Annotated in this window: 49 protein-coding genes and 1 tRNA gene (1 of these 50 running past the window's edge); 22 read left to right on the forward strand and 28 right to left on the reverse strand. The window is 60.1% G+C overall.

Annotated features, from left to right (window positions below):
- Nucleotides 1–629: 629 nt before the first annotated feature.
- From PFLQ2_RS30930 to rpsU, 7 genes are all read right to left on the reverse strand, one after another.
- On the reverse strand, nucleotides 630–935 hold the full coding sequence (locus PFLQ2_RS30930; protein WP_088021760.1) for a helix-turn-helix domain-containing protein: 306 nt from the start codon (nucleotides 933–935) through the stop codon (nucleotides 630–632).
- A gap of 484 nt (nucleotides 936–1,419) precedes the next feature.
- On the reverse strand, nucleotides 1,420–2,475 hold the full coding sequence (locus PFLQ2_RS24645; RefSeq protein WP_003177678.1) for a tyrosine-type recombinase/integrase: 1,056 nt from the start codon (nucleotides 2,473–2,475) through the stop codon (nucleotides 1,420–1,422).
- A 126-nt stretch (nucleotides 2,476–2,601) separates the two neighbouring features.
- A tRNA-Ile gene (locus tag PFLQ2_RS24640) sits at nucleotides 2,602–2,678 on the reverse strand.
- 15 nt (nucleotides 2,679–2,693) lie between these two features.
- Nucleotides 2,694–6,437, reverse strand: a complete 3,744-nt coding sequence (locus PFLQ2_RS24635; protein WP_003177679.1) for a bifunctional diguanylate cyclase/phosphodiesterase — start codon at nucleotides 6,435–6,437, stop codon at nucleotides 2,694–2,696.
- Between the two features lie 126 nt (nucleotides 6,438–6,563).
- Complete coding sequence (rpoD, locus tag PFLQ2_RS24630; RefSeq protein ID WP_003177680.1) at nucleotides 6,564–8,411, reverse strand: RNA polymerase sigma factor RpoD; 1,848 nt, start codon at nucleotides 8,409–8,411, stop codon at nucleotides 6,564–6,566.
- A gap of 67 nt (nucleotides 8,412–8,478) precedes the next feature.
- Entirely contained in the window at nucleotides 8,479–10,437 is a 1,959-nt protein-coding gene (dnaG, locus tag PFLQ2_RS24625) for a DNA primase (RefSeq protein WP_003177681.1), read from the reverse strand.
- A 482-nt stretch (nucleotides 10,438–10,919) separates the two neighbouring features.
- The gene (gene rpsU, locus PFLQ2_RS24620) at nucleotides 10,920–11,135 is read right to left on the reverse strand and encodes a 30S ribosomal protein S21 (RefSeq protein WP_002551877.1); all 216 of its coding nucleotides are present in this window, start codon (nucleotides 11,133–11,135) and stop codon (nucleotides 10,920–10,922) included.
- Nucleotides 11,136–11,334: 199 nt separating this feature from the next.
- Between rpsU and tsaD the strand changes: the two genes are divergently transcribed.
- On the forward strand, nucleotides 11,335–12,360 hold the full coding sequence (gene tsaD / locus PFLQ2_RS24615) for a tRNA (adenosine(37)-N6)-threonylcarbamoyltransferase complex transferase subunit TsaD (protein ID WP_003177682.1): 1,026 nt from the start codon (nucleotides 11,335–11,337) through the stop codon (nucleotides 12,358–12,360).
- Nucleotides 12,361–12,368: 8 nt separating this feature from the next.
- Here tsaD and plsY read toward each other — a convergent pair whose 3' ends face one another.
- Nucleotides 12,369–12,938: a glycerol-3-phosphate 1-O-acyltransferase PlsY gene (gene plsY, locus PFLQ2_RS24610; RefSeq protein WP_003177683.1), complete on the reverse strand. Its 570-nt coding sequence runs from the start codon at nucleotides 12,936–12,938 to the stop codon at nucleotides 12,369–12,371.
- Between the two features lie 74 nt (nucleotides 12,939–13,012).
- Between plsY and folB the strand changes: the two genes are divergently transcribed.
- Nucleotides 13,013–13,366: a dihydroneopterin aldolase gene (folB, locus tag PFLQ2_RS24605; protein ID WP_033045895.1), complete on the forward strand. Its 354-nt coding sequence runs from the start codon at nucleotides 13,013–13,015 to the stop codon at nucleotides 13,364–13,366.
- Nucleotides 13,357–13,875: a 2-amino-4-hydroxy-6-hydroxymethyldihydropteridine diphosphokinase gene (gene folK, locus PFLQ2_RS24600; RefSeq protein ID WP_003177685.1), complete on the forward strand. Its 519-nt coding sequence runs from the start codon at nucleotides 13,357–13,359 to the stop codon at nucleotides 13,873–13,875. The genes folB and folK overlap by 10 nt, the downstream gene beginning before the upstream one ends.
- A gap of 141 nt (nucleotides 13,876–14,016) precedes the next feature.
- On the opposite strand, the gene PFLQ2_RS24595 is transcribed toward folK, so the two are convergent.
- The 11 genes from PFLQ2_RS24595 to PFLQ2_RS24545 all read right to left on the reverse strand — a co-directional run bounded on the left by PFLQ2_RS24595 (nucleotide 14,017) and on the right by PFLQ2_RS24545 (nucleotide 28,115).
- Nucleotides 14,017–15,243, reverse strand: coding sequence for a multifunctional CCA addition/repair protein (locus PFLQ2_RS24595; protein ID WP_003177686.1), 1,227 nt, complete (start codon nucleotides 15,241–15,243; stop codon nucleotides 14,017–14,019).
- Nucleotides 15,244–15,307: 64 nt separating this feature from the next.
- The gene (locus PFLQ2_RS24590; RefSeq protein WP_003177687.1) at nucleotides 15,308–16,873 is read right to left on the reverse strand and encodes a SpoVR family protein; all 1,566 of its coding nucleotides are present in this window, start codon (nucleotides 16,871–16,873) and stop codon (nucleotides 15,308–15,310) included.
- Nucleotides 16,870–18,141 carry a YeaH/YhbH family protein gene (locus PFLQ2_RS24585; protein WP_003177688.1) on the reverse strand — a complete coding sequence of 424 codons (1,272 nt, stop codon included), beginning with the start codon at nucleotides 18,139–18,141 and terminating at the stop codon, nucleotides 16,870–16,872. The genes PFLQ2_RS24590 and PFLQ2_RS24585 overlap by 4 nt, the downstream gene beginning before the upstream one ends.
- Nucleotides 18,142–18,261: 120 nt before the next feature.
- On the reverse strand, nucleotides 18,262–20,184 hold the full coding sequence (locus tag PFLQ2_RS24580) for a PrkA family serine protein kinase (RefSeq protein WP_003177689.1): 1,923 nt from the start codon (nucleotides 20,182–20,184) through the stop codon (nucleotides 18,262–18,264).
- A 300-nt stretch (nucleotides 20,185–20,484) separates the two neighbouring features.
- Nucleotides 20,485–20,814 carry a thiosulfate sulfurtransferase GlpE gene (gene glpE / locus PFLQ2_RS24575; RefSeq protein ID WP_003177690.1) on the reverse strand — a complete coding sequence of 110 codons (330 nt, stop codon included), beginning with the start codon at nucleotides 20,812–20,814 and terminating at the stop codon, nucleotides 20,485–20,487.
- Between the two features lie 32 nt (nucleotides 20,815–20,846).
- Nucleotides 20,847–21,722 carry a symmetrical bis(5'-nucleosyl)-tetraphosphatase gene (locus PFLQ2_RS24570; protein ID WP_003177691.1) on the reverse strand — a complete coding sequence of 292 codons (876 nt, stop codon included), beginning with the start codon at nucleotides 21,720–21,722 and terminating at the stop codon, nucleotides 20,847–20,849.
- Nucleotides 21,722–22,102, reverse strand: a complete 381-nt coding sequence (gene apaG / locus PFLQ2_RS24565; protein WP_003177692.1) for a Co2+/Mg2+ efflux protein ApaG — start codon at nucleotides 22,100–22,102, stop codon at nucleotides 21,722–21,724. The genes PFLQ2_RS24570 and apaG overlap by 1 nt, the downstream gene beginning before the upstream one ends.
- Nucleotides 22,103–22,215: 113 nt before the next feature.
- Nucleotides 22,216–23,034: a 16S rRNA (adenine(1518)-N(6)/adenine(1519)-N(6))-dimethyltransferase RsmA gene (gene rsmA / locus PFLQ2_RS24560; protein ID WP_003177693.1), complete on the reverse strand. Its 819-nt coding sequence runs from the start codon at nucleotides 23,032–23,034 to the stop codon at nucleotides 22,216–22,218.
- Nucleotides 23,031–24,020 (reverse strand): 4-hydroxythreonine-4-phosphate dehydrogenase PdxA, encoded by a 990-nt coding sequence (pdxA, locus tag PFLQ2_RS24555; RefSeq protein WP_003177694.1) that lies wholly within the window; start codon nucleotides 24,018–24,020, stop codon nucleotides 23,031–23,033. Before pdxA ends, rsmA begins: the two co-directional genes overlap by 4 nt.
- A complete protein-coding gene (gene surA / locus PFLQ2_RS24550) occupies nucleotides 24,017–25,333 on the reverse strand; it encodes a peptidylprolyl isomerase SurA (RefSeq protein WP_033045897.1) in 1,317 nt (438 codons plus the stop codon). The genes pdxA and surA overlap by 4 nt, the downstream gene beginning before the upstream one ends.
- Complete coding sequence (locus PFLQ2_RS24545) at nucleotides 25,314–28,115, reverse strand: LPS-assembly protein LptD (RefSeq protein ID WP_003177696.1); 2,802 nt, start codon at nucleotides 28,113–28,115, stop codon at nucleotides 25,314–25,316. The genes surA and PFLQ2_RS24545 overlap by 20 nt, the downstream gene beginning before the upstream one ends.
- A gap of 130 nt (nucleotides 28,116–28,245) precedes the next feature.
- On the opposite strand from PFLQ2_RS24545, the gene PFLQ2_RS24540 reads away from it, so the two are divergent.
- From PFLQ2_RS24540 to PFLQ2_RS24530, 3 genes are read left to right on the forward strand one after another with little or no spacing between them, the layout of a single operon-like run.
- Nucleotides 28,246–29,271, forward strand: a complete 1,026-nt coding sequence (locus tag PFLQ2_RS24540; protein WP_003177697.1) for an aminoglycoside phosphotransferase family protein — start codon at nucleotides 28,246–28,248, stop codon at nucleotides 29,269–29,271.
- Nucleotides 29,268–29,939 (forward strand): N-acetylmuramate alpha-1-phosphate uridylyltransferase MurU, encoded by a 672-nt coding sequence (gene murU / locus PFLQ2_RS24535; RefSeq protein WP_003177698.1) that lies wholly within the window; start codon nucleotides 29,268–29,270, stop codon nucleotides 29,937–29,939. The genes PFLQ2_RS24540 and murU overlap by 4 nt, the downstream gene beginning before the upstream one ends.
- A 1-nt stretch (nucleotide 29,940) precedes the next feature.
- Nucleotides 29,941–30,708 carry a TerB family tellurite resistance protein gene (locus tag PFLQ2_RS24530; RefSeq protein ID WP_003177699.1) on the forward strand — a complete coding sequence of 256 codons (768 nt, stop codon included), beginning with the start codon at nucleotides 29,941–29,943 and terminating at the stop codon, nucleotides 30,706–30,708.
- 161 nt (nucleotides 30,709–30,869) lie between these two features.
- Here the strand turns inward: PFLQ2_RS24530 and PFLQ2_RS24525 are convergent, their stop codons facing one another.
- The gene (locus PFLQ2_RS24525; protein WP_003177700.1) at nucleotides 30,870–31,865 is read right to left on the reverse strand and encodes an alpha/beta hydrolase family protein; all 996 of its coding nucleotides are present in this window, start codon (nucleotides 31,863–31,865) and stop codon (nucleotides 30,870–30,872) included.
- Nucleotides 31,866–31,939: 74 nt separating this feature from the next.
- Between PFLQ2_RS24525 and PFLQ2_RS24520 the strand changes: the two genes are divergently transcribed.
- From PFLQ2_RS24520 to trpE, 10 genes are all read left to right on the forward strand, one after another.
- Nucleotides 31,940–34,336 carry a PAS domain-containing sensor histidine kinase gene (locus tag PFLQ2_RS24520; RefSeq protein ID WP_033045898.1) on the forward strand — a complete coding sequence of 799 codons (2,397 nt, stop codon included), beginning with the start codon at nucleotides 31,940–31,942 and terminating at the stop codon, nucleotides 34,334–34,336.
- A gap of 116 nt (nucleotides 34,337–34,452) precedes the next feature.
- Nucleotides 34,453–35,082: a response regulator gene (locus tag PFLQ2_RS24515; RefSeq protein WP_003177702.1), complete on the forward strand. Its 630-nt coding sequence runs from the start codon at nucleotides 34,453–34,455 to the stop codon at nucleotides 35,080–35,082.
- A 337-nt stretch (nucleotides 35,083–35,419) separates the two neighbouring features.
- Nucleotides 35,420–36,544, forward strand: coding sequence for an ABC transporter ATP-binding protein (locus PFLQ2_RS24510; protein ID WP_003177703.1), 1,125 nt, complete (start codon nucleotides 35,420–35,422; stop codon nucleotides 36,542–36,544).
- A gap of 49 nt (nucleotides 36,545–36,593) precedes the next feature.
- The gene (locus PFLQ2_RS24505) at nucleotides 36,594–37,637 is read left to right on the forward strand and encodes an ABC transporter substrate-binding protein (protein WP_003177705.1); all 1,044 of its coding nucleotides are present in this window, start codon (nucleotides 36,594–36,596) and stop codon (nucleotides 37,635–37,637) included.
- A gap of 226 nt (nucleotides 37,638–37,863) precedes the next feature.
- Nucleotides 37,864–39,111, forward strand: a complete 1,248-nt coding sequence (locus PFLQ2_RS24500) for an ABC transporter permease (protein ID WP_003177706.1) — start codon at nucleotides 37,864–37,866, stop codon at nucleotides 39,109–39,111.
- A gap of 12 nt (nucleotides 39,112–39,123) precedes the next feature.
- Nucleotides 39,124–39,948: an ABC transporter permease gene (locus tag PFLQ2_RS24495; RefSeq protein WP_003177707.1), complete on the forward strand. Its 825-nt coding sequence runs from the start codon at nucleotides 39,124–39,126 to the stop codon at nucleotides 39,946–39,948.
- A gap of 203 nt (nucleotides 39,949–40,151) precedes the next feature.
- Entirely contained in the window at nucleotides 40,152–41,300 is a 1,149-nt protein-coding gene (locus PFLQ2_RS24490) for an iron-containing alcohol dehydrogenase (RefSeq protein WP_003177708.1), read from the forward strand.
- A 78-nt stretch (nucleotides 41,301–41,378) separates the two neighbouring features.
- On the forward strand, nucleotides 41,379–42,053 hold the full coding sequence (gene rpe / locus PFLQ2_RS24485) for a ribulose-phosphate 3-epimerase (protein WP_003177709.1): 675 nt from the start codon (nucleotides 41,379–41,381) through the stop codon (nucleotides 42,051–42,053).
- Entirely contained in the window at nucleotides 42,050–42,868 is an 819-nt protein-coding gene (locus PFLQ2_RS24480; protein ID WP_003177710.1) for a phosphoglycolate phosphatase, read from the forward strand. Before rpe ends, PFLQ2_RS24480 begins: the two co-directional genes overlap by 4 nt.
- 70 nt (nucleotides 42,869–42,938) lie before the next feature.
- Nucleotides 42,939–44,420 (forward strand): anthranilate synthase component I, encoded by a 1,482-nt coding sequence (gene trpE, locus PFLQ2_RS24475; protein ID WP_003177711.1) that lies wholly within the window; start codon nucleotides 42,939–42,941, stop codon nucleotides 44,418–44,420.
- 73 nt (nucleotides 44,421–44,493) lie between these two features.
- Here the strand turns inward: trpE and estP are convergent, their stop codons facing one another.
- Nucleotides 44,494–46,401, reverse strand: a complete 1,908-nt coding sequence (estP, locus tag PFLQ2_RS24470) for an esterase EstP (RefSeq protein ID WP_003177712.1) — start codon at nucleotides 46,399–46,401, stop codon at nucleotides 44,494–44,496.
- 412 nt (nucleotides 46,402–46,813) lie between these two features.
- Between estP and PFLQ2_RS24465 the strand changes: the two genes are divergently transcribed.
- From PFLQ2_RS24465 to PFLQ2_RS24450, 4 genes are read left to right on the forward strand one after another with little or no spacing between them, the layout of a single operon-like run.
- On the forward strand, nucleotides 46,814–47,407 hold the full coding sequence (locus PFLQ2_RS24465) for an aminodeoxychorismate/anthranilate synthase component II (RefSeq protein WP_003177714.1): 594 nt from the start codon (nucleotides 46,814–46,816) through the stop codon (nucleotides 47,405–47,407).
- Nucleotides 47,408–47,417: 10 nt separating this feature from the next.
- Nucleotides 47,418–48,467: an anthranilate phosphoribosyltransferase gene (gene trpD / locus PFLQ2_RS24460; protein WP_003177715.1), complete on the forward strand. Its 1,050-nt coding sequence runs from the start codon at nucleotides 47,418–47,420 to the stop codon at nucleotides 48,465–48,467.
- A complete protein-coding gene (trpC, locus tag PFLQ2_RS24455) occupies nucleotides 48,464–49,300 on the forward strand; it encodes an indole-3-glycerol phosphate synthase TrpC (protein ID WP_003177716.1) in 837 nt (278 codons plus the stop codon). Before trpD ends, trpC begins: the two co-directional genes overlap by 4 nt.
- 4 nt (nucleotides 49,301–49,304) lie before the next feature.
- Nucleotides 49,305–50,006 (forward strand): lipoate--protein ligase family protein, encoded by a 702-nt coding sequence (locus PFLQ2_RS24450; protein ID WP_003177717.1) that lies wholly within the window; start codon nucleotides 49,305–49,307, stop codon nucleotides 50,004–50,006.
- Here the strand turns inward: PFLQ2_RS24450 and crp are convergent.
- Complete coding sequence (gene crp / locus PFLQ2_RS24445; protein ID WP_003177718.1) at nucleotides 50,003–50,647, reverse strand: cAMP-activated global transcriptional regulator CRP; 645 nt, start codon at nucleotides 50,645–50,647, stop codon at nucleotides 50,003–50,005. The two genes, PFLQ2_RS24450 and crp, sit on opposite strands and share 4 nt — an antisense overlap.
- A 233-nt stretch (nucleotides 50,648–50,880) precedes the next feature.
- Between crp and PFLQ2_RS24440 the strand changes: the two genes are divergently transcribed.
- A complete protein-coding gene (locus PFLQ2_RS24440; RefSeq protein WP_003177719.1) occupies nucleotides 50,881–51,303 on the forward strand; it encodes an OsmC family protein in 423 nt (140 codons plus the stop codon).
- A 109-nt stretch (nucleotides 51,304–51,412) separates the two neighbouring features.
- On the opposite strand, the gene coq7 is transcribed toward PFLQ2_RS24440, so the two are convergent.
- From coq7 to hemJ, 6 genes are all read right to left on the reverse strand, one after another.
- Nucleotides 51,413–52,060: a 2-polyprenyl-3-methyl-6-methoxy-1,4-benzoquinone monooxygenase gene (coq7, locus tag PFLQ2_RS24435; RefSeq protein WP_003177720.1), complete on the reverse strand. Its 648-nt coding sequence runs from the start codon at nucleotides 52,058–52,060 to the stop codon at nucleotides 51,413–51,415.
- A gap of 75 nt (nucleotides 52,061–52,135) precedes the next feature.
- Complete coding sequence (locus tag PFLQ2_RS24430) at nucleotides 52,136–52,474, reverse strand: histidine triad nucleotide-binding protein (RefSeq protein WP_003177721.1); 339 nt, start codon at nucleotides 52,472–52,474, stop codon at nucleotides 52,136–52,138.
- 84 nt (nucleotides 52,475–52,558) lie between these two features.
- Entirely contained in the window at nucleotides 52,559–53,347 is a 789-nt protein-coding gene (locus PFLQ2_RS24425) for an SDR family NAD(P)-dependent oxidoreductase (RefSeq protein ID WP_003177722.1), read from the reverse strand.
- A gap of 62 nt (nucleotides 53,348–53,409) precedes the next feature.
- On the reverse strand, nucleotides 53,410–54,387 hold the full coding sequence (locus PFLQ2_RS24420) for a DUF805 domain-containing protein (RefSeq protein ID WP_003177723.1): 978 nt from the start codon (nucleotides 54,385–54,387) through the stop codon (nucleotides 53,410–53,412).
- 46 nt (nucleotides 54,388–54,433) lie between these two features.
- On the reverse strand, nucleotides 54,434–55,402 hold the full coding sequence (locus tag PFLQ2_RS24415) for an NAD(P)H-dependent flavin oxidoreductase (RefSeq protein WP_003177724.1): 969 nt from the start codon (nucleotides 55,400–55,402) through the stop codon (nucleotides 54,434–54,436).
- Nucleotides 55,403–55,435: 33 nt separating this feature from the next.
- Nucleotides 55,436–55,867: a protoporphyrinogen oxidase HemJ gene (gene hemJ / locus PFLQ2_RS24410; protein ID WP_003177725.1), complete on the reverse strand. Its 432-nt coding sequence runs from the start codon at nucleotides 55,865–55,867 to the stop codon at nucleotides 55,436–55,438.
- Between the two features lie 134 nt (nucleotides 55,868–56,001).
- Here hemJ and argC point away from each other — a divergent pair, with 134 nt between their 5' ends.
- On the forward strand, nucleotides 56,002–56,816 hold the 5' portion of the coding sequence (gene argC, locus PFLQ2_RS24405) for an N-acetyl-gamma-glutamyl-phosphate reductase (RefSeq protein ID WP_003177726.1). The gene runs 220 nt beyond the window's last position; 815 of the gene's 1,035 nt are visible here — the first part of the coding sequence; the start codon lies at nucleotides 56,002–56,004; the stop codon falls past the right edge of the window.

Genomic DNA, 56,816 nt, shown 5'->3' on the forward strand with positions numbered 1-56,816 from the left:
AGCCTTTACCCTTGATACAGCTGCAAGCGTCCAAGCCTAGCGCCAGGGGTAGGAACCAGGCGAAGCCGCAGGACCTGCCCCTGCCGCCAGTCCGGCAAGGATAGGACGCGGGGTGCAACCGAAGGGGTTGCCCAAGCGGAGCGCGGAGAGGCCTAGAACTCTTAAAAAACGTCATCATGGCGTTCGCTGTGGTCGTAACTGGGCGAGGAATCTGTTCCCCACTCCTCGATCCACTTTCACGTCGCTTGCGGGCGGCTTGTTTGGTGAGGGAAGGCTCGCCTGAGGTCTTCTGTTTTTTGCTATCTCCAAACCAAGGTTCGGTTTGAATTGCCCGGCCCGATATTTCATCGCTACCCCAGAGAGCCAGTATTCAGGTCCCTTTTTTATGAAACCTGCGGCCATAGCCCCGGCCAGTTCATCCAGAAGCGTCTGGGCGGCATCGGTGGGGATTCCTTGCAGGATCCTGCCAACTGAATCCTTGGAATGCTTCGTCAACCCTGGTGGATAAACCAGATGCCTGGGTGACGTGTCCGAAGGTAGTGGTGGCTTTGATTTGGTTTTATTTGGTAGTTCAAGGCCTGACATCTGCGTGGCGTCGGGCGGTGACACCCGGCTGACATTCCCCCCTGTCAGTTGAATGTCATGGGGGGGTGACATAGCTGTGACATCCCGCTCAACGTTAATAGTGTAGAAGTTACTGGTTTGTGAGCCGTCAGTTCTAAACCGTGGGGTAGAGGAAACAAGTCCGCTTCACAGAGCTTCTTCAAGATCCTTTGTACTGTTCTGGCCGAAACGCCGCATTTAGCAGCTAACAGTTTTACGCTGGCAAAACAGGGCTCCTGTTCGTTTTCGCATTTGGCGATATAAACGAGAATGAGCTTGTCTTGCGCAGGTAGCTGCTGGTTATAAACCCAGTCTATAGTCCTGTAGCTCATGTTCAGGCCTGAAGAGCTGGGGTATCAAGAGACAGTGCCTGGTTGACTTGCAGAGTGCGGAAGTAGACTCGACGCCCAACGCGAACAACCGCAGGCTTCAGCTTTCTGGAGAGCTCTGAGTCGCTGTACATCGCTACTCTGAATCCGTCTGCAGAACGGTCCAACAAGTTTGCGACTTGAGCCATGCTCATCAACGGGCCAAACCGGTCCAAAAGGTATTGTTCGGAAGTCATATATTTCTCCGTAGTTACGTTGGCTTACGTATCATTTGTAATGTTCGGAGAAAGCTATCAATTAAATTTGGTGACAGTAAAGATAGGGGTTTGCTGGGAAGTTGTCGCCAACAGTAGTGTGGCTGTGTTGAAAAACAAATTGGTAACAACTAAAAAACACAGGAAAACTAAAGAAAACAAAATATAACAGAAGGAAAACAATAGAAGGCAGCAGCCGGATAGCTGCTACATTCTTTTTTAAGGTCGGGAAGTCAGCCAAACTGATCGAGCTTACGCACCAGATCCTCGGCACGTAAATGCGTATAGCGCTTGAGCATCTGCATCGATTTATGACCGCTGATCGCGGAAACCTCCTGATCAGAAAGTCCTCCCTCGACAAGCCTGCTGACAGCCTCGTGTCGAAGATCATGGAAGCGGAAATCGGGTACGTTAGCCTTTTTCTTGATCGTGCCCCAGATTTTCGTGAACGCATAAGGGCGACGCTTTTGGTCCTTTCCTGGTTCGCCGAAGAAGACCAAATCACAATCGATAGGACGTACCGGATTCGCCAGGGCGGTACGAAATACCTCGGTAGCTAATTTGCTCAGAGGGACGGTACGAGCGCTATCGTTTTTCGTGTCTGAGAGCCGCACTATCCGTTTTTGGATATCAATCTGTGAGCGACGTAGGCTCGCGATCTCAGAAGCGCGCATGCCCGTTGCCAAGGCGATCTGGACAATCCACCCCAGCATGGGGTTGCTGTGCTTGTTCACTGCTGCCAATAGGCGTTTTTCCTCATCAGCCATGAGGCGTCTATTTCGACCTTCGCCTGGGCTCGGCTTACGAATATTGAGAACTGGGTTAAAGGTCAATCCGAGCCCCCACTCTTGAATCGCAACCGTGAACAGATGGCTTAGCAAAGCCAGCTCCAGCCGCACGGTATTGTTACTCGTGGGATTGCCGCGGTTGGTGAGTGAGCCCAGGCGAGTATCGCGATAATTTGCGATCACCTCAGAGGATAGCGCCGCGAGGGAATACTTGCCCAGATGCTGTATCAACTGCTGTGCCTTGGTGGCTTCCGCCCGCTGTGTAGTCGGTTTCTTGGTAGGGCTCACTTCACGGAGATAGCGCTGAAGCGCCTTTTCGAGCGTCAGCCGCTCGGAGCCGCTGCGTTGGATGTACACGCCGCGCACCATTTCGTCTTCGGTGCGTCGTGACCAGTCTTCGGCGTCGCGTTTGGTGCGGAAAGTTTTGGCGTTGGTCGGCCATCCGGTTTTGCGGATTACGGCCTTCCAAGTGCCAGCAGGGGTTTTGACGATTGTGGCCATATGAAGGACTCCAAAGGCGTGCAAGCGAAGCCGCACTGTACCTAATTTGTACCTTTGGACCATAGGACTGTATCCGCGATGGTTCCGCCAGAAACGCGAAAGCCGCGCAATGCGCGGCTTTGGAGTTGGTGGGCCCACACGGACTTGAACCGTGGACCAAAGGATTATGAGTCCTCTGCTCTAACCAACTGAGCTATAGGCCCTCAGTAGGCCGCGGATTATAGCGACGGTTTCTCGGCTGTGCTATCCGAAAAATCCGATACGGTCATACGAAGAAACGTGGCGGCAAACTCATCGGCGCACAGGGGCAGGCTGACGATGTAGCCCTGGATCTGTTCACACCCTTCTTCGGTGAGAAATTGCTGCTGCGCCAAGGTTTCGACGCCCTCGGCAATGATGGTGAATTGCATGCTGCGGCCCAGGGCGATGATTGCCCGCACGATAGCCGCGTCGTGAGGGTCGTCGGGCAGGCCGCGAACGAAGGATTGGTCAATCTTGAGGATGTCCAGCGGCAGGCGCTTGAGGTAGCTCAGGGATGAGTAGCCGGTGCCGAAGTCGTCGATGGCCAGTTGCACGCCCAGTTTTTTCAGTTGGTGCAGCACTGTCAGGGCTTCTTCGGCCTGGCTCATGATGAAGTTTTCGGTAATTTCCAGTTGCAATAAGTCAGGCTGGAGACGGTTCTCGCGCAGCAGTTGTTCGATGCGCCCCAGCAGGTTGGGTTGGCGCAGTTGGGCGCCGGCCAGGTTGACGGACAGGGGACCGAGGCTTTCGTAGGTGCTGTTCCATTCGCAAAGTTGGCGGCAGGCACGCTCCAGTACCCAATCGCCGATCTGCAGGATCATGCCGTTTTCTTCCGCCAGCGGAATGAAGTGTTCCGGTGGCACGTCGCCAAACGTCGGGTGATACCAGCGAATCAGCGCCTCGGCGCCCACCAGCCGGTTATCGGCAAGGCTGATTTTCGGTTGGAAGGACAATGACAGCTCGTTGCGCTCGATTGCCCGTCGCAGCTCATGCTCCAAGGCCACGCGTTCGCTCGCCTGGGCGGTGAGGTCGCGGGTGTAGCTCTCCACCCGGTTGCGTCCCTTGGCCTTGGAGCGGTACATCGCGGCATCCGCATTCTTGACCAGTGTGGCGACATCACAGCCGTCCTGTGGATAGAGGCTGGTGCCGATGCTGGCGCTGATGAAAAACTCGTGCTCGCCGGCCTGGAACGGCGCGGCAAAGCAATTCAGCAGTTTTTGGGCGATGTGTTCGGCATCGCTAGGCTGCTGCAGGCCGGGGAGCAGGATGATGAACTCGTCGCCGCCCAGGCGCGCGACGGTGTCGATGTCGCGCAACTGTTCACGCAGGCGCACGGCGATCCCTTTGAGCAACAGGTCGCCGACCGGATGTCCGAGGCTGTCGTTGATGTGCTTGAAGCGATCCAGGTCCAGGAACAGCACCGCGCCCTGGCCGCCGTTTTCCTGCTGGTTGTTCAGGGCCGTCAGCAAGCGGCTTTCGAACAAGGTGCGATTCGGCAGCCCGGTGAGGGGGTCGTGGTGAGCCTGGTAATCGAGCCGGGCCTGGGCATGCTTGAGACTGGAAATATCGGCGAAGACCGCGACGAAATGGGTGATCTGCTGCTCCCGGTTGCGCACCGCACTGATGGTCAGCCAACTGGGGTACAGCTCGCCATTCTTGCGCCGGTTGGAAATCTCTCCTTGCCAGTGTCCCTCCGCCGTCAGTTGGTGCCACATCGCCGCGTAAAACGCGCTGTCATGCAGCCCGGAGGCGAGCAAGCGCGGCGTATGGCCCAAGGCTTCCGTCTCGCTGTAGCCGGTGATTTCAGTGAAGGCGCGGTTCACGGCGCTGATGTGCTGTTGCGTATCGGTAATCAGCACGCCTTCGGCGGTGCTTTCGAAAACGGTGGCCGCCTGTTGCAGTTTCTCCTGCATCAAATGGCGCTCGGTGATGTCCCGGGCGATGGTCAGCATGCAATCTTCGTTGCCGATGGGCAGCGGCCGGCTGGACACTTCGCAGAGCCGGATCTGCCCGTCGTTGCGGCGGATATGGCAGCTGAAATCCCTGACGAACCCGTCCCGTTTCAGCAGGTCGAGCATCTGTTTGCGCTCGTTGAGGTTGACCCAGATACCCAGGTCCAGTGTCGACCGGTCCACAGAAAGGGCGCTGTTGAAACCGGTGATGCGGCTGAAGCCTTCATTCACTTCAATCAGCAGGCCGTCGCTTTGCCGGGACAGCAACAGGCCGTCGGGTGACGCATGAAACGCCTTGGCAAACTTCTCTTCCGAGGTCTGCAACTGCTGCTGGGTTTCCTTGAGCTGGCTGATGTCACGCACGACCACGACCAGGGCAGGCGTCATGTCGAGGTCAAAAGGTTCGGCGGAAATCAGCCCGGTGAACACTTGGCCGTTGTTGCGGCGAAAGGGCATTTCCAGGTTGCGGATGCTCCCGGCCTGCAAACGTTGCAACAGGCTCGGGCCCACGCCCTGGATGCCCCAGATGTTCAGTTCGGTTGCGCTGCGGCCGACCACTTCTGCGGCGCTCAGGCCGATCTGCTCTTCGAAAGCCGTATTGACCTCCAGCAGGCAGCCATCCAGCAGGCGCGCAATCACCAGGATGTCTGGGCACTGGCGGAACACCGAAGCAAATTTCTGCTCCGAAAGGCGCAGCGCTTCCTCGGTGCGCTTGGCTTCACTGATATCGATCATCAGCCCGCGCATAACTGGCTCGTGGCCATGTTCGATCAGGCTGACAATGTCGCGTACCCACAGGCAACGGCCATCGGCGGTGATCACGCGGTAATCGATGCAGTGGTCGCGGCCCGCCAGCACCTCATGATCGCAATAAGTCTGGGCGCGGATCAGGTCGGCGGGATGAATGATGTTGCGCCAGAATCCCGGGATCAGCCAATGGGCAAGAGGATAGCCGAGCAATTCTTCGGCATGGGGAGAGACGTAGCTGTAGGTGAAATCGCTGACTCGTGCTTCCCAGGCAATCGCCGAAAGGCTCTCCACCAGCCCACGGTAATGGTATTCACTGCTGCGCAATTCCTGTTCGAGGTCGACACGCCGGGCGATTTCGGAGCTCAAGCGGCGGTTGATGCGAATCACCACCACCAGGATGCCGACCAGCACCAGCAGCGTAGGCAAGCCGTAAACCAGCAGGTCCGACCAGAACTGACGGTAATCATGCACATTGCCGACCCATTTCTGCTGGATCTCGTTGACCTCGGCCGGGCTCATGTCCGCCAAGACCTTGTCCAGGATGCTCACCAAGATCTTGTTGTCTCGGGGGACGCCCATCGCCAGCTGATAGCGATAAGGGGTTTCCCCGCTGACATACAGGCCCTCGAGCTTGAGTTGGCGCAGGCTCCAGACGCTGGAGGCCAAGTCGCCCACCACCGCGTCCACTTCATCGGTCGCCAATGCTTGCAGGGCTGAACTGACGTTGGGCAGCGCTACCAGGTTCAGGTCCGGATGGTGGTTGCGCAGCAGTTCGTGCGGCGCGTAGTTCTCCACCACGGCGATCTTGAGGCCATAGAGCTCCTTGAGACTGTGAGGCTGGGCGCCGCCATGATGGGCGAGGATGACAATGGGAAAGTCGAGATAAGGCCGCGTAAAGGCCAGGTAGTTCTGCCGTTCGGGGGTGGACATGATGCCCGGGAGAAGGTCGATCTTGCCCTGTACGACCTGCTCCAGCACTTCAGTCCAGCTGGCCGGTTCGATGGGGGTCAGCTTGATGGCCAACCGCTCACGGATGATGTCGACGTAATCGGCGGCCAAGCCCTGGTAGCGGCCCTGATCATCACGAAACTCAAACGGCGGCCATGAGGCATCGACACCCAGGCGCAGGTCGGGATGGTCCTTCAGCCAGCGGAGCTCCTCATCGGTGAGCGTCAACGCGCCAGCTGTTGCGGTCCAGGTCATCAATGACAGCAAAAGCGCGGCCGTCAGTCTGGGCATCACTGTCTCGTTATGGCTTGGATAGGATGTTTCGAGTGTAGACGGGCAATAGGGTGGGGAGGGGCGTAACGGAGGGGTTTTTATCGGCAGATAACAAAACCCCCGGCTGGGCCGGGGGTTTTGGGGTCACTCGTCGAGGAAGGAGCGCAAATGCTCGCTTCGCGTCGGGTGGCGCAACTTGCGTAGCGCCTTGGCTTCGATCTGGCGAATCCGCTCGCGGGTCACATCGAACTGCTTACCGACTTCCTCGAGGGTGTGGTCGGTATTCATGTCGATGCCAAAACGCATGCGCAATACCTTGGCTTCACGAGCTGTGAGGCCGGAGAGTACTTCGCGAGTCGCTTCCTTGAGGCTCTCAACGGTGGCGACGTCAATCGGAGACTGCATGGTGGAGTCTTCGATGAAGTCACCCAGATGGGAGTCTTCGTCATCACCGATCGGGGTTTCCATGGAGATCGGCTCTTTAGCGATCTTCAACACCTTGCGGATCTTGTCCTCAGGCATCTCCATGCGTTCGCCCAGCTCTTCCGGCGTCGGTTCGCGACCCATTTCCTGCAACATCTGCCGGGAAATACGGTTGAGCTTGTTGATCGTCTCGATCATGTGCACCGGAATACGGATGGTGCGGGCCTGGTCGGCGATCGAGCGAGTGATCGCCTGACGGATCCACCAAGTGGCATAAGTCGAGAACTTGTAGCCGCGACGGTATTCGAACTTGTCCACTGCCTTCATCAAGCCGATGTTGCCTTCCTGGATCAGGTCGAGGAATTGCAGGCCACGGTTGGTGTACTTCTTGGCGATGGAGATCACCAGACGCAAGTTCGCTTCAACCATCTCTTTCTTCGCGCGACGGGCCTTGGCCTCGCCGATCGACATGCGACGGTTGATGTCCTTGATCTCGGCGATGCTCAGGCCTGTCTCGGCCTCCAGCGCGCTGAGCTTCTGCTGGCAACGAACGATGTCCGGTTGCAGGCGGGCAATGGCTTCGGCGTATTTGCTCTTGCCCTTGGCCAGTGCATCGGTCCAGCTTTCGTCGACTTCGTTGCCGGGGAACTGACGCAGGAAATCGGCACGCGGCATGCGGGCATCACGCACGCAAAGTTGCATGATGGCGCGCTCTTGCTGGCGCAGGCGATCCAGGGCACTGCGTACACGCTCGACCAGGCCTTCGAATTGCTTCGGTACCAGTTTGATCGGCATGAACAGCTCAGCCAGCGCCAACAGCTCGGCAATCGCCTGCTTGTTGTTGCGGCCGTGCTTTTTCAGCGCCTTGCGGGTGATTTCCATCTGGTCGGCCACAGCGCCGAAACGCTGTGCAGCGATGACCGGATCCGGACCGCTTTCGGCTTCTTCTTCGTCGTCGCTGGCTTCGGCGTCGTCGTCATCGGTGTCGTCGTCCGCCTTGGCGGCTTTCGCGTCGATGGGTGGCGGCACTTCGGCGGCAGGCGGCGCAATGCCGTCGTCCGGGTCGATGTAGCCGCTCAGGACGTCCGACAGGCGGCCACCTTCGGTGGTGACGCGGGTGTACTCGGAGAGAATATGGTCAACCGTGCCAGGGAAGTGCGCGATTGCGCCCATCACTTCACGGATGCCTTCTTCAATACGCTTGGCGATTTCGATTTCGCCTTCACGTGTGAGGAGCTCTACCGTACCCATTTCACGCATGTACATGCGCACGGGGTCCGTGGTGCGACCAATGTCGGTCTCGACCGCTGCCAACGCTGCGGCCGCTTCTTCAGCGGCCGCCTCGTCGGTATCGGCGTCGGCCAGCATAAGGGCATCCTTATCTGGAGCAACCTCGAATACGTTGATCCCCATGTCGTTGATCATGCGGATGATGTCTTCCACCTGTTCCGGATCTGAAATATCCTCCGGCAGGTGGTCGTTGACCTCCGCGTAAGTCAGGTAGCCCTGCTCACGACCCAGTAGGATCAACTCTTTGATGCGAGACTGCTGTTGCGCTTTTCCGGACATAACACCCTATCCACTGAAGGTCTTGGCGGGCAAAAAACAAGCCGAGGATTATACCTGAGCTATGACCTCACGCGCCAGTTGAGGTCGGGTTTGATGCGCAAACATTGCGGCTGAGTAAGTCGCGCAATTGGTTTTTCTCTTCGCTGGTCAACTCGCTCTGGCGAGCTTTGCGCAGAAGTTGTTCCAGGTTTCGCTCGCGTTGGCGGGCGGACAAGCTAGTAATGGTGTCGAAAAACTGTTGTTCAAGGTTGTCTCCATCAATCAGCCATTCCTTCTCGGCCAGGGCCTTCAACAAGCGTCCCTGCTCGGTACCGTGCCACCTCGCGATCAACTGGAATGAGTTTAGCTTGGGGTTCTTCTGCACGGCTTCAAGGAGTGCGACCAGCAATTGTGTATTGCTGTGGTCCTCGGCGGCGAAGTGCCCTGCATCCTCAACTTTTCCGGCCAATTGCGGGTGATGCAGCAAAGTGCGCAATGCCGCCAGTGTTGGTGGTTCGACGGCCGCCGGCACGCGCGGGGCACGTGGCTGGTCGCGATCGCCGCGCTTACCGTTCTTGTCCCAGGTTTTCTTGTCCCATTTCTTACCGCCGCTGCCGGGCTTTTTCGGCGTCCATTCTTGCTGGGGCGCGTAATCCTGCTGGGGTTGATGATAGTCGGCGAAGTCCGGCAGCGCGTCGTAGTCGATGCCCGGATCGTAAGCCGGCGGTGCCTCCTGGGGCGCACTGTGGACCAGTTGGTTGACCGCTTCGCTGTTCAGGCCGGTGATCTCGGTCAGGCGCTGGCGCATGAGCGTGCGCAGGTTGGCGCCGGGCACCTTGTCGATCAGCGGCGCTGCCAGGGTGGCCATGTGAGCCTTGCCTTCGAGCGAGCGTGGATCGGCTTCTTCGGTCAGTTGCTGGAAAAAATAATCGGCCAACGGTTGTGCGTGCTGGTTGATCCGCGCACGGAACGCATCGGTACCTTCGGAGCGCACCAGGGTATCCGGGTCTTCGCCTTCAGGCAGGAACAAAAAGCGCGCGCGCCGTCCATCCTGCAGGCAGGGCAGGGTGGCTTCCAGTGCGCGCCAGGCGGCGTTGCGGCCGGCCTGGTCGCCGTCGAAGCAAAACAGCACGTTCGGCACGACGCGAAACAAGCGTTTCATGTGCTCTTCGCTGGTGGCGGTGCCCAGGGTCGCAACGGCGTTGCGCAAACCCTGCTGGGCGAGGGCGATCACGTCCATATAGCCTTCGACAACGATGATTTCGTCGAGGTTTCGGTTGTTCTTGCGCGCCTCATAAAGACCGTAGAGTTCCTGGCCTTTATGGAATACCGGGGTTTCCGGGGAGTTCAGGTACTTGGGCTTGTCATCGCCCAGTACTCGGCCGCCAAAGGCAATGATCCGCCCGCGCGTGTCGCGGATCGGGAACATCACCCGGTCGCGGAAGCGGTCGTAGCGCTTGCCTGTTTCGGCGTTTTCAATCAGCAGGCCTGCGTCGATCATGGCGCGTTGCTGCAGGGTGTCGCTGCTTAGGTGCTTGTACAGGTTGTCCCAGCCGGGCGGGGCGAAGCCGAGGCCGAAGTCTCGGGCGATCTCGCCGGTCAGGCCGCGGCCCTTGAGGTAATCCACCGCGGCCTTGCGCGCCGGGTGGCTCTTGAGGGCCTGGCGATAAAAATCCGCTGCCGCCGTCAGCAGCGGATACAGCGGCGAATCGGTCGGTTGGCGCGGCTTGTGCTGGCGACCGCTTTCCTCCCGGGGGATTTCCATGCCGGCGGCCTTGGCCAGTTCTTCGACAGCCTGGGGGAAGTCCAGGTTGTCGTGGTCCATGATGAAGCCGAGGGCGTTGCCGCCGGCGCCGCAGCCGAAGCAATAGTAGAACTGCTTGTCGGGGCTGACGCTGAAGGACGGGGTTTTTTCTTTGTGGAACGGGCAACAGGCCGTGTAGTTCTTGCCCGCTTTCTTCATTTGCAGGCGAGAGCTGACCACGTCGACGATGTCGGTGCGGTTCAGGAGGTCGTCAATAAAGCTCTGGGGAATAAGCCCGGCCATGGCGTTCTCATCGTCACTGCGCGAAATGGGGACCCGCAAATCAGCAAGCGTAACCGGGGCCTGGTTGGAGGCACGGTCAATCGGTGGCTCGACCGGGTCGTCTGCATCATCGCTGTCGGGAAGTGTATCTGCCGATAATCCACTGACGTTAATAACTATCAGTATTCGACTGTTTGAATATGTTGTGCTGAGTCCGGTAACGGCCGGTCAGGCCTCGGATAGCTCATGAAGCGGGCACGCAGGTAGGTGCCTTGGGCTGATCGTCGTTAGAGGAATCAGGGGTGTGCTCGTCAGTAGCCTTGGAAGGCTCGTCAGAAAAGACGTGCACCGCTGGCAAAAGAGCCAGGTCTGACGCGGTGAAGCAGGTTGTCTCGGTCGCGTCTGCGGCCTTTGACGGTGAAGCATCAAGCGTTATTCCGCAAATGCCATAAGCCCGGCTTGAGGGCCGGGCTTGGCAGAAGCTTGCTACGGACGTCTGTGTATTAGTACAGACGTACGGCGCGGCGCTGTTCGCGCTGAACTTTCTTGGCGTGACGCTTAACAGCGGCTGCTGCCTTGCGCTTACGCTCAGAAGTCGGCTTCTCGTAGAATTCGCGGCTACGAACTTCAGCCAGAACACCGGCTTTTTCGCAGGAGCGCTTGAAACGACGCAGAGCTACGTCGAAGGGTTCGTTCTCTTTTACTTTGACGGCTGGCATCCAGAGCTACCTTCATTCATTACCGGGGTCAACATCCTCGCGGCAAAAGAGCACTTGAAGACGTCGGTTTTTAAGGGTTGCGGATGTTAACCCCTCAACGCTCGGAATGCAAAGCCTCTGATCGAAAACCGCTGGTCGGGGCACAACGCGACGACTATTATGCGCGCCTTCGAATTCAGCCTCTACAAGGCGCAAACCCATGCTAGTACTGGGATTAGAAACCTCCTGCGACGAAACCGGCGTCGCACTTTACGACAGTGAACGCGGCCTGCTGGCCGACGCGCTGTTCAGCCAGATCGACCTGCACCGCGCTTATGGCGGGGTCGTGCCCGAGCTTGCGTCCCGCGATCACGTCAAGCGCATGCTGCCCTTGATCCGCCAGGTGTTGGCCGAGGCCGATTGCGTGCCGACCGAGATCGACGGCATAGCCTATACGGCCGGTCCGGGCCTGGTGGGCGCGCTGCTGGTGGGCGCTTCCTGTGCCCAGGCGCTGGCCTTTGCCTGGGGCATTCCGGCCTTGGGCGTGCATCACATGGAAGGTCACCTGCTGGCACCGATGCTGGAGTCGCAACCGCCGCAATTCCCGTTCGTCGCTTTGTTGGTTTCCGGCGGTCATACGCAGCTTATTCGCGTCGATGGCATCGGCCAATACGAACTGCTCGGCGAGACCCTCGATGACGCTGCCGGTGAAGCATTCGACAAGACGGCGAAAATGATGGGCCTCAATTATCCCGGTGGGCCGGAAATCTCACGGCTCGCTACCCAGGGGGTCGAAGGACGTTTCGTGTTCCCACGCCCGATGTGCGACCGGCCAGGCCTGGATTTCAGTTTCAGCGGCTTGAAGACCTTCGCCCTGAATACCTGGCAGCAGTGCGTCAGCGCCGGGGACGACAGCGAGCAAGCCCGTTGCGACATCTCGCTGGCGTTCCAGCAGGCCGTGGTGGAGACTTTGACCATCAAGTGCAAGCGCGCCTTGAAACAGGCTGGACTCAAGCGCCTGGTGATTGCCGGCGGTGTGAGTGCGAACAAGGCTTTACGGGTCTCGCTGGAAAAAATGCTTGGCGACATGAAGGGCGACGTTTACTACGCTCGCCCGGAGTTCTGCACAGATAACGGCGCGATGATTGCCTTTGCCGGCTGCCAGCGCTTGCAGGCCGGCCAGCACGAAAGCCTGGCGATCAGCGTGCAGGCGCGCTGGCCGATGGAGCAACTGGCGCCGCTGTGACGCATCATTTAGAAATGCCGTTCGCGCCCGGCGAACAGGTCGCGTAGATTGCCCCGGTGGCGCCAGACGATCAATGCCACCAGTGCGGTCATTGGCAGCAACGCCGCCGGTTCCTGCCAGGCCAGTAGCGGCAGGGTCAGCGGCGTGGCGATCAATGCGGCCAGGGAGCTGGTGCGGGTCAGGTAGAACGTCAGCAGCCAGGCGCAGACGGCCAGCAAGGCGGCGGGTGGATACAGGCCCAGCAGCATGCCGGCGGCAGTGGCGACACCTTTGCCGCCGCGAAAGCGAAAGTACAACGGGAACAGATGGCCGATGACGGCGCAGACGCCGATCCAGGCCTGTTGCTGTAGAGAGAGCCCTGCAAGGCTGGCAATCAACACCGGCACCAGGCCTTTGCAGAGGTCGCCAAGCAGGGTCAGGACGGCAAGCTTGCGTCCGGCCAGGCGTAGCATGTTGGTGGCGCCCGCATTGCCTGAGCCACTCATTCGCGGATCCGGACGACCGGTCAGGCGGCTGAGCAAAATGGCGAAGGACAGCGAGCCGAGCAGGTAGGCGAGAATCGCCAGTAACCAAAACATGCTAACTATTCCGGGCGAGGACGCCCTGATTCTAACGGCGCAATGCGCCCTTGTCGTGCTGCGGAGAAAAGTGCTTGGACAGAGTGTTTATCGAGGGCCTGGAAGTCGACACGGTAATCGGTGCCTACGACTGGGAGCGAGGCATACGACAATGTCTTCGACTTGATCTGAGTTTCGCCTGGGATAACCGCCCGGCCGCTGCAGGCGATGACCTGACCTTGGCGCTCGATTACGCCAGCGTATCGGCGCGCATCCAGGCGTTTGCCGCACAGGCGCAGTTCCAATTGGTCGAGACCTTTGCCGAACGGCTGGCCCAGGAGCTCATGGACGAATTCAAGATCACCTGGCTGCGTCTGAAAGTGACCAAGCCAGGCGCCGTACCGGCGGCCAGTGGCGTTGGCGTGGAGATCGAGCGCGGATGTCGCTGACTCAGGTTTACCTCGGGCTCGGCAGCAATATCGAGCGCGAAACCCACTTATGCGCGGGCCTTGAGGCCTTGGCCGGTTTCCTCGCGGATATACGCTGTTCGGCCGTGTTCGAAAGCCAGCCGGTGGGTATCAAGAGCGGGCCATTCTTCAACTTTGTCGTGTCGGCCTTCACGGACTTGCCGCTGATGGAGCTGGATCGTCGCCTCAAGTTCATCGAGGCGGACAACGGTCGTTATGCACCGGACCGCAAGGGATTGCCGCTGGATATCGACGTCTTGTTGTATGGCGAACAGGTCGGCAACTTCGATGGGCTGATTCTGCCGCGTGCCGAAATCCTCAAGAATGCTTTTGTCCTGTGGCCGTTGTCGTTGATCGCACCGGATCGGATTCATCCCGGCGTAGGCAAGAGCTTTGCCACGTTGTGGGAGGAATCACAGATAGACCAGGTGTTGGCGCCGGTGGCATTCGAATGGCGGGGCAAGCAGCTTACGCCATCGAGTCTGCTTTGACCCTTCTGCCGCTATCGCGAGCAAGCTCGCTTCCACAGGAACCGTGTTTCTTCAGTAGGAATGCGGTCCAATGTGGGAGCGAGCTTGCTCGCGATGACGGCTGTACAACCTGCGAAAATGTGAGCTGGGACGACGCTCCAGTCAGTTAGCGGCTGCCTTGTACGCCTTGAGTGCCCTCAGGCGTTCCCGCTTGATCGCCTCTCCCAGCTCCGGCCCCTTGAAGCCTTTCTCCAACAGCGGCTGCACCGCCACCCCGCGAGCCGCCGCCGCTGCGCCCCGCAGGTAGTCAGCCTGTGGATAACTTCGTTCTTCAAGTCCTTTGCGCCCTCGGGCATCCATCTCGCATGCGGCGATGAATTCCTCAAAACGCTGTGGGCGGCGGTAAACGTCAAAACTTTGCAACAGCTCAAGCAAGGTGGATGCTTTCAACTCAAGCGCACGATGGCCATGGGTATGGTATTGGCCAACCAGCAGGGCCAATTCCTGGCAATCACGTGGCGCCTTGAAGCGCTCGTTGACGGCTTTGATCGGTTTCAGCCCCTTGTGTTCATGAGCGATGTGTCGCGGCCATTCGTGCTCGGGCGTCAAGCCTTTCCCCAGGTCATGGAGCAGGCAGGCCCAGCGGACCGTCAGTGGTTGTTTATGCCGCGCTGCCTGCTCCAGCACGCTCAGGGTGTGGGCGCCGGTATCGATTTCCGGATGATGAGCTTCGGGTTGCGGCACTCCAAACAGTGCGTCGACCTCCGGCATCAACATCTTCAGGGCCGTGCAGTCGCGCAACACCTGGATAAACACTTGTGGCTGGTTTTCCATGAGGGCGCGGGAGATTTCTTTCCAACTGCGCTCGGCCGTCAACGCCTCCAGCTCACCGGAATCGCTGAGCTGGCGCATCAGTTCGAGGGTTTCGTCCGCTACCTTGAAACCTAGCGGTGCATAACGCGCGGCAAAGCGGGCAACACGCAGGACTCGTAGCGGATCTTCGGCAAATGCCGGGGATACGTGGCGCAGTACGCGAGCTTCGAGATCACGCTGGCCATGGTACGGATCGGTTAGATTGCCATGCTCATCTTCCGCCATGGCGTTGATCGTCAGGTCCCTGCGGATCAGGTCTTCTTCAAGAGTCACTTCAGGGCTGGCATGGAACACGAAGCCGCCATAACCCCGGCCACTTTTGCGTTCGGTGCGGGCGAGGGCGTATTCCTCACCGGTCTTCGGGTCGAGAAATACTGGAAAATCGGCTCCCACAGGACGAAAACCCTTGGCGAGCATTTCCTCGGCGGTTGCCCCGACGACGACCCGGTCTATGTCAGTGACAGGAATGCCCAGCAAGCGGTCGCGAACGGCACCGCCAACTTTGTAGATCTGCATAAAAAACCTCCGTTGGTCCGACAGGATAACCTTTGCGTCGAGACCTGCGGAGGCGAAAACGGAATCAGAGATGAATGACGGCCAGGTCTAGACGCCCATAATCGCCTTCGGTTTGTTCGTTTCTCGGGGGCACGTGATGGGTTTTCATCACTTGGTCGCCTTGCAGGGTTTCCAGGTGAATGTCGAAGCCCCAGAGTCGATGCAAGTGCTTGAGCACTTCATCAGTGGAGTCGCCCAGTGGTTTGCGGTTGTGTGCCTGGTGCCGCAGCGTCAGCGAGCGGTCTCCCCGACGATCGATGCTGTAGATCTGCACATTGGGTTCGCGATTGCCCAGGTTGTACTGCGCAGCCAGGGTTTCGCGGATGATGCGGTAACCGCTTTCATCATGGATCGCAGGCACCAGCAGGTCATCTTTCTGATCGTCATCCAAAATGCTGAATAGCTTCAGGTCGCGAATCACCTTGGGCGAGAGGTACTGCAGGATGAAACTCTCATCCTTGAAACTGCTCATGGCGAATTTGATCGAAGACAACCAGTCCGAACCGGCGATCTCGGGAAACCAGCGACGATCCTCTTCGGTAGGGTTCTCGCACATGCGCCGGATATCGCGATACATGGCGAAGCCCAGTGCGTAGGGGTTGATGCCGCTGTAGTACGGGCTGTCGAAGCCAGGCTGGAAGACGACGCTGGTGTGGGACGTCAAGAACTCCATCATGAAGCCGTCCGTGACCAGACCTTCGTCGTACAGGTCGTTCATCAATGTGTAGTGCCAGAAGGTGGCCCACCCCTCGTTCATGACCTGCGTCTGGCGCTGTGGATAAAAGTATTGGGCGATCTTGCGCACGATGCGCACGATTTCCCGCTGCCATGGCTCCAGCAGCGGCGCGTGTTTCTCGATGAAATACAGGATGTTTTCCTGCGGCTCGGCAGGAAAGCGAGCGCTGTCCTTCTCGTTGTACTTGTCCGCGCCTTTGGGAATGGTGCGCCATAGATCGTTGATCTGTTTTTGCAGGTGCTCTTCGCGGTCTTTCTGGCGCCGGCGCTCTTCTTCGGCGGAAATCGGATACGGCCGTTTATAGCGGTCAACGCCATAGTTCATCAGGGCGTGGCAGGAGTCCAGCAGGTCTTCCACCGCATCGATGCCGTGGCGCTCCTCGCATTGCATGATGTATTGCTTGGCGAACACCAGGTAATCGATGATCGAGCTGGCATCGGTCCAAGTGCGGAACAGGTAGTTGCCCTTGAAGAAGCTGTTGTGCCCGTAGCAGGCATGGGCCACCACCAGGGCTTGCATGCAGATGGTGTTCTCTTCCATCAGGTAGGCAATGCAGGGATCGGAGTTGATCACGATTTCATAGGCCAGCCCCATCTGGCCGCGGCTGTAGGATTTCTCGGTGCTGAGGAAATGCTTGCCGTAGGACCAGTGGTGATAGCCCAGTGGCATGCCGACGGACGCGTAGGCATCCATCATTTGCTCGGCGGTGATCACTTCGATCTGGTTCGGATAGGTATCGAGCGCATAACGGTCCGCGATACGGCTGATTTCGCGGTCGTAGGCCTGGATCAGCTCGAACGTCCATTCGGAGCCGGTGGAAATGGGTTGGCGCTTCTGCTCTTTTTTGGCGGTCATGTCACTAACCTGCGCTGGAAGAGTTCACGGAAGACCGGGTAGATATCCCCGGCCGAGACCAGTTGCTGTTGGGCAAATGTGTCGGAAAACGCTTCGGCTATCCGTTCGTATTCGTACCACAAAGCCTGATGTTCTCGTGGAGTGATTTCCACATAGGTGTAGTACTGGACGAACGGCATGATCTGGTTGATCAGAATGTCCCGGCAGATCGGCGAATCATCGTTCCAGTTGTCACCGTCGGAGGCCTGGGCCGCATAGATATTCCATTCATTGGCCGGGTAGCGCTCCGCCATGATCTCCTGCATCAGCTTCAGGGCGCTGGAAACAATCGTGCCGCCGGTTTCCCTGGAATAGAAAAACTCTTCCTCGTCCACTTCTCTGGCGCTGGTGTGGTGGCGGATGAACACTACATCGATCTTGTCGTAGTTCCGCTTCAGGAACAGGTACAGCAGGATGAAGAAGCGCTTGGCGATATCCTTGGTGGCCTGGGTCATGGAGCCGGAGACGTCCATCAGGCAGAACATCACCGCCTTTGAGCTGGGGTTGGGCTGTTTGATCAATAAGTTGTATTTGAGGTCGAACGTATCTAGGAACGGCACTCGGTGGATGCGTGCGCTGAGTTTTTCGATTTCCGCTTCCAGATCCTGTATATCGCCGAAGTTGTCCGGTTCTTCGCGCTTGAGACGGGCCAGTTCTTCCTTGGCTTCGCGCAATTTCGCCCGGCTGCTGCCCGATAGGGCGATACGCCGGGCATGCGCCGAGCGAAGGGTGCGAATGATGTTGATGCGTGACGGATTGCCTTCGTTGCTGATACCGGCGCGCACGGTCTTGAAGGTGTCGGTGCCCGTCAGGTTGCGCTTGACCAGGTTCGGCAGCTCAAGGTCTTCGAACATGAACTCCAGGAATTCCTCCTGGGTGATCTGGAAGACGAACTCATCCATGCCTTCGCCGGAGTTGCCGGCCTTGCCGGGCCCCTTGCCGCCGCCTCCGCCCTGCGGGCGAGGGATGTGCTCGCCGCTGGTGAATTCCTTGTTCCCGGGATGCACCACGGTCTGTTTGCCGCCGCGGCCATGGTGAAGCACCGGCTCGTCGATGTCGCGGCCGGGGATACTGATCTGCTCGCCGTGCTCCATGTCGGTAATGGAACGGCGACTGACCGCCTCTTCGACGGCCTTCTTGATGTGGTCACGGTAACGCCGCAGGAAACGCTGGCGGTTCACCGTGCTCTTGTTCTTGCCATTAAGGCGTCGGTCGATCACATAACTCATAGGTGGCCCTCCGGGCAGCTTCAAGTTTTGAGCTACAAGCTGCAAGTAGACGCGCTGACCCGGATATCGGGCTTACGCGCTTTTTTTCTTGCAGCTTGTCGCTTGTAGCTTGCTACTGCCTCACTGCGATTTCCGGACCCGCAGATACCACTCGGAGAGCAGCCGTACCTGTTTGTCGGTGTAGCCACGTTCGACCATGCGTGTAACGAAGTCGTTGTGTTTTTGCTGGTCCTCCTTGCTGGCCTTGGCGTTGAAGCTGATAACGGGCAGCAGGTCTTCGGTGTTGGAGAACATTTTCTTCTCGATGACCACCCGCAGCTTTTCATAGCTGAGCCACGTTGGGTTCTTGCCGTTGTTGTTGGCCCGGGCGCGCAAGACGAAGTTGACGATTTCGTTGCGGAAATCCTTCGGATTGCTGATACCGGCGGGCTTCTCGATTTTCTCCAGTTCTTCGTTCAGCGCCACGCGGTTGAGGATTTCCCCTGTTTCCGGGTCGCGGTATTCCTGATCCTGAATCCAGAAGTCTGCGTACAGCACGTAGCGGTCGAAGATGTTCTGGCCGTATTCGCTGTAGGACTCCAGGTACGCCGTCTGGATTTCCTTGCCGATGAATTCGATATAGCGCGGCGCCAGGTATTCCTTGAGGAAGCGCAGGTAACGTTCGCGGGTTTCCGCCTGGAATTGCTCCTGCTCGATCTGCTGCTCGAGTACATACAGCAGGTGAACCGGGTTAGCCGCGATCTCGTGGGGGTCGAAGTTGAAGACCTTGGACAGGATCTTGAACGCGAAGCGCGTGGACAGCCCGTTCATCCCTTCGTCGACGCCGGCGTTGTCGCGGTACTCCTGGATCGACTTGGCCTTCGGATCGGTGTCCTTGAGGTTTTCACCGTCGTACACGCGCATCTTCGAATAGATGTTCGAGTTCTCCGGCTCCTTGAGGCGCGACAGCACAGTGAACTGGGCAAGCATCTTCAAGGTGTCCGGGGCGCAATGGGCCTTGGACAGCGAGCTGTTGAACAGCAGCTTGTCGTAGATCTTCACTTCATCCGATACGCGCAGGCAGTACGGCACCTTGACGATGTAGATACGGTCGATGAAGGCTTCGTTGTTCTTGTTGTTGCGGAAGGTGTGCCATTCCGACTCGTTGGAGTGGGCCAGCAGGATACCGGTGAACGGAATCGCCCCCAGGCCCTCGGTACTGTTGTAGTTGCCTTCCTGGGTGGCGGTCAGCAGAGGGTGCAGTACCTTGATCGGCGCCTTGAACATCTCGACGAATTCCATCAGGCCCTGGTTGGCCCGGCACAGCGCACCCGAGTAGCTGTAGGCGTCGGCGTCGTTCTGTGGGAATTCTTCCAGTTTGCGGATATCGACCTTGCCCACCAGTGCCGAGATATCCTGGTTGTTCTCATCGCCCGGTTCGGTCTTGGCCACTGCGATCTGGTTGAGGATCGAGGGGTAGAGCTTGACCACCCGGAACTGACTGATGTCACCGCCGAACTCGGCCAGGCGCTTGGTGGCCCATGGTGACATGATGGTGTTGAGGTAGCGTCGGGGAATGCCGAAGTCTTCCTCGAGGATCGCGCCGTCCTCGGTGGCATTGAACAGCCCCAGGGGCGATTCGAACACCGGCGAGCCCTTGATGGCGTAGAACGGCACTTTTTCGATCAGTTGCTTGAGTTTCTCGGCCAGGGACGACTTACCGCCCCCCACGGGGCCGAGCAGATAGAGGATTTGTTTCTTTTCCTCCAGGCCTTGGGCGGCATGGCGGAAATAGGACACGATCTGTTCGATGCATTCTTCCATCCCGTGGAAGTCGGCAAAGGCCGGATAGCGGCGGATCACCTTGTTGGAGAAGATCCGCGAGAGCCTCGAATTGGTCGAGGTATCCAGCAGTTCCGGTTCTCCGATTGCCAGCAACAGCCGCTCCGCAGCCGACACATAGGCGCTGCGGTCCTGCTTGCAGAGTTCGAGGTATTCCTGCAGCGAGTATTCCTCCTGCCGCGTGGACTCGAAACGTTGCTGGAAGTGGCTAAAAATACTCATGACGTCACCTCGCTCGATACGTGGAGCCGGTGTCGGATCAATCAGTCGTTGCTGGACAGCCGCTGGGACCCCAGTGGCCGTTTACCCCCCAGAATGCTTCCAAGAATGCAGGCTCCTGAAAGCTGACTCCCGATGACCCGCGCGCCGGTGTACCGGCTCTCCCCTGTTTTGGATGGCCTGAGGCTAAGGATAGTTCGGAATCGGCGAGGTAAAGGATGAATACGTAATTAGTTATGGCTGACCGTTCGTCTGCCATCGCTCAAGCCCACGGTTCACGTGGGCTTGGCACGGCATAAAAATTTATTCCTGCGTGCCTTGGGCGATTTCCGAAGGATAAGTCACGCGCCACAGCTCGAAACCGCCATCCAGGCTGTACACATCGGTGAAACCCTGGCTGACCAGGTAAGCGGCTGCGCTCTGGCTGGAGTTGCCGTGATAGCAGACCACGACAACCGGCGCATCGAGATCGGCGGCACGGATAAAGTCGGCGATGGAGTGGTTATCCAGATGCGTGGAGCCACTGATGTGCAAGGCGGCAAAAGTGGCCGGGTCACGGACATCGACGACGACCGCGCCTTGTTCGCGCAAGGCTTGGGCCTGTTCCGGGGGGATACGTTTGAAGGCTGACATAGGGGACTCCTTATAGCTTGGCTCGGTGCCGGTCAACAGGCGGTACCGGCCGGCATCGATGCAGTGTTCGGGTGAGGGGCCCTGGCGTGGCCCTGTTCGTCGCAATCACAACGCAATTGCTCGCCAGTGTCGATGTTCATCAGCGTCATCGCGCCGCCCCATACGCAGCCGGTATCGAGGGCGTAGACCCCGGGCTCGTCGCATTGGCCTTCCAGGGCCGCCCAGTGACCGAAAATGATCTTCAGGCTGCGGGTCTTGCGCTCCTTGTGCTTGAACCAGGGGGCGTAGCCGGGCGGGGCGGTCTCGATGCCTTCCTTGCCCTTGAGGTCAAGCTTGCCCTCGACGGTGCAGAAGCGCATGCGAGTGAAGTAGTTGGTGATGACCCGAAGCCGGGCGATGCCGGTGAGGTCGTTGTCCCATTTGACCGGTTCGTTACCGTACATGCCATCCAGGTAGGGGGCGAACAGGTTGTCGTCACGCAGCGCCTGCTCGACTTCGCCGGCGCACTTGAGTGCCTTGCGCAGCGACCACTGGGGCGCAATCCCGGCATGGACCAGCGCCAGGTTGCGCTGTTCGTCGTAATGCATGAGTTTTTGCTGGCGTAGCCACTCCAGCAGTTCGACGCAATCGGGGGCGGCGAGTATTTCGCCCAGGGTGTCGGATTTTTTCAGGCGCTCGATGTTCTGCCACGCGGCCAGCAGATGCAGGTCGTGGTTGCCGAGCACGCACACGAGCGACTGGCGGATGCTATAGAGAAAACGCAAAGTCTCAAGTGACTGCGGGCCACGGTTGACCAGGTCTCCCACCAGCCACAGCGTGTCGTTCTGAGGGTCGAAGGCGACCCGTTCCAGCAAGCACTTGAGTGGGTCGAGGCAACCTTGCAGGTCGCCGACCGCATACGTGGCCATCAGTGCAGGGCCCCCGGCACGGCCAGGCGGAAGGGTTTGATGATGGCGTCGAAGCGTTTGCCATCTTCAGCCAGCATCTGGTAAGTGCCCTGCATTGTGCCGACCCGTGTCGTCATCACGGTGCCGCTACTGTAGTTGTGGCTTTTGCCGGCGTCGATGAGGGGCTGCTGGCCGACCACGCCCTCGCCCCGCACTTGCTCGACATGCCCGTCGCCGTCGGTGATGACCCAGTGCCGCGACATCAACCTGGCCGGCAGCGAGCCGTTGTTGCGCACGGTAATGGTGTAGGCGAAGGCGAAACGGTTGAGTTCGGGTTGCGACTGTTCTGCCAAGAAGCGGGTGGTGACGCTGACGTCGACCTGGTAGCGAGGATCGGACATGCAAAAGGGCCTTAAAAGCGAAGCGGGACGCGGGCGTGACTGATGGGATCAGTCTAGGCCAAGTATCGGGTAGTAGACCAGAGCGGCGTCCTGCCCGATAGCGTTCATCACTGTCAGCTGGCGTCGGCGTGCGCAGAGGCCTGTTCACTGAGCTTATCGGCCAGGCGCACGAAAGCCGCGAGGTCCAACTGTTCAGGGCGCAGGCTGCCATCGACGCCGGCGGCTTCGATCTCGGCGTTGCTGAGCAAAAGTTTCAAGGTGTTTCGCAGGGTTTTGCGGCGCTGGTTGAACGCCTCGCGAACCACCCGTTCGAGCAGGCGATGATCCTTGGCCGGGTGCGGCAGGACCGCATGGGGGACCAGGCGAACGATGGCCGAATCGACTTTGGGCGGCGGGTTGAAGGCGCCGGGGCCGACATTGAACAGGTGTTCGACCCGGCAATGGTACTGGACCATGATCGACAGGCGTCCCCAGTCACCTCCGCCAGGGCCGGCAGCGAGCCGCTCGACGACTTCCTTCTGCAGCATGAAGTGCATGTCACGGATCAGGCCGGCATTGCTCAACAGGTGGAAGATCAGCGGCGTGGAGATGTTATATGGCAGGTTGCCCACTACCCGCAGGCTGTTCGGCGCAGCGTTCAGGCTATTGAAGTCGAACTTCAGCGCATCGCCTTGATGCAGGTTGAAATTGCTCCTTGAGGCAAATTGCTGGTTGAGGATCGGGACCAGGTCCTTGTCCAGTTCCACCACGTCCAGTTGCGCGCCACTGTCGAGCAGGCCTTCGGTCAAGGCACCCTGGCCCGGGCCGATTTCCAGCAGGCGATCGTCAGGCTTGGCATGGATGGAACGCAGGATGTGATCGATCACGCCCGGGTCATGCAGGAAGTTCTGGCCGAAGCGCTTGCGCGCGCGGTGTTGGTATTGCTCAGTCATAAATGGGTCTCGGCCATCTGGTAGGCGGTTTCCAGCGCGACTTGCAGGCTGCCGGTGTCGATCTTGCCGCTGCCGGCCAGGTCCAGGGCCGTGCCATGGTCCACGGAGGTGCGGATGATCGGCAGGCCCAGGGTCACATTGACCGCCGCGCCGAAGCCTTTGTACTTCAGTACAGGCAGGCCCTGGTCGTGATACATCGCCAGCACTGCGTCGCAGTGCTCCAGATATTTGGGGGTAAATAGAGTGTCGGCAGGCAGCGGGCCACGCAGGTCCATGCCCTCGCTGCGCAAACGCTCCAGGGTGGGTTCTATGATGTCGATTTCTTCCCGGCCCAGGTGACCGCCTTCACCGGCGTGGGGGTTGAGCCCGCACACGAGGATACGCGGTCGAGCGATGCCGAATTTTTCCTGGAGGTCGGCGTGGAGAATGCGCGTGACACGCTCCAAACGTTCCGGGGTGATGGCATCGGCGATGTCCCGCAAGGGCAGGTGAGTCGTCACCAGCGCCACGCGCAGGCCGCGGGTGGCGAGCATCATTACCACTTGCGCGGTGTGGGTCAGGTCCGCGAGGAATTCGGTGTGCCCGGAGAAGGCAATCCCGGATTCGTTGATCACCCCCTTGTGCACCGGTGCGGTGATCATGCCTGCGAAAGCGCCATCGAGGCAGCCTTGGCCGGCACGGGTCAGGGTCTGAAGGACGAACGCGGCGTTGGCCTTGTCCAGGTGCCCCGTGACAACCGGGGCACCCAGAGGCGTGTCCCATACATACAGGCTATTGGCGGGTGCCGGGGCATCCGGCCAAGCCTGCGGCGTCACTGGCAGCAGGTCGACGACCAGCCCCAGCTGCGCGGCCCGCTCGATGAGCAGGTCGCGGCTGGTGATGGCAATCAGGGGGTACGGCTGGGGTTGCGAGGCGAGCAGCAGGCACAGGTCGGGACCGATGCCGGCAGGCTCGCCGGGTGTCAGCGCGAAACGCTTGGGGCTCACTGCGCTGCCTGGTCTGCACCAGGAAGTTTGATTTCAACGTAGGCTTCGTCGCGGATCTGACGCAGCCAGGTTTGCAGCTCTTCGTCATATTTGCGGTTGCGCAACACGGTCATTGCCTGCTGCTCACGGGCCTGGGTGGTGCTGTCAGTGGCGCGGCGGCCAAGGACTTCCAGCACGTGCCAGCCATACGGGCTCTTGAACGGCTTGGACAGCTGGCCTTGAGGCGTTTCAGCCATGACCTGGCGGAACTCGGGCACCAGTGCATTCGGATCCACCCAGTTCAGGTCGCCGCCGTTGAGGGCAGAACCTGGATCTTCCGAGAAATTCTTCGCCAGCTCGGCAAAGTCTTCGCCCGCTTCGATACGGTCGTAGAGTTTTTCCGCCAGACGCTTGGTCTCGGCTTCGCTGCGGATTTCACTTGGCTTGATCAGGATGTGGCGAACATGCACTTCGTCACGTACCTGGGTTGCGCCACCGCGTTTCTCCAGCACCTTGAGGATGATGAAACCGCCGGGTGTACGCGCCGGCTGGGTGATGTCACCTACCGCCATGGCGCTCAGTTCGCGATCGAACGGTGGCGGCAGCTGGGCGGGCTTGCGCCAGCCCATGTCGCCGCCTTCCAGGGCGTTTTCGCTGGCGGAACGGGCGACGGCCAACTGGCCGAAATCCGCGCCTTGCTTGAGTTGTTGGTAGACGTCCATGGCCTGGCGATAAGCGCTCTGAATCGCTTCGGAGTTGGCGCTTTCCGGGGTAGGAATCAGGATGTTTGCCAGGTGTAGCTCTTCGGACAGCTGCATCTTGCCCAGGTCTGAAGCGAGGAAGTTCTTCACTTCCTGTTCCGACACCTGGATGCGTTCGGCGACACGGCGCTGGCGCACACGGCTGATGACCATCTCGCGGCGGATCTGATCGCGGGCGTCCTCATAGGAGAGGCCGTCGCGAGCCAGGGCGGCGCGGAATTGGTCGATGCTCATGTTGTTGCGCTGGGCGATGGTGCCAACGGCCTGGTTCAGCTCTTCGTCGGTGATGCGAATGCCGGAGCGTTCGCCGATCTGCAATTGCAGGTTCTCGACGATCAGGCGCTCGAGCACTTGCTGGTCCAGGACGCCTGCAGGAGGCAATCCACCGCCGCGCTTGGCGATGGTTTGCTGAACTTCATGGACACGCTGGTCCAGTTGGCTCTGCATGACCACATCGTTGTCGACGATGGCCACGACCTTGTCGATGGACTGAACTGCGGCGTTGGCCGCAGTCCCCAGGAACAGCGCGCCCAGCATCAGCGGGCGCAGACAATCAGAAAGCTTGGTCTTCACGTTCACGATAACCTTGAATGCCTTTGTCGAGGAAGCTCTCTACCTTGGCGCCGGTGAGGCCGCCGAGTCCCTTCAGAACAATTTGGAGGAAGACGCCGTGGTCGCCTTTTTCGTTTTGCGGAGCTTCCTGACTGAATTCGTCATAGGAAACCCAGTAACGGTTGATCAGGCGCAGTTTCCAGCAGCAGTTGTCGTATTCGAAACCACCGAAGGCTTCCAGGGTACGGTTGCGGTTGTAGTCATATTGCCAGCGGCTGATGGCGTTCCACTGCGGCACGATCGGCCAGATGACCGAGAAGTCGTGCTGCTTGATCTTGTAGTAGTCCTTCACGTAGCCAGGCTGGCCCGGCGTACCGTAGTCGCCACCGCCCACTTGCCACCGGCCGGTGGTCTGGTCGTAACGGACCAGGTCGTTGCGATAGCGATAACCGGCGTTGATGACCTTGTTCGGATTGTCTTCCGGCTGATAGTGGAACATCGCACTGCCTGACCGCGGGCTATGGGTGTCCGGGTCCCAGTTGTAGTCGGCCGTGGTGCGCCAATCGCGGTTCCAGCGATATTCGTATTCCAGGGCGTAGGGCGAAACGCTTGAATGCGCATCCTCGCGAGTTTTGTAATCGATGCCCGGCAGTTGAACCTCGCGGTCCTTGAAGTAGAAGGCCTGGCCGACGCTGATGCGTTGACGCTCGAAGCCATCGTCCTGGATCCAGCGGTTGGTCACGCCCAAGGACAGCTTGTTCTCGTCGCCGACACGGTCTGAGCCGGTAAAGCGGTTGTCCCGGAACAACGAGGAATAGTTGAAGGTGCTTTCGCTGGTATCGAAGACAGGAATGTCGCTCTGGTCTTTCTCCGGTACGTAGAGGTAGTACAGGCGTGGCTCCAGCGTCTGGCGATAGTTCTTGCCGAACCACTGGGTATTGCGATCGAAGTACAGGCCGCTGTCGATGCTGGCGATTGGGACGCCGCGGCTCTGGTTTCTGCTGTAGGTACCGTTCAGGCGGTCGCCTTCTGCGCCTTGGACCGCTATGTCAGCCTTGCCTTGGTTATCCAGGTCGAGGTCATATTGCGTGTATTGGTACTTGAGCGATGGCTTGATGAACCCGTAGCTTGCGTTCATTGGCAGGCTCATGACGGGGGCAAGGTTCATCCGGTCGCCGGTAGCGCGGGCCAGTCCCCGGACGTTAGTGTCAAGAAATGCCTGGGTGGAATCTCCGTCCTCATTCGTGTAGTTGCCGGTTCTCAAATCCCGATCAAACCGCACGAACTCGGTGTTATAAGCAAAATCCAAACCGCCCGGATGTTGCGGCAGCGCACCATTAAAGGTGATCTGCGGCAAGCGATCATAAGGCGTGATGTTTGAAATCGTGGCCATCTGGTAGGCCTGGACGTTCAATCGCGCCACATACGTATCGCCGCGATAGCTGACCGCACCTTGCTGGTTCACGAAGTCCTTGGACTCGACGCCAATCTGGTCGCTCTGCAAATCCTGGAAGTAGTAAGGGTCGCTGATCTTGGTGTAGTCGACTTCAGTCGCAACCCGCGAATCCAGACCGCCCTTGTGCTGCCAGTTGTACATGTAGCGGGTCTTGCTGTAATCGGTCTGCTTGCTGCGCTCGTCTTCTTCATCGTTGAGGTACGCGGCACCGAACTGACCTTCGCTGGACTTGGTCAGGTAGCGGAATTCGCCTTCCATCAACAGGCCACGCTTGCTCATGTAGCGCGGGTACAACGTGGCGTCGTAGTTCGGCGCCAGGTTGAAGTAGTACGGGGTGACCAGCAGGAAGCCAGTATCGCTGCCGCTGCCGATGGTCGGCGGCAGGAAGCCGGACTGGCGACGGTCGTCGATCGGGAAATAGATGTATGGCGTGTACAGGACTGGAATGTCCTTGACCCGCAGCGTCACGTTGGTCGCGGTACCGAAGCCGGTGGCCGGGTTCAGGGTGATGTTGTTGCCCTTGAGCGTCCAGGCGTTGCTGTTCGGTTCGCACGTGGTGTACGTACCGTCCTTGAGACGGATGATCGCGTTCTCGGCACGCTTGGCGTACAGCGCGTTACCGCGGATGCGCGATTTATGCAGTACATATTCGGCGTTGTCGACCTTGGCTTCGCCGGTATCCAACTGCACATCGGCGTGATCGCCGACGATCAGCGCGCCGTTGTCGCGAACCCGCACGTTGCCGCTCAGCTCGCCACGGTTCTCGGCCTGGTACAGGCTGGCCTCGTCGGCCTCGACCTGCATGCTGCCCTGGCGCATGACTACGTCACCGGCCAGGGTCGCCACCTGTTGTTCCTGCTCGTAGCGGGAAGCCTTGGCGCCGAGGAAGGTCGGGGCATCGCTCTTGGCGGTCTTGTCGTTCATGCCAGGACGGCTGGGCTCGATATAGGCGCCCGCGCAGTAAGGACCGGTTTCAGCCAATTGCGCTGGGGTGAGGTTCTCTCGCGGAACCCAATCCAGGTGGCTGTAGTCTGCACTGCGCGACTTCAGGCCGCGGCCCTTGGCTTCGGTGACGAGCATCGGCTTTTCGCCGACTTCTTCGCCCGAGCTGCCGTCGGCTGGAGCCGTGCCGCTGTCGGAAACCGCACTGCCGTCATGCACGGGCCGCGGCGGTAACGCGGCGGCCGGTGTCTTGGGTGCACAGTCCCAGGCACCCGAAGCGGAGACGGAGCAGTCATACTGCTGCGCCGCGACGACGAATGAAGAGGCCAGGGGTTGCAGGGCCAGCAGACTGCCGGTGACCAGCAACGGAAATTTTTTACGAAACGCGGGGGATTTCAATGCCATCTTATTAGTCCGGGCTTCCTGCGTGCCATCTGCCCGCGGTGTGGGCCGCACGCCTCTCGATGGTCTGAAAAAGATGCTGGATAATAAAGCATGACCCGCTTGACGGCTAGCGCCGTCGGAGACCCTTGCAATGCCCGACCAAGATGTACGCCTGCAACACCTGAAAGTTTGGCTCGATGAACAACTGCCGATCCTGTTCACTCAACAGGGCTGGGGCGCCGTACCCCCGGCCACGTTGACCGCGGCCAGCAGCGACGCGAGTTTTCGGCGCTATTTCCGCTGGCAAGGCGAAGGCCGGAGCTTGATCGTAATGGACGCGCCACCGCCCCAGGAAAACTGCAAACCCTTCGTGGATATCGCTTTTCTGCTGGCGAAATCGGGCATTAACGTGCCGAAAATTTATGCCGAAGACCTCGAACGCGGGTTTCTTTTGCTCAATGACCTGGGCAACCAGACCTATCTGGACGTGATCAACGGCGAAAATGCCGACGATTTGTTTCGCGATGCGCTGCAAGCCTTGCTCGCTTTCCAGCAACTGCCGATGGTGGCGCCGCTGCCAAGCTACGATGTCGCGTTGCTGCGTCGGGAGCTGGAGCTGTTCCCCGAGTGGTACGTCAAGCGCGAGCTGGGTGTCGAATTCGATGCGGCCCAGCAAACGCTCTGGCAGCAGGCCAGCGACCTGTTGATCGACAGCGCCCTGGCCCAGCCAAAAGTATTGGTGCATCGCGACTACATGCCGCGCAACCTGATGCTCAGCGCGCCCAATCCAGGCGTGTTGGATTTTCAGGACGCGGTGTATGGGCCCGTCACCTATGACGTGACCTGCCTGTTCAAGGATGCCTTTCTCAGTTGGCCCGAGGAGCGGGTACGCGGCTGGCTCGAAGACTACTGGCAGCAGGCCGGCGCGCTCGGCATTCCAGTCCAGGCGGACATTGAAGATTTCCTGCGGGCCAGCGACCTGATGGGCGTGCAGCGTCATCTCAAGGTCATCGGGATCTTCGCGCGCATTTGCCACCGTGACGGCAAGCCACGCTACCTTGGCGATGTGCCGCGCTTCTTCGCTTATATAGAAGCGGTCATTGCCCGTCGTCCTGAACTGGCGCCGCTGGAAGAGTTGCTCGGCAGCCTGCGGCAATCGACTGAGGCAACGGCATGAAGGCGATGATCCTGGCGGCGGGCAAGGGCGAGCGCATGCGGCCCCTGACCCTCACCACCCCCAAGCCATTGATCCGTGTTGGTGGCGTTCCGTTGATCGAATATCACCTGCGCGCCCTGGCGAAGGCCGGGTTCAGCGAAATCGTGATCAATCACGCTTGGCTCGGCCAGCAGATCGAAGATCATCTGGGGGACGGTTCGCGTTTTGGCCTGAGCCTCCGGTTCTCGCCGGAAGGTGAGCCCCTGGAGACGGGCGGAGGAATCTTCCGGGCCTTGCCGCTGCTGGGCGACGAGGCTTTCGTCGTGGTGAACGGCGATGTCTGGACCGACTACGATTTCACTACCTTGCGCCGGCCGATCGAAGGGCTGGCGCATCTGGTTCTGGTGGACAATCCCGAGCATCACCCGGGCGGTGATTTCGTCCTGGCCGACGGAAAGGTTCACGATGAGGGCGCGCCTGCCGACAAACTGACCTATAGCGGCATCGCCGTCCTGCACCCGCAGTTGTTCGACGGTTGCTCGGACGGTGCCTTCAGGCTCGCACCGCTGCTGCGCAAGGCCATGGCCGAAGGGCGCGTCAGCGGAGAACGCTTGGAAGGGCACTGGGTCGATGTCGGCACACATGAACGTTTGGCGCAGGTCGAAACCTTGATAAAAGCGAGCGGTTGATATGTGGTGGCCAGGGACTCTGATTGGAGCCGGGGCGGGCTTTGCCATAGCCAGCATTCCGGGGGCCATGCTCGGTGCATTGCTGGGACAGGCGCTGGATCGGCGCCTGGACTTGCACGATTGGGCGCAGGTACGTGAGCGTTTGGGTGGACGCCCGGCGTTGCGCAACGATGAATTGCTGTTTGTGCTGCTGGGGCGCCTGGCGAAGAGCGATGGTCGCGTGGTCGACGGTCACATCCAGCAGGCTCGCCAGGAAATGCGCGCACTGGACTTGAGCGAGCCGGCGCAACGGCGGGCCATCGCCGCGTTCAACCGTGGCAAATCCGGAAACGACCGCTTGCGCGGTTACTTGCGCCGGCTCGCGCTTCAGCCTCATGCCGCTGAGGGCGTATTGCGCGCCTGCTGGCGGATGGTCTGGGCCGATGGTCGCGCAGGTGCGGGCGAGCGGGAGTTGATTGCCCGGTGGGGCAAGTGGCTGGGCTGGACGCCGCAACAGGTCCAGGCGCTGGCGGCGGATTATGAACCGCAGAAACTTTCGCGGCCTAACAGCGGCGTGACTTATCAAGAGGCGTTGCGCTTGCTAGGGGTGTCGGCCACCAGCGAGCCGTCGCAGATCAAGCGAGCCTACCGCCGCCTGATCAGCCGTCATCATCCGGACAAGATTGCCGGCAGCGGAGCGACACCCTTGCAGGTGCGTGAAGCCACCGACAAGACCCGCGAATTGCACAATGCCTATCGATTGATTCGCGAGCGGCGGGATTTTCGTTAGCGCAAGGCTTGCCCCCCGTGGCGAGGGAGCTTGCTCCCGCTCGACTGCGCAGCAGGCGCAATCCGGTTTCTATCTCTGCGTTGGGGACCGCTTCGCGCTCCAGCGGGAGCAAGCTCCCTCGCCACGGTAGATGGTGCGCCGACTCAAAGAGCGGGCAAACCTCATTCCCCCACCTTCTGCGGATTCAACCAACCCCGAACCCGCCGAAACAGCTGTTCCTGCTCCGCCGATGGGTTGGGCAGGGCCTTTAGGGAAACCTGGCTGAAAGTCGAGCCTTTGAGGCGTTTGCTTGCCTGCAAGCGTTCCAGCGCCGCGTTGCGATCCAGCGACTTGTCCATGTAGAAAATGTCGGCGGTTGCCAATTTCAAAGTCGGGGTCAGCTCGGCAAGGCCGGGTTTGGCGGTCACCGGCGTCTGGGCGGCGACCATCACGAAGCGCTCGATCTGCGAAGGCTGTTTTTCATTCAAGTAGCGCGCTGCCCAATAGGCGCCGGTGCCGTGGCCCAGCAGCACGATGCTGCGGGCGCTCTGCTGTTCGGCGTAGGCCAGTGCCGCATCGATACGGGCGAAGATGCGCTCGGCATCGGCCTGGGCGTGTTCTTCATCGGTTTGGGCTGCGACCGGGTCCGCGGCGTCGGCTTCTCCCCCGGCAACCTGTTCGATGGGCGCTGCCGTGGTGGCATCCGGTGCGGCGGCGGCCGTGTCGGCTGGCTTGGTCTCGGGAGGTGTTTCCACCACACGTGGCGCAATGACGTCGCCTTGCAGGTCTGGCAGGGTGATACTCAGGCTGCTCCATTCGACATCGGGCAATTTTTTGCGCAAAGGGCTGATCACTTGAGGCCAGTCAGCTGTTTCGCCGGCCCCGGGAATTATGATGACCGCGCCCTTGGGGTCGCTGGTATTGGCTGGTTTCCAGAGCGCGAGGAAGGTATCGCCGCCAGTCTGCAGTTGCTGCTGTTCCTGAATCGGGATTTTTCGTTCCAGTGCGTTCGCTTCTTCCTGGCTACGCTCGGGCAAGGGCTGGCGCTCGACGGGTTTTTCCTCGGCGGCTTGCTCTGCGGCGGCGGGCGCCTTTTCTTCGGCTAGGACAGAAAAGGCACTTGGCAGGATCAGCGACAGGCACAATGCTGGCAATGCCAGGCGGTAAACAGAGGGCATCGGATATTCCATGACCAGAAGTATTTCCGGCAGCCTAAAGGGTTGGTCAGTATTTGTCAGTGCGTGAGACTTCGATGATGCGTTTTTGCTGCCTGTGGGTTATCGGCTGTTTATGGCTTCCCTTGATGACGTGGGCCGCGCCCGCGCCGTCGACGCATGCCATGCAATTGAACACCGTCCAGCGCGAGTGGCTGGCGCAACATCCGCAGTTGCGGGTCGGGCTGGTATTGCAGGCGCCCTATGCGCAGTACGACCGGCGTTTGCAACGCTTGTCCGGCACCAACGTCGAGCTGATGCAATGGCTGGGCAAGGCCCTGAATGTCGAACTGACCTGGCGCAACTTCCAGGACGTGGCGCAGTTGGAAGCAGCGGTGCGCGACGGCGAAGTGGATCTTGCCCCTGGGCTCACCCAGACGCCGGGTGGGCTCAAGCTCTGGCAGTTTTCCGATCCTTACATGCGCGTACCGCAGTTGATCGTCGGTGCGCAAAAAGGTGCCGAAGGGGTTGAACTGGAAAAACTCGACAGCCAGGCCCGGGTCGCCGTGCGCATGCCCAGCGCCACCGCCGATTACCTGCGCAGCAATTACCCGACGCTGAACCTGCAAGGCGTGCCGATGGAGCGGGAGGCCCTGCAATTGCTGCTGACCCAGCAGGCCCGGTACGCGGTGGTCGATGAGGCGCAACTGGGGCGATTGATGGTCGAGCCCGAGTTCGCCGAGCTTGCGGTGGTCGGCGACATCGGTCTGCCGCAATTGCTGAGGGTTGCCACCCGCCGGGACTGGCCGGAACTTGGCGAGATCATCGACAGCGCTTTGCAGGCGATCCCGGCCAAGGAGCTGGAACAATTGCACAGCCGTTGGCTCAAGCCAAAATACCCGCGCCTGACCGAGACCCCGGGCTTCTGGCAGAACCTGACCCTGTTGATGCTGGCCCTGTTGTTGAGCAGCGTCGCCATCGTGTTCTGGCAACGCCGCCAGCAACGTGGACTTGAACGCCGCCTGCGTGCCGCAAGAGAGGACATCGCCCAGCGTGCGGCCAGCGAAGAAGCCTTGCGCCTGACCCAGTTTTCCATCGATCAAAGCACCGTCGGCATCCTGTGGGTCAACTGGGACAGCCACGTGCGTTACGCCAACCGAGCGGCGGAGCTCATGCTTGGCTATGCCCCCGGGGCCCTCATCGACCGCCCGTTGATCGATTTTGAACCGGGCCTGCACATGGACCGCTGGCTGAACCTGTGGAAGCGCGCCCGGGCCAGTGACGACGGGCCGCAGAGTTTCGAGACCGAATGCGTGCGAGCCGATGGCAGCATCCTGCCGGCGGATGTCTCCTTGAGCTTCCTGCGTTTTCGCGACGCCGAATACCTGGTGGTCTACCTCAACGATGTGACCGAGCGCCGCCGGGCGCTGGCGGCGTTGCGCGAAAGTGAGGCGCGCCTGCAAGGCATCGCCGCCAACGTGCCGGGCCTGGTCTTTCGCCTGGAGCGGGCGCCGGTGACCGGCCAGATCGACTTTGCCTACATCAGCGAAGGCAGCGAAAGCCTGGTCGGTTATTCCCCCGCGACCCTGGCTCGCAGCGACACTGGCTTGCGCAGCCTGGTGCACCCGGACGACAAGGCCGGTTACCACCGCACCCAGGACCAGGCACTGGACAGCGACAGCGACTGGTCATGGCAGGGCCGCATCCTGACCCGCGAAGGCCAGGAGCGCTGGGCCGAGATCAAAGCGATTACCCGGCGTCTCGAAGACGGCGCCTATGTCTGGGACGGCATCGTCTGGGACATTACCGAGAGCAAACGCATCGAACTGGAACTGGCCAGCTCTCGGGAACAGCTGCGTGAGTTGTCGGCGCACCTGGAAAGCGTGCGGGAAGAGGAAAAGGCGCGCATTGCCCGGGAAGTCCACGATGAGTTGGGCCAGATGCTGACGGTACTGAAACTGGAGACGTCCATGTGCGAACTGGCCTACGCCCAACTGGACCCGGGCCTGCAGGAACGGCTCAACAGTATGAAGCGCCTGATTGCACAGCTATTCCAACTGGTGCGGGACGTGGCGACGGCGTTGCGCCCGCCAATCCTCGATGCCGGCATCGCCTCGGCCATCGAATGGCAGGCTCGGCGCTTCGAGGCGCGGACGCAGATTCCATGCCTGGTGCAGGTGCCGGACAACCTGCCGCGGTTGAGCGACGCCAAGGCCATCGGCCTGTTCCGGATTCTTCAGGAAGCGCTGACCAACGTGATGCGCCATGCCCAGGCGCATACGGTGGAATTGACGCTGGTCCGGCAAGGTGACGAATTGTGTCTGACGGTCAGCGATGACGGTGTAGGCTTTGTTGCCAATACGGGCCGGCCGACATCCTTTGGCCTGGTCGGCATGCGTGAGCGGGTATTGATCATGGGCGGACAGTTATCCCTGGAAAGTGAGCCGGGGGAGGGGACGACCCTGGCGGTGCGGGTGCCGTTTAGCGACGCCTGATGGGTTGCCTGGGCTGGCGCTTTCGCGAGCAGGCTCGCTCCCACAGTGATCGATGTGTACATAGAACTTTGTGGGAGCGAGCCTGCTCGCGATGACCTGTCAAACTGGAGGAAAACGTGATCCGTGTACTGGTAGCCGAAGACCACACCATTGTCCGAGAAGGCATCAAGCAGTTGATCGGCCTGGCCAAGGATCTTTTAGTGGTAGGGGAGGCGAGCAATGGCGAGCAACTGCTCGAGACCCTGCGGCACGTGCCCTGCGAAGTGGTGCTGCTGGATATTTCCATGCCCGGTGTCAACGGCCTGGAGGCAATCCCACGGATTCGTGCGCTGAACAATCCGCCGGCCATCCTGGTGTTGTCGATGCATGACGAGGCGCAAATGGCCGCTCGCGCCCTGAAAGTCGGGGCCGCCGGCTACGCGACCAAGGACAGCGACCCAGCGTTGCTGCTCATGGCGATTCGCAAGGTCGCTGCCGGCGGACGCTACATCGATCCGGACCTGGCCGACCGCATGGTCTTCGAAGTCGGCCTGACCGATACGCGCCCGCTGCATTCGCTGCTGTCCGAGCGCGAATTCTCGGTCTTCGAGCGCTTGGCCCAAGGCGCCAACGTCAACGACATCGCCCAGCAACTGGCCCTGAGCAGCAAGACCATCAGCACCCACAAGGCGCGGCTGATGCAGAAGCTCAACATCACCTCATTGGCGGAACTGGTGAAGTACGCGATGGAGCACAAGTTGCTCTGACACTCACCTTGTAGGAGCGGGCTTGCTCGCGAATGCGGTGCGTCAGTTCCATCTGTATCGACTGTCACACCGCATTCGCGAGCAAGCCCGCTCCCACAGGGTTTTGTGTCGGCATATCTGTTTACGACACACCCCAACAGCGCTTTTGCCCCACGCTTGCAGCTTGCAGCTCATGACTGACCGCTGCCCTTATCCAATCCCGCCATCCCTGTAGGGCAATCCCTACCCCGACTCTTCCATCCGGCTGAGGCCATTCTCTCCTGCACCCCGATTTGCGCGGGCTCCAGGCTCCACTAGGCTTGATTCACAAGCAGTCATCAATACAAAAGGTGCGGGTATGAGCCAGGTCGATTCAAGCGCGGGGACCAGTGATGTGCTGGTCAGCTTTCGTGGTGTGCAAAAGAGCTACGATGGCGAGAACCTGATCGTCAAAGACCTCAACCTGGACATTCGCAAAGGCGAATTCCTCACCCTGCTCGGGCCGTCCGGCTCCGGCAAGACCACCAGCCTGATGATGCTCGCCGGCTTTGAAACCCCAACCGCCGGCGAGATCCTGCTGGCCGGGCGCTCCATCAACAATGTGCCGCCGCACAAGCGCGACATCGGCATGGTGTTCCAGAACTACGCCTTGTTCCCGCACATGACCGTCTCCGAGAACCTCGCATTCCCGCTGACCGTGCGTGGCTTGAACAAGAGCGACGTGAGCGATCGAGTCAAGCGTGTGCTGAGCATGGTCCAGTTGGATACCTTCGCCCAACGCTACCCGGCGCAATTGTCCGGTGGCCAGCAGCAACGGGTGGCCCTGGCCCGGGCCCTGGTGTTCGAACCACAGCTGGTACTGATGGACGAACCCCTCGGTGCGCTGGACAAGCAACTGCGTGAACACATGCAGATGGAAATCAAGCACCTGCATCAGCGCCTCGGCGTGACGGTGGTCTACGTGACCCACGACCAGGGCGAAGCCTTGACCATGTCCGACCGCGTGGCGGTGTTCCATCAGGGTGAGATCCAACAGATCGCCCCACCGCGCACGCTCTACGAAGAGCCGAAAAACACCTTCGTCGCCAACTTCATCGGTGAGAACAACCGCCTCAACGGCCGCCTGCACAGCCAGACCGGCGATCGCTGCCTGGTAGAGCTGGGCCGCGGTGAAAAGGTCGAGGCCTTGGCGGTCAATGTTGGCAAGGCCGGTGAACCGGTGACGTTGTCGATCCGCCCGGAACGGGTGAGTCTCAATGGCGCAAGCGAACAATGTGTCAACCGCTTCTCAGGGAGGGTGGCGGAATTCATCTATCTGGGCGACCACGTCCGGGTTCGCCTGGAAGTCTGCGGCAAGAATGACTTCTTCGTGAAACAACCGATTGCCGAGCTCGATCCCGGGCTCGCCGTCGGGGACGTGGTTCCGCTTGGCTGGCAAGTCGAGCATGTGCGTGCGCTCGATCCCCTTCTAGAGGCGAATTGATCGCCCCCTGCTGTACCAACACCAACCCTGCACGTGGAGAGAACAATAAATGTTGAGATCCCTGAAGTTCACAGCCCTGACTCTGGGCATGATGGGTACGGCAAGCGCGATGGCGGCGGGCCCGGACCTGACCGTTGTGTCTTTTGGCGGGGCGAACAAGGCGGCGCAGGTCAAAGCCTTCTACGCACCGTGGGAAGCGGCCGGTAACGGCAAGATCGTCGCTGGCGAGTACAACGGTGAGATGGCCAAGGTCAAGGCCATGGTCGACACCAAGAGCGTTTCGTGGGACCTGGTGGAAGTCGAGTCTCCAGAGTTGTCCCGTGGTTGCGACGAAGACATGTTCGAGCAACTGGACCCAGCCTTGTTCGGTAAGGCTGAAGACTACGTCAAGGGCGCAATCCAGCCTTGCGGCGTAGGCTTCTTCGTATGGTCGACCGTGCTGGCCTACAACGCCGACAAACTGAAAACCGCACCGACCAGTTGGGCAGATTTCTGGGACACCAAGCAATTCCCGGGCAAGCGTGGCCTGCGTAAAGGCGCCAAATACACCCTGGAATTCGCCCTGATGGCCGACGGCGTCGCGCCGAAGGACGTCTACAAGGTGCTGGCTGGCAAGGACGGCCAGGATCGCGCCTTCAAGAAGCTTGACGAGCTCAAGCCGAACATCCAGTGGTGGGAAGCCGGCGCCCAGCCACCGCAATACCTGGCCTCCGGTGACGTGGTCATGAGCTCGGCCTACAACGGCCGGATCGCCGCGGTGCAGAAAGAAAGCAACCTGAAAGTGGTGTGGAACGGCGGTATCTACGACTTCGACGCCTGGGCCATCCCACGTGGCCTGGACAAGACCCGCGCCGAAGCGGCGAAGAAATTCATCGCTTACTCGGTGGCACCGCAGCAGCAAAAGACCTACTCGGAAAACATCGCCTACGGCCCGGCCAATACCCAAGCCGTTCCGTTGCTGGCCAAGGATGTCCTCAAGGACATGCCAACCACCCCGGAAAACATCGCCAACCAGGTGCAGATCGACGTCAGCTTCTGGGCTGACAACGGCGAGCAACTGGAGCAGCGTTTCAACTCCTGGGCTGCGAAGTAACCCCAGCGTTCATGGGTAAACGGGCTTTTGTGGCGAGGGAGCTTGCTCCCGCTTGAGTGCGCAGCACTCACAAAATTGGCGTTGCCGACAAAGTTTTGGGGCCGCTTCGCAGCCCAGCGCGAGCAAGCTCGCTCGCCACAATGACCCGCTCGCACAGGTTGCGATTTCAACAGAACAGAGGCGGCCCGCCGCCCCTGTAACGATCAAAAGATTTGCGGAGTTCGCCATGGCCATCGCCGTTCCACTGAACGCAGGCACCAGCCCCACCCTGAAGCAGCGGCTCAAGCGCGCCGAGCGGGTCAACCGCTGGAAGGCCCAGGCCTTGATTGCGCCGCTGGTGCTGTTTCTGTTGCTGGTGTTTCTGGTGCCGATCGTGGCGCTGTTGTTCAAAAGCGTCAGCAACCCGGAAGTCGTGGGCGCCATGCCGCGCACCGTAGCGGCCGTCGCAGCATGGGACGGACGCGGATTGCCCGGCGAACCGGTGTACAAGGCCGCCAGTGAAGACCTGGCCGAAGCTCGCAAGAATCAGACCCTCGGCGACTTGTCCAAGCGCCTGAACATGGAGCTGGCCGGCTATCGCAGCCTGTTGACCAAGACCGCTCGGGCGTTGCCGTTTGCCACTGAGCCGGCCTCCTATAAAGAAGCACTGGAAAACCTCGACGAGCGCTGGGGCGACCCCGCGTATTGGCAGGTGATCCGTCGTAATACCAGCAACGTCACCCCTTATTACCTGCTGGCGGCCGTCGATCACCGCGTCGACGACCTCGGCGAACTGGCCCCGGCCACGCCGGACCAAGCCATCTACCTCGACATCTTTACCCGTACTTTCTGGATGGGCCTGGTGATCACTGCGATCTGCCTGGTGCTGGCCTATCCGCTGGCCTATCTGTTGGCGAACCTGCCATCACGCCAGAGCAACCTGCTGATGATCCTGGTACTGCTGCCGTTCTGGACTTCGATCCTGGTACGAGTCGCGGCGTGGATCGTGCTGCTGCAATCGGGTGGCCTGATCAACAGCGCCCTGATGGCCATGGGAATCATCGATAAACCGTTGGAGCTGGTGTTCAACCGCACCGGTGTCTACATCTCCATGGTGCACATCCTGTTGCCGTTCATGATCTTGCCGATCTACAGCGTGATGAAGGGCATTTCGCCCACCTACATGCGTGCGGCGATTTCCCTGGGCTGCCATCCGTTCGCCAGTTTCTGGCGGGTATATTTCCCGCAGACCTACGCCGGTGTCGGCGCCGGCTGCCTGTTGGTGTTCATCCTCGCTATCGGCTATTACATCACGCCGGCGCTGCTGGGCAGCCCGAACGACCAGATGGTCAGCTATTTCGTGGCGTTCTACACCAACACCAGCATCAACTGGGGCATGGCCACAGCACTCGGCGGGCTGCTCCTGCTGGCGACCGTCGTGCTTTACCTGATTTACAACCGACTGGTAGGCGCCAGTCGCCTGCGCCTGAGCTAAGGGGAGATCAAAATGTTGAGTCCTTATATGTCTCCCATCGAACGGGTGTGGTTCTACAGCTTGCGCACACTCTGCGGGCTGATCCTGTTGTTCCTGATCCTGCCGGTGCTGGTGATTATTCCGCTGTCGTTCAACTCCGGTAGTTTCCTGGTGTACCCGCTGCAAGGCTTTTCGTTGCAGTGGTACCACGATTTCTTCGCCTCGGCCGAATGGATGCGAGCGTTGAAGAACAGCATTGTCGTGGCCCCGGCGGCGACCTTGCTGGCGATGGTCTTCGGTACGCTGGCGGCTATTGGCCTGACCCGCGGCGATTTCCCGGGCAAGGCGCTGGTAATGGCCCTGGTGATTTCGCCCATGGTGGTGCCGGTGGTGATCATCGGTGTCGCCAGCTATCTGTTTTTCGCGCCGTTGGGCATGGGCAACAGCTTCCTTTCGCTGATCGTGGTTCACGCGGTGCTGGGCGTGCCGTTCGTCATCATCACGGTGTCGGCGACCTTGCAGGGGTTCAACCACAACCTGGTCCGGGCCGCTGCCAGCCTTGGTGCTTCGCCATTGACGGCGTTCCGTCGGGTGACCCTGCCATTGATTGCCCCGGGCGTAATCTCCGGAGCGCTGTTTGCCTTCGCGACGTCGTTCGACGAAGTGGTGGTAACGCTGTTCCTGGCCGGCCCCGAGCAAGCAACCCTGCCACGGCAGATGTTCAGCGGCATCCGTGAAAACCTCAGCCCTACCATTGCCGCTGCGGCGACGCTGCTGATCGCCTTTTCGGTGATTCTGCTGCTGACCCTGGAGTGGTTGCGTGGGCGCAGTGAGAAGTTGCGCACTGCCCAGGTATAACGTCTTACATGGCTCCAGTGTGGGAGCGGGCTTGCTCGCGAATGCGGTGTGCCAGTCGACACAAATGTTGAATGTGCCGCCGTATTCGCGAGCAAGCCCGCTCCCACAATGGGTTTGCGGCGTATTCATAAGCCGAATAGCAGACAACCCCCAATACCGAGCTATCCTTGTGCCAGCCCATACTCGAATAAGAGGCCGCGCACATGAGTCTTTCCTCATTCAAGATCGCCCACAAACTGATTACCGGCGCCGCTGCCATCGAACAACTGGCGGCCGAGCTGACACGGCTTGACGTCGATAACCCGCTGATCGTGACCGACGCCGCGCTGGTCAAGTCCGGCACCGTCGAGCTGGCCTTGCAGCATCTGGGCGGGCGCGACTACGAAATTTTCGACCGGGTCATGCCCGACCCGGAAATCGCCATCGTCGAGGACTGCATGCAGGCCTACCGCGACGGTGGCCATGACGGCCTGATCGGCCTGGGCGGCGGCAGTGCCATCGACATCGCCAAATGCGTAGGCGTCTACGCCGGGTACCACGGCGAGCTGCAGGACATGTTCGGTGTCGATCAAGTACCGCGCAAAGGCGCGCCCATGATTGCCATCCCCACCACCGCCGGGACCGGTTCGGAAGTCACCAACGTGGCGATACTTTCCGACAAGGCCGCACAGCTGAAAAAAGGCATCGTCAGTGATTACCTACTGCCGGACGTGGCGTTGGTCAGCCCACAAATGACCCTTACATGCCCTCGCGGCGTGACGGCTTCCAGTGGTGTCGACGCGTTGGTGCATGCCATCGAGGCCTACCTGTCACTCAACGCATCGCCCATCACCGATGCCCTGGCCATCGGCGCGATCAAACTGATCACCCGCGCACTGCCCAAGGCCTATGCCAACCCCGCCCACCTGCAAGCCCGCGAAGACATGGCCACTGCCAGCCTGATGGCCGGCATGGCGTTCGGCAATGCCGGGGTTGGAGCGGTGCATGCGCTGGCGTATCCGTTGGGTGGGCGCTTTCACGTGTCCCATGGCGTCGCCAATGCCTTGTTGCTGCCGTATGTCATGGCATGGAACAAGCTCGCCTGCGTCGAGCGCATGCGCGAGATCGCCGAGGCCATGGGCATCAAGACCGCCCATTTGAGCGACCTTGAAGCCGCGGACGAAGCCGTGGAAGCCATGATCGCGCTGTGTGCCGCCGTGGAAATCCCCAAAGGCTTGAGTGGCCTGGGCGTGACCGCGGACGTAATCCCCTCGATGGCCGTGGAGGCCGCCGGGATCGAGCGGCTGATGCGCAACAACCCGCGCAAGCTGAGCGCCGGCGACATCGAGAAGATCTACCGCGCAGCGTATTGATCGACAGTCACGGTGTGCGCGCCAAATCTTGAGGTATACAATGCGCGCCATCGTGATTCCGCTCAAAACAGGTGCGTCATGCAGCCCTTCGCTATTGCTCCGTCGATTCTCTCCGCCGACTTTGCCCGCCTGGGCGAAGAAGTGGACAACGTTCTGGCCGCCGGGGCCGACATCGTGCACTTCGACGTCATGGACAACCATTACGTGCCCAACCTGACCATCGGTCCGATGGTTTGCGCGGCGCTGCGCAAGTACGGCATCACTGCGCCGATCGACGCGCACCTGATGGTCAGCCCGGTGGATCGGATCGTGGGTGACTTCATCGAAGCCGGCGCCACCTACATCACCTTCCACCCCGAAGCGACGCTGCACGTTGATCGCTCCTTGCAATTGATCCGCGAGGGCGGCTGCAAGGCCGGCCTGGTGTTCAACCCGGCAACGCCCCTGGACGTGCTCAAGTACGTGATGGACAAGGTCGATATGATCCTGCTCATGAGCGTCAACCCTGGCTTCGGCGGACAGAAATTCATCCCTGGCACCCTCGACAAGCTGCGCGAAGCCCGTGCGCTGATCGATGCCTCGGGGCGTGATATCCGCCTGGAAATCGACGGCGGCGTGAACGTGGGCAATATCCGTGAGATCGCTGCGGCCGGCGCCGACACCTTTGTGGCCGGCTCGGCGATCTTCAATGCGCCGGACTACCAAGAGGTGATTGAAAAGATGCGCACCGAACTGGCCCTGGCGCGTCCATGAGCGGCTTCGAGCAGCTGTTCCCCGGCAGCCTGCCGCGCCTGGTGATGTTCGACCTCGATGGCACGCTGGTCGATTCGGTCCCGGACCTCGCGGCCGCCGTGGACAATATGCTGCTCAAGCTCGGCCGCCCGCCCGCCGGCATCGATGCGGTGCGCCAGTGGGTCGGCAATGGCGCGCCCATGCTGGTGCGCCGGGCCCTGGCCAACCACATCGATGCCAACGGTGTGGATGATGCCGAGGCTGAGCGGGCGCTGGAGCTGTTCAACGAAGCCTATGAAGGCAACCATGAGCTGACCGTGGTCTATCCCGGTGTGCGCTCCACACTCAAATGGCTGAAAAAACAAGGCGTGGAAATGGCCTTGATCACCAACAAACCGGAGCGCTTCGTCGCGCCGTTGCTGGATGAGATGAAAATCGGTCGTTATTTCCGCTGGATCATCGGCGGCGACACCCTGCCACAAAAAAAGCCCGACCCGGCGGCGCTGTTCTTCGTGATGAAAATGGCCAACATCCCGGCCTCGCAATCGTTATTCGTCGGCGACTCGCGCAGCGATGTGCTGGCGGCGAAAGCGGCGGGGGTCAAGTGTGTGGCGCTGAGTTACGGCTACAACCATGGCCGGCCCATCGCCGAAGAGTTTCCTACGCTGGTGATCGACGATTTGCGCCTGCTAATTCCCAGTTGCCTGGACCCGGCCGCTGAGATAACGTTGCCCGACGCTGTTCAATCCTCTTCTGGAAACGCCATCGTGGTGGTCACTCGCAAACTCTGGATGAAAGTCATGAAGGCCCTGGCCCGCTGGCGTTGGCGCGCCTGACCTGATCCAGGCCGGTTATCCGGCGCGTTTGCATACCTGACTGTCAGCTCCTCATGCCACGAGGCACCCCATGATCCGTGAAGAATTCCTGCGCCTAGCCGCTGCCGGCTACAACCGCATCCCGCTTGCCTGCGAAACCCTGGCCGACTTCGATACGCCGCTGTCGATCTACCTCAAGCTGGCCGACGAGCCCAATTCCTATCTGCTCGAGTCGGTGCAGGGCGGTGAGAAATGGGGCCGTTATTCCATCATCGGCTTGCCGTGCCGCACCGTATTGCGGGTCCATGACCATCGCATCAGCGTGACCCACGACGGCGTCGAGATCGAAAGCCTCGAAGTCGAAGACCCGTTGGCCTTCGTTGAAACCTTCAAGGCCCGCTACAACGTGCCGACCATTCCCGGCTTGCCGCGTTTCAATGGTGGCTTGGTGGGGTACTTCGGCTACGACTGCGTGCGCTACGTGGAGAAACGCCTGGGTGCCTGTCCGAACCCCGATCCACTCGGCGTGCCGGACATCTTGCTGATGGTTTCCGACGCCGTGGTGGTCTTCGACAACCTCGCTGGCAAGATGCACGCCATCGTCCTGGCCGACCCGTCCCGGGAAGATGCCTACGAGCAAGGTCAGAAAAGTCTGCAGGCACTCCTGGAAAAGCTCCGTCAGCCAATTACCCCGCGCCCAGGCCTGGATTTCAGCAAGCAGTCGGCGGCCGATCCGGTGTTCCGCTCAAGTTTCACCCAGGGCGACTACGAAAAAGCCGTCGATACCATCAAGGAATACATCCTGGCTGGCGATTGCATGCAGGTCGTGCCGTCGCAGCGCATGTCCATCGACTTCAAGGCTGCGCCCATCGATCTTTATCGGGCGCTGCGCTGCTTCAACCCAACGCCCTACATGTACTTCTTCAACTTCGGTGACTTCCATGTCGTGGGCAGTTCGCCGGAAGTGCTGGTGCGGGTCGAAGACAACCTGATTACCGTGCGACCGATTGCCGGTACCCGCCCGCGTGGCGCCACGGAAGAGGCGGATCGGGCGCTGGAGGAGGACCTGCTGTCGGACGACAAGGAAATCGCCGAGCACCTGATGCTGATCGACCTGGGCCGCAACGACACCGGGCGCGTCTCGGAAGTCGGTTCGGTGAAGCTCACCGAGAAGATGGTCATCGAGCGCTATTCCAACGTGATGCACATCGTCTCCAACGTCACCGGTCAATTGAAGGCCGGGCTGACGGCGATGGACGCCTTACGCGCGATCCTGCCGGCGGGCACGTTGTCTGGCGCGCCGAAAATTCGCGCGATGGAAATCATCGACGAACTGGAACCGGTCAAGCGTGGGGTATACGGCGGGGCGGTGGGTTACTTCGCCTGGAACGGCAACATGGACACTGCGATTGCTATCCGCACCGCCGTCATCAAGGACGGTGAACTGCATGTTCAGGCGGGTGGTGGCATTGTCGCCGACTCGGTGCCGGCACTGGAATGGGAAGAAACCCTGAACAAGCGCCGCGCGATGTTCCGCGCCGTGGCACTGGCCGAGCAGACCCCAAAAGACTGAAAGTCTTTCAACACACAACTATGGCAACTCGATCAGTGTGGGAGCGAGCTCGCTCCCACAGGGTTTTCCGCGATCAGAAATCCAGACTGACGCCCAGGCTGATGCCTTGCTGGGTCAGGTCATCATCCTTGCGCAAGGTATAACCGCCCCGCAGTGCCAGGTCGTTGGTCAGTTTGTGGCTGACCCCAACGCTCAAGCGGTTCAGGTGGCTCTGCGGTGTATAGCCCTCCAGGGTGAAGTCGTTGGCCGGCAGGCTGTTGAGGGCGATGTTCACCTTCTGCGTGTCGTCTTCGTACTCACGTTCGTGGGCATATTCGCCGAACACCTGGGTCTGGCGGGTGAAGTTGTATTTGCCTTGCAAGCCAATCCCCAGGCGCTTCGAATCGCGGGTCTGATCATCAAACGTCAGGGCTGTGGAGCGGCTGCTCTTTTCCGAATAGCCGTCGACTTCCACCTTCGCATAATCAGCGCTGATGAACGGTGACAGGTGCCACTCGCTGCCCGGCTGGGCAATGTCGTAGCCCACGCGGGTGCTGAACGCCCACAGGTGGCCATCGGTGTCGCCTTTCTCCTGCGCTTCGTTGACGCCCAGGTCGAATTTGCGCTCCAGGTTGTCGTAGTCGAGCTTGCCGCCGGTCAGTGCGGCGTCGGCCCACCAACGGTTTTGCTGGAATTGGGCGAATGCTGTCGCCAGGTAGCTGTTGAGTTTGTAGTTCGAATCGTTATGGCCGGCATCCATGTCCTGGCGGTAGAGCCCGGCGGCAACCCCCACGCGCCACGCCTCGTTGAGCCGATAGCTGCCGCCGATGTTCAGGCTGTAGCCGCTCCCGTCGGCGCTGGCACCGCTGCCTTGGCTGTCCATGTCCAGATGCTGGCCGCCGCCAGCGACAATGGCTCGCCATTGGCCGACTGCTTGCCAGTTCTCCCAATCCGATTGCCATTGGCTGCGCAATTCATCCTGGTGGGCCCGCAAGGTCGAGTGGGCCATTTCCGGCAGCAACGTCAGTTCCCAAGGCGCTGAAAGCAAGGAGTAGGCGTAGTCGGCGATCAGTTTTTGCCCGGCTTCGGTAGGGTGAACCGAGTCGTTGTAGATCAGTTTGCTAGGGTCAGGCGTGGCGCTGTTGATGCCATAGGTGGCGTTTTCCGTGCAGCCGTTGCCGCTGAAACAGGTGGCTGTGAGGTTCTCCCCGGTGGCGAGGCCGAACCGTGCCGGGTCGGCGAAGCTTTCTTGCAGCAGCAACGGAACGTTCAGTGGAATGACTTCGGCATCGATGCCTTGCAGTCGCGTGACGAGTTGCTGGTTGAACTGATTGCTGAGCTGCGAGACGGCGCCTTGCAATGGGGTGCCATTCAGCGCCGGCGTCAGGCCCAGGTCGGGCAGCAGCCAGACCATCACATAACGGGCGCCGGCGGTTTGCAGCACTTGAACGCTGTCGGCCAGGCGGTCTGCGGCGGCGGTCGCCTGTGCAGGGCTCAACACCAAGCCTTGGAGGAAGTCGTTACCGCCCCCGGAAATGTAATAGAGCGCATTCGGATCGGCGCGCAGGCCATTGGACTGCAGATAGCCGGGGCGACTGCGCTCGCCGGTATCGGACACGCCGGTAATCGATTCCAGGATCTGATCGGTACGATAACCACCCACCGCCCAGTTGTTGCCATCTGCCAGCCCCTCGCCGGCGCGCACCGCCGATGTGGAGGCGGCGGTCTCGTCGGCGGAATAACCCAGGCGCCCGCCGAGCAGTTGGGTGGAGTTGGCTGAGTAGCTCTCGCCGCTGCCGTCGAGATAGGACGGGCCGGTTCGATTGGTGAAGCGCTGCGTTGCCCCGGCGGGGCCGTTCGGGTCGGCGAACTGGCCGGCATCGTTGAGGCTGTCACCGAACACGATGAACTTGGAATAAGGGTTGGGCGCAGCGGTGGCCTGGGCACAGGCCATCGCGAGCAGACAGCTGGCAATCGGTACGAATAATGTCTGTTTGATCATGGGAAAGTCCGTTTTTATCTTATTTTTGTGGGGAAAACGAAACGACAGTACCAAAAACTTTCGGCCTTTTGCCATCTATCCGCCGTGACGCGATTGTTTCAAAGCCCTTCCGGGGTTGGTCATATTGCGTGCTCCGCCCAGCTAAGCTACTGTGCCGGGACGTATGAACGAGACTTCCCCTGTGTCGATTGTCAGCAAACTTCTGGATCAAATGATCAAGGCACACGCCCGCTGGCGTTGGCGCGCCTGACATTCTTCGCCGGCCCCGGCCGGACCTGTACCGATTTGCCTTCTTTACCCGCTTGGAAGCCGCTTCGCCGGGGCATCATCCGCCCTGCCAAGCGCAGCACCGTGCGGGTCACTCTCCGAAGGCTGTATTTAAAGTCAGTGAATTCAATAGGTTGCTTACGCCATGTTGCTGATGATCGATAACTACGACTCTTTTACCTATAACGTTGTGCAGTACCTCGGCGAGCTAGGCTCCGAGGTCAAGGTCGTGCGCAACGACGAGCTGACCATCGCTGAAATCGAAGCCCTCAAGCCCGAGCGCATTGTGGTCTCGCCCGGTCCTTGCACGCCGACAGAAGCGGGCATCTCCATCGAGGCCATCAGATATTTCGCCGGCAAGCTGCCGATTCTTGGCGTCTGCCTGGGGCACCAGTCGATCGGCCAGGCATTCGGTGGCGATGTGGTGCGTGCCCGGCAGGTCATGCACGGTAAGACTAGCCCGGTATTCCACGAGGACAAGGGGGTATTCGAAGGCCTCAATCATCCGCTGACCGTGACCCGCTATCACTCACTGATCGTCAAGCGCGAAACCTTGCCTGACTGCCTTGAGTTGACTGCCTGGACGCAGCTTGAAGACGGCTCGGTGGATGAAATCATGGGTTTGCGCCACAAGACCTTGAACATCGAGGGTGTGCAATTTCATCCCGAGTCTATTCTCACCGAGCAGGGCCACGAGCTGTTCGCCAACTTCCTCAAACAAACCGGCGGCATGCGCTAAGGACTTTCCAATGGATATCAAGACAGCCCTGAGCCGTATCGTCGGCCATCTCGACCTGAGCACCGACGAGATGCGCGACGTAATGCGCGAAATCATGACCGGACAATGCACGGACGCGCAGATCGGCGCGTTCATGATGGCCATGCGCATGAAAAGCGAGAGCATCGATGAAATCGTCGGCGCGGTCTCGGCCATGCGCGAACTGGCAGACAAAGTCGAGCTCAAGACCCTGGAGCGAGTCGTGGACGTGGTCGGCACTGGTGGGGACGGTGCCAATATCTTCAACGTCTCCACCGCGTCGTCATTTGTTGTCGCGGCGGCCGGCTGCACCGTTGCCAAGCATGGCAATCGCGCGGTCTCGGGCAAGAGTGGCAGTGCTGACTTGCTTGAAGCGGCCGGCATCTACCTGAACCTGACCCCGGTCCAAGTGGCGCGCTGCATTGATAACGTCGGCATCGGTTTCATGTTTGCCCAGACCCACCACAGCGCCATGAAGTACGCCGCCGCACCCCGTCGTGACCTGGGGCTGCGCACGCTGTTCAACATGCTCGGCCCGCTTACGAATCCGGCCGGCGTGAAACATCAGGTCGTCGGCGTGTTCAGCCAGGCGCTGTGCCGGCCATTGGCGCAAGTCCTGCAACGGCTGGGCAGCAAACATATCCTGGTGGTCCATTCGAAGGACGGGCTGGACGAATTCAGCCTGGCGGCGCCTACCTTCGTCGCCGAACTGAAAAATGATCAGATCAGCGAGTATTGGGTCGAACCTGAAGACTTGGGCATGAAGAGCCAGAGTTTGCACGGTCTGGCAGTCGATGGTCCGGCGCAATCGCTGGAGCTGATCCGCGACGCCCTGGGCCGGCGCAAGACCGAGAACGGCCAGAAAGCCGCTGAGATGATCGTCCTCAATGCCGGCGCTGCGTTGTACGCCGCCGACCATGCCAGCAGCCTCAAGCAAGGCGTGGAACTGGCGCATGATGCGTTGCACACTGGCCTGGCCCGGGAAAAGCTCGAAGAGTTGGGTGCATTTACCGCGGTATTCAAAGTGGAGAATGAAGGATGAGCGTGCCAACGGTTCTGGAAAACATTCTGGCTCGCAAGGCTGAGGAAGTGGCTGAACGCCGCGCTCGGGTCAGTCTGGCCGAGCTGGAAAACCTCGCGCGTTCAGCCGATGCACCGCGGGGTTTCGCCAAGGCGCTGATCGATCAGGCCAAGAAGAAACAGCCGGCGGTGATCGCCGAAATCAAAAAAGCCTCCCCGAGCAAGGGTGTGATTCGTGAACATTTCGTCCCGGCCGACATTGCCAAAAGCTACGAGAAGGGCGGCGCGACGTGCCTCTCGGTGCTGACCGATGTCGATTTTTTCCAGGGTGCCGACGAATACCTGAAGCAGGCGCGGGCAGCGTGCCGGCTTCCGGTGATCCGCAAGGATTTCATGATCGACCCTTATCAGATCGTCGAGGCGCGTGCGCTTGGCGCCGATTGCGTGCTGTTGATCGTGTCTGCCCTGGATGATGTGAAAATGGCCGAGCTGGCGGCAGTTGCCAAGGGCGTGGGACTGGATGTCCTGGTGGAGGTCCATGACGGCGACGAGTTGGAGCGGGCCCTGAAAACCCTCGACACCAAACTGGTGGGCGTAAACAACCGCAACCTGCACACCTTCGAAGTCAGCCTGGAAACCACCCTGGACTTGCTGCCGCGCATCCCTCGCGATCGCCTGGTCATCACTGAAAGCGGCATCCTCAACCGGGCCGATGTCGAGCTGATGGAAGTCAGCGATGTGTACTCGTTCCTGGTGGGCGAAGCGTTCATGCGGGCCGAGAGCCCGGGCACCGAATTGCAGCGCTTGTTCTTTCCCGAGCGTGGCCTTCCGGTCAGCGGTTCGACGCTGGACTGACTCAATGTCGCCAGCGATCTCCCTGACCGTCGAAGCCGGCCTGCAAGCTGAACAGGATCTCTTGGCCAGTATCTGCGCCGGCGATGCTGAGTTCGGCCTGTTGTTCTGGCAGCCCAACGATCGTGCGCTGGTCATGCCGCGCCGCTTGAGCCGCCTGCCGGGGTTCGAACACGCCTGTGAGATCTCGGCGGCGAACGGCTGGCCAGTGTTGCTGCGCGAAACCGGCGGCGAACCGGTGCCGCAATCGGCCGCCACCGTCAATATCGCCCTGGTCTATGCGCCCCCGCGCAGCGAGGGCGATCACGGCCGGATCGAAACCGCTTATCGTCGATTGTGCGACCCAATCTGCCAGTTGCTGGATGAATGGGGCGGCGTGGCTTCCCTCGGCGAGGTGGAGGGGGCTTTTTGCGACGGGCGATTCAACGTCAACCTCGATGGTCGGAAAATGGTCGGCACCGCTCAGCGCTGGCGCCAGAGCAAGGGCGGCCAACGTCCGGTAGGACTGGTTCATGGTGCGCTTCTATTGGATAACGAGCGCGAATCGATGGTCGCGGCGGTCAATCGCTTCAATGAGGCCTGTGGCCTGGAGCAGCGCGTGCGTGCCGAAAGTCACATTGCCTTGCACGAAAAATTCCCGGCGCCCCTCGCACTGGCGCGGCTCGAAGCGTTGTATCGGGCGCTGTTGGTCGCGCTGCCTGGCGTTTAGCGTGTCCCGAACACCACCATGGTCTTGCCTTTCACGTTGACCAGGTTGCGCTCTTCCAGATCCTTGAGTACCCGGCCGACCATCTCGCGGGAACAGCCGACAATCCGACCGATTTCCTGGCGAGTGACCTTGATCTGCATACCGTCCGGGTGAGTCATCGCATCGGGTTGCTTGCACAGTTCCAGCAGGCAGCGGGCGACACGCCCAGTCACGTCGAAGAATGCGAGGTCCCCAACCTTGCGCGTGGTATTGCGCAGGCGCTGTGCGATTTGTCCGCTGAGGACGTAAAGAATGTCCGGGTCTTGCAGGGACAATTCTCGAAATTTGGCGTAGCTGATTTCCGCCACTTCACATTCGATTTTCGTCCGCACCCAGGCGCTGCGCTGCTGTTCCTTGCCAGCTTGTTCGAACAACCCCAGTTCGCCGAAAAAATCTCCGGAATTGAGATAGGCGATGATCATTTCTCGGCCGTCATCGTCCTCGATCAAAATCGTGACAGACCCCTTGATAATGAAAAACAATGTATCGGAACGATCCCCCGCGCAAATGATGTTGTGCTTGGCTGGATAGCGACGGCGCTGACAATGCATCAACAGCTTGTCCAGGTTCTTGATCTTGAGCGTGGGAGTAATGGCAACCATGGTTGTGTCCCGAAAATTGCGCGCTGTGGTGGCTTGTTTTTGTGTGAAGTGATTGGCTATCAACAAAAAAGCTGGCAATAAGCCAGCGATTGGGTGCCAGCTTAACAGAGGCATCTCGAATTCATTTAAGAATTTACCTACGTTCAGACGGGCAGGTGTCCTACGGCAGGAGCTGTCATGCCGGAGTGCTGTGCTAAGCTGGCGACCCTTTTTTAAACAGTGGAGTCTTGGCGATGAAGGCACGCATCCAATGGGCTGGCGAAGCCATGTTCCTCGGTGAGTCAGGCAGTGGTCATGTGGTCGTCATGGACGGCCCGCCGGAGGCCGGTGGCAGGAACCTGGGTGTTCGGCCGATGGAAATGCTCCTGCTGGGCGTAGGGGGCTGCAGCAATTTCGACGTGGTCAGTATTCTCAAGAAGTCCCGCCAGGCCGTCGAAAGCTGTGAAGCGTTCCTCGAAGCGGAGCGCGCCACTGAAGATCCGAAAGTATTTACCAAGATCCACATGCACTTCGTTGTGAAGGGGCGATCCTTGAAGGAAGCCCAGGTCAAGCGAGCCATTGAATTGTCCGCTGAAAAGTACTGCTCGGCTTCAATCATGCTTGGCGCCGCCGGCGTCGAGATCACCCACGATTATGAAATCATCGAATTGGGCTGAGCTCCTCGTGAGCATGTCATGCTGACCTTCGGGCAATAAAAAGGCGACTCCGGTGGGTCGCCTTTTTATTGCCTTGAATTCGACCGTATCGCCGAAGACATCGCTGCCATCAGATCCGATACGTACTCTTTGTCATGACCTTGGCCAGCAGGCTCATGCCGAACTTCACGGGCGCCGGAAAGCGGAAACCGCCAGCATCGAGCGCGCTTTCGGCATGATGCTCCTCATCCACGCGCATCTGTTCCAGGATCGCCCGGGATTTTTCATCCTCGGCCGGCAATTGCTCCAAGTGTTCATTCAAATGCTTGCATACCTGGTGCTCGGTCGCGGCGACGAAGCCGAGGCTGACCTTGTCGCTGATCAGTCCAGCCACTGCCCCGATGCCAAATGACATGCCGTAGAACAGCGGATTGAGGACACTGGTGTGGCTGCCCAGTTGGCGAATGCGTTGTTCACACCAGACCAGATGATCGATTTCTTCCTCTGCGGCATGCTCCATCGCTTGACGCACTTTCGGCAGTTTCGCAGTCAGCGCCTGGCCTTGATACAAAGCCTGGGCACAAACCTCGCCGGTGTGGTTGATGCGCATCAGGCCCGCGACATGGCGAGTCTGTTCATCACTCATCTGCGCGTCCGGCTGTACGATAGCCGGCGATGGACGGTACGGCTGGCCACTGAAGGGCAGCAGCGTGCGCATCGCGGTATCGGCTTGCAGCAACAGGCGGTCAATCGGCGAGTAGTGACGTTGAGTAGTCATGCGTACCTCCGGGAAAAATCACGGCGGCCAGTTTAACCCAATCGGCCGCTGAAGATTTGCGTTGGATCAGGGCTTTCAACCCGGCGGCCAGTGCATCTGGCGCTGACCCAGCACATGCATATGGATGTGATACACCGTCTGCCCACCCAGTTCATTGCAATTCATCACTACGCGGAAACCTTCCTCGCAACCCAGTTCGAGTGCCAGGCGCTGGGCGGTGAACAGGATGTGCCCGGCCAGCCCTTTGTCGTCTTCGGTCAGGTCATTGAGCGTGCGGATCGGTTTCTTGGGAATGACCAGGAAGTGCACGGGCGCCTGTGGGGCGATGTCGTGGAAGGCCAGGACTTGGTCATCCTCGTAGATGATCTTGGCCGGGATCTCCCGGTTGATGATCTTGGTAAACAGAGTATCCACAGCTGTTTTCTCCGTTGGCGTTGGGTAAGTCGAGGTCGAGTGTAACGGAGGCTCGGTCGCGAGCCTGGATTTTCAGCGAGGGTATCAGCGCGGGCAATAGGTTTTGTTGACCATGCCGGCGATGCTGCGCACCAGCCATCGCGAGCCGAATCGTGGCAGCGCGGCCAGCCAGCGGTTGCGCCGTCCGGGAATGATGATGGCGCGGTTGCGCTCCAGCGCACGTACGGTAAACAACGCAACTTCCTCCGGGCTCATCAGTCGTTTGCTGGCGTTGAGTTTTGTTTCGTCCATCTGTGCCCTGGCGAAAAAACCGGTGCGGGTCGGGCCAGGGCAAAGCACCGAGACCTTGATCGCGCATTTCTTCAATTCAACCCGCAGGGCTTCGGAGAAATGCAGCACATAGGCTTTGCTGGCGTGATAAGTGCTCATCCATGGCCCGGGTTGGAATGCGGCAATGGACGCAACGTTGAGGATCTGGCCGCCGCCATGCAATGCCATGCTGTTGCCTACCGCGTGGCAAAGACGGGTCAGGGCGAGGATGTTGACCTCGATCAGGTCCTGCTCGGTCATCCAGTCCTGCCCCAGGAACGGGCCGCTGGTACCGATGCCGGCGCAGTTGACCAGCAGGTCGATTTGCCGCTCGCCTTCCTCCAACTCCAGGATAAATCCTGAAAGTCGCAGCGGCTCCCCCAGGTCGCAGGCCCGGAATAGCACCTCTACGCCAAATCGTTGGGTCAGCTCGATTGCAATGCTTTCCAGCCGATCACGCTGTCGAGCCACCAATAAAAGGTTACGGCCGCGCCGCGCCAGCGCTTCGGCCATGGCCAGGCCGATGCCGCTGGAAGCGCCAGTGATCAGAGCGTAACGGGTCATGCACTTCTCCATCGCAACAGCCCGCCGCCAGTGGGTGGGGCTGCCACCGGCACGAAGCGCGCTTATTGTTCCTCTTCGGATTCTACAGAAGGTGAGGCTGCTTCCGCTGCTTGCGCTGCAGCTTCTGCCGCGTCTTCGGCAGGTTCGGCAGCGGTCTCATCACTGCTTTCATACTCGCTCGACTGGCTGCTTTCATAGCTGCCCAGGGAATTGCCATATTCCTCGCCGATACCGCTGAACGCGCCAGCCACCGCACCGACGATAATCAATACGATCAAGACGACCCACAGTGACGACAACACCTTGACCGCAGTACTGTTCGGCGGCGGCGGAGGGCCGTAGCGATTCGCACCGGCGTTGCCAGGCATGCACAGAAGGACGATCGGGAACAGGCCGCCCACGAAGGGCACCAGATTAAGCAGCCACAACCACCCGGACCAGCCGACATCGTGCAGGCGCTGGACGTTGAATTGCAGGCTTGCAAACGCAAAGGCGAGCATGATGGCGACCCCGACCACCCCGCCAACGATCATTGCCGCTATCGAGTTGGAAACGAGTAGCCAGGATAGGCTGAACCAAAAGGCAATACCGATGACCGGCATCATCGCCAGCGTCAGCACCATGGTCCAGGCCAGGAATCGCAACCGCCCGATACGCCCATCGAAGCTGAACGGCTTGAGCGTGGCATAGCCGGCCACCGCTTCGCCGACATCCGCCCGAGGTGGGGCGTAAGGGGAGACCGGGTCGACAATCGGATCAGGCCGATGGTGAGTTTCATGAACTTCGCCAAGATTCAACTCAAGCGAAGGCTGGGCCTCGATTCGAGCATCGATCCCGCTTTTGTTGAGCGCTTCGAGGTATTTCTGTGCTTCGCCCTGGGACAGGTCGCTCTTGAGGGCCACCTTGCGCCCGCTGAACAGTCGTTCTATGGCGCTGACATCGCTCTTGAACAGCTCGGCGAGGTTGAGCTTGGCGGTCGTGGTGTCGACGCCAGGCATCAAGGCTCCGTCGAATATTATGTTGAAACGGGTTTCGCTCATGCCCGGCATCCTTGTCTCTAAAATTAAGTATTGGTTTTGATTGTGCTCAGCGCGGCCACTGCCCGCCGAGCTGTGCCGCCCGGGCTTGCGCCTGGCGGTATTCCTTATCCAGGCGTGCCACCAGTTGGTCGACGCTCGGCAAATCATTGATCTCACAGACGCCCTGACCTGCCGACCACACGGTTTTCCAGGCCTTGGCTTCGTCGTTCAGCGGTTTGAGTTTCGAGCCGAAATCCACCGCGCCTTTGTCTTGCAAGGCGGCCAAGTCGAAACCGGCGTTTTCCAGGCTCTGGCGCATGAAACTGGCTGGCACTCCGGACACAGCGGGAGTATGCACGATGTCTGCCGCTCTTGATGTGAGCAACATCTCTTTATAAGCGTCTGGGGCGTGGCTTTCGCTCGTCGCGATGAAACGGGTCCCCAAATAGGCCAGGTCCGCACCGAGCAGTTGCGCGGCCAGAATCTGATGGCCGTGGTTGAGGCATCCCGCCAGCAGCAACGTCTTGTCGAAGAACTGCCGGATCTCGGCAATCAGCGAGAAAGGACTCCAGGTCCCGGCATGCCCGCCCGCGCCGGCAGCAACGGCGATCAAACCATCGACACCGGCTTCGGCGGCTTTCTCGGCGTGACGGCGTGTGGTGACGTCATGGAATACCAGGCCGCCGTAACCGTGGACCGCGTCCACCAGTTCCTTCACCGCGCCCAGGCTCGTGATGACGATCGGCACCTTATGTTCGATGCAGATGGCCAGGTCGGCCTGAAGGCGCGGATTGCTGTGATGAACGATCAGGTTCACGGCGTAGGGCGCCGGGTTTTCCAGGGTCGCCAGGCCTGCCTCGATTTCCTCCAGCCAAGCCTTGAAGCCGCTGCTTTCGCGCTGGTTCAATGCCGGGAAGCTACCGACGATGCCGTTACGACAGCAGGCCAGTACCAGTTGTGGATTGGAGATCAGGAACATCGGTGCCGCCACGACGGGCAGGCGCAAGCGTTGTTCGAGCAGAGCGGGTAGCGACATGGAAGTACCCCGGTTAGATAGGCTGATTGGAAGTTAGAACGGCCGAACCACGACCAGAATTACGATAGCCAGCAATATCAGAACCGGCACTTCATTGAACCAGCGATAAAAGACATGGCTGCGGGTGTTTTCGCCACGGGCGAAGCGCTTCACCTGGGCGCCGCACATATGGTGATAGCCGATCAGCAGCACGACCAGGGTCAGCTTGGCATGCATCCAGCCACCTTGGGTGAAGTAAGCGCCGGCGTTCAGGCTGAGCAACCCGATGCCGAACACCAGGGTCGCGATCATCGCCGGGCCCATGATGCCGCGATACAACTTGCGCTCCATGACGCTGAAACGCTCCTGGCTGACGCTGTCTTCGCTTTGGGCGTGATAGACAAACAGGCGCGGCAAGTAGAACAGGCCGGCAAACCAGCAGACCATGCTGACAATATGAAGTGCTTTGAGCCACAGATAGAGCATTTTTGGTTATCCCCAGGTTCACGGTAGCCCGATAGTAGAGGTTAGAGCGTCCGCACGTCACCTTGGCGGTTGTCGCCGCGCCGCGTGGCCCCTATCATCGACGGCTTTCCAGTGGGTTCGTTGAGGGCAGGTTTATGGTCAAGGTCGGTATCGTCGGCGGCACGGGTTACACCGGTGTCGAACTGCTGCGTCTGTTGGCACAGCATCCGCAAGCTGAGGTGGTGGTCATTACCTCCCGATCCGAGGCTGGCCTGGCTGTCGCCGACCTGTATCCGAACCTGCGAGGCCATTACGACGGCCTGGCATTCAGTGTTCCGGATATCAAGACCCTTGGCGCCTGCGATGTGGTGTTCTTCGCCACTCCCCACGGTGTTGCCCATGCGCTGGCAGGTGAGCTGCTGGCTGCCGGGACCAAGGTCATCGACCTGTCGGCGGACTTCCGCCTGCAAGACGCGGATGAATGGGCCAAGTGGTACGGTCAGCCTCATGGCGCGCCGGACCTGCTCGACGAGGCGGTCTACGGGTTGCCGGAAGTCAACCGGGAGAAAATCAAGCAGGCGCGGCTGATCGCGGTGCCGGGTTGTTATCCGACGGCTACACAGCTGGGGTTCCTGCCGCTGCTCGAGGCCGGTCTTGCCGATACCTCGCGTTTGATTGCTGACTGCAAGTCCGGTGTCAGTGGCGCTGGGCGCGGTGCCAGTGTCGGTTCGCTGTATTCCGAAACGTCGGAAAGCATGAAGGCGTATGCGGTAAAAGGTCACCGCCACTTGCCGGAAATTCGCCAGGGTTTGCGTCGTGCAGCGGGCAAGGACGTCGGCCTGACGTTCGTGCCGCACCTGACGCCGATGATTCGCGGCATCCACTCCACCCTTTACGCAACCGTCGCCGATCGTTCGGTGGACCTGCAGGCACTGTTCGAAAAGCGCTACGCCAACGAACCGTTCGTCGA

It is taken from the genome of Pseudomonas fluorescens Q2-87, assembly GCF_000281895.1.
Taxonomy (GTDB): domain Bacteria; phylum Pseudomonadota; class Gammaproteobacteria; order Pseudomonadales; family Pseudomonadaceae; genus Aquipseudomonas; species Aquipseudomonas fluorescens_S.

Excerpts from the sequence above, each read along its gene's own strand:
- PFLQ2_RS30930 (WP_088021760.1), bottom strand. The coding sequence starts at position 935 with ATGAGCTACAGGACTATAGACTGGGTTTATAACCAGCAGCTACCTGCG.
- PFLQ2_RS24645 (WP_003177678.1), bottom strand. The coding sequence starts at position 2,475 with ATGGCCACAATCGTCAAAACCCCTGCTGGCACTTGGAAGGCCGTAATC.
- PFLQ2_RS24635 (WP_003177679.1), bottom strand. The coding sequence starts at position 6,437 with ATGCCCAGACTGACGGCCGCGCTTTTGCTGTCATTGATGACCTGGACC.
- rpoD (WP_003177680.1), bottom strand. The coding sequence starts at position 8,411 with ATGTCCGGAAAAGCGCAACAGCAGTCTCGCATCAAAGAGTTGATCCTA.
- dnaG (WP_003177681.1), bottom strand. The coding sequence starts at position 10,437 with ATGGCCGGGCTTATTCCCCAGAGCTTTATTGACGACCTCCTGAACCGC.
- rpsU (WP_002551877.1), bottom strand. The coding sequence starts at position 11,135 with ATGCCAGCCGTCAAAGTAAAAGAGAACGAACCCTTCGACGTAGCTCTG.
- tsaD (WP_003177682.1), top strand. The coding sequence starts at position 11,335 with ATGCTAGTACTGGGATTAGAAACCTCCTGCGACGAAACCGGCGTCGCA.
- plsY (WP_003177683.1), bottom strand. The coding sequence starts at position 12,938 with ATGTTTTGGTTACTGGCGATTCTCGCCTACCTGCTCGGCTCGCTGTCC.
- folK (WP_003177685.1), top strand. The coding sequence starts at position 13,357 with ATGTCGCTGACTCAGGTTTACCTCGGGCTCGGCAGCAATATCGAGCGC.
- PFLQ2_RS24595 (WP_003177686.1), bottom strand. The coding sequence starts at position 15,243 with ATGCAGATCTACAAAGTTGGCGGTGCCGTTCGCGACCGCTTGCTGGGC.
- PFLQ2_RS24590 (WP_003177687.1), bottom strand. The coding sequence starts at position 16,873 with ATGACCGCCAAAAAAGAGCAGAAGCGCCAACCCATTTCCACCGGCTCC.
- PFLQ2_RS24585 (WP_003177688.1), bottom strand. The coding sequence starts at position 18,141 with ATGAGTTATGTGATCGACCGACGCCTTAATGGCAAGAACAAGAGCACG.
- PFLQ2_RS24580 (WP_003177689.1), bottom strand. The coding sequence starts at position 20,184 with ATGAGTATTTTTAGCCACTTCCAGCAACGTTTCGAGTCCACGCGGCAG.
- glpE (WP_003177690.1), bottom strand. The coding sequence starts at position 20,814 with ATGTCAGCCTTCAAACGTATCCCCCCGGAACAGGCCCAAGCCTTGCGC.
- PFLQ2_RS24570 (WP_003177691.1), bottom strand. The coding sequence starts at position 21,722 with ATGGCCACGTATGCGGTCGGCGACCTGCAAGGTTGCCTCGACCCACTC.
- apaG (WP_003177692.1), bottom strand. The coding sequence starts at position 22,102 with ATGTCCGATCCTCGCTACCAGGTCGACGTCAGCGTCACCACCCGCTTC.
- rsmA (WP_003177693.1), bottom strand. The coding sequence starts at position 23,034 with ATGACTGAGCAATACCAACACCGCGCGCGCAAGCGCTTCGGCCAGAAC.
- PFLQ2_RS24545 (WP_003177696.1), bottom strand. The coding sequence starts at position 28,115 with ATGGCATTGAAATCCCCCGCGTTTCGTAAAAAATTTCCGTTGCTGGTC.
- PFLQ2_RS24540 (WP_003177697.1), top strand. The coding sequence starts at position 28,246 with ATGCCCGACCAAGATGTACGCCTGCAACACCTGAAAGTTTGGCTCGAT.
- murU (WP_003177698.1), top strand. The coding sequence starts at position 29,268 with ATGAAGGCGATGATCCTGGCGGCGGGCAAGGGCGAGCGCATGCGGCCC.
- PFLQ2_RS24530 (WP_003177699.1), top strand. The coding sequence starts at position 29,941 with ATGTGGTGGCCAGGGACTCTGATTGGAGCCGGGGCGGGCTTTGCCATA.
- PFLQ2_RS24525 (WP_003177700.1), bottom strand. The coding sequence starts at position 31,865 with ATGCCCTCTGTTTACCGCCTGGCATTGCCAGCATTGTGCCTGTCGCTG.
- PFLQ2_RS24520 (WP_033045898.1), top strand. The coding sequence starts at position 31,940 with ATGATGCGTTTTTGCTGCCTGTGGGTTATCGGCTGTTTATGGCTTCCC.
- PFLQ2_RS24510 (WP_003177703.1), top strand. The coding sequence starts at position 35,420 with ATGAGCCAGGTCGATTCAAGCGCGGGGACCAGTGATGTGCTGGTCAGC.
- PFLQ2_RS24505 (WP_003177705.1), top strand. The coding sequence starts at position 36,594 with ATGTTGAGATCCCTGAAGTTCACAGCCCTGACTCTGGGCATGATGGGT.
- PFLQ2_RS24500 (WP_003177706.1), top strand. The coding sequence starts at position 37,864 with ATGGCCATCGCCGTTCCACTGAACGCAGGCACCAGCCCCACCCTGAAG.
- PFLQ2_RS24495 (WP_003177707.1), top strand. The coding sequence starts at position 39,124 with ATGTTGAGTCCTTATATGTCTCCCATCGAACGGGTGTGGTTCTACAGC.
- PFLQ2_RS24490 (WP_003177708.1), top strand. The coding sequence starts at position 40,152 with ATGAGTCTTTCCTCATTCAAGATCGCCCACAAACTGATTACCGGCGCC.
- rpe (WP_003177709.1), top strand. The coding sequence starts at position 41,379 with ATGCAGCCCTTCGCTATTGCTCCGTCGATTCTCTCCGCCGACTTTGCC.
- PFLQ2_RS24480 (WP_003177710.1), top strand. The coding sequence starts at position 42,050 with ATGAGCGGCTTCGAGCAGCTGTTCCCCGGCAGCCTGCCGCGCCTGGTG.
- trpE (WP_003177711.1), top strand. The coding sequence starts at position 42,939 with ATGATCCGTGAAGAATTCCTGCGCCTAGCCGCTGCCGGCTACAACCGC.
- estP (WP_003177712.1), bottom strand. The coding sequence starts at position 46,401 with ATGATCAAACAGACATTATTCGTACCGATTGCCAGCTGTCTGCTCGCG.
- PFLQ2_RS24465 (WP_003177714.1), top strand. The coding sequence starts at position 46,814 with ATGTTGCTGATGATCGATAACTACGACTCTTTTACCTATAACGTTGTG.
- trpD (WP_003177715.1), top strand. The coding sequence starts at position 47,418 with ATGGATATCAAGACAGCCCTGAGCCGTATCGTCGGCCATCTCGACCTG.
- trpC (WP_003177716.1), top strand. The coding sequence starts at position 48,464 with ATGAGCGTGCCAACGGTTCTGGAAAACATTCTGGCTCGCAAGGCTGAG.
- PFLQ2_RS24450 (WP_003177717.1), top strand. The coding sequence starts at position 49,305 with ATGTCGCCAGCGATCTCCCTGACCGTCGAAGCCGGCCTGCAAGCTGAA.
- crp (WP_003177718.1), bottom strand. The coding sequence starts at position 50,647 with ATGGTTGCCATTACTCCCACGCTCAAGATCAAGAACCTGGACAAGCTG.
- PFLQ2_RS24440 (WP_003177719.1), top strand. The coding sequence starts at position 50,881 with ATGAAGGCACGCATCCAATGGGCTGGCGAAGCCATGTTCCTCGGTGAG.
- coq7 (WP_003177720.1), bottom strand. The coding sequence starts at position 52,060 with ATGACTACTCAACGTCACTACTCGCCGATTGACCGCCTGTTGCTGCAA.
- PFLQ2_RS24425 (WP_003177722.1), bottom strand. The coding sequence starts at position 53,347 with ATGACCCGTTACGCTCTGATCACTGGCGCTTCCAGCGGCATCGGCCTG.
- PFLQ2_RS24420 (WP_003177723.1), bottom strand. The coding sequence starts at position 54,387 with ATGAGCGAAACCCGTTTCAACATAATATTCGACGGAGCCTTGATGCCT.
- PFLQ2_RS24415 (WP_003177724.1), bottom strand. The coding sequence starts at position 55,402 with ATGTCGCTACCCGCTCTGCTCGAACAACGCTTGCGCCTGCCCGTCGTG.
- hemJ (WP_003177725.1), bottom strand. The coding sequence starts at position 55,867 with ATGCTCTATCTGTGGCTCAAAGCACTTCATATTGTCAGCATGGTCTGC.